The following is a 56,408-nucleotide window of genomic DNA, read 5'->3' as shown; positions in this document are numbered from 1 at the left end:
GGGCCTGGCCTGGCAGACCAGCCAGTCCGTGACCATCAACACGGGCTACTCCTTCAGCCGCTTCGAGCAGACGAAGTGGAACCAGGTCCACCTGGGCGCGCGCTATGCCTTCTCCAAGCGCACGCAGCTGCATGCCTCGGTCACGCACCAGCGCGCCTCGGATGGCGTGGCGGCGATGAATTCCGTGGGCGTTGCCAGCGGGCGCACGCAGACCGTGATTGCGGCAGGCATACACCACTCGTTCTGAGAGGCATGAGACATGCAGCCCGGTTGATGCGGGCGCATTGGAGACCCCACGATGAAATTCACCCTCAATTCCCGAAGCGTGGCCTTTGACGGCGACGGGCAGACCCCGTTGCTGTGGGTGTTGCGCGATCACTTCAAGCTGCCCGGCACCAAGTTCGGCTGCGGCATCAGCATGTGCGGGGCCTGCACGGTCCATGTCGATGGCGAGCCGGTGCGCTCCTGCGTGCTGCCCGTCTCGACGGTGGGCGGCAAGGCGGTCACGACCATCGAAGGGCTGTCCAGCAACCGTTCCCACCCTATCCAGAAGGCCTGGATGGACAAGGACGTGCCGCAGTGCGGCTACTGCCAGTCCGGCATGGTCATGGCCGCTGCTGCGCTGCTCAAGACCCATCCACAGCCCACCGATGCGCAGATCGACGAGGCCATGACCAATCTGTGCCGCTGCGCCACCTACCACCGCATCCGGGAGGCCATCCATGCCGCAGCGTCCAAGCAATGAACGGGGCCGCACGGCCGGCTCTGCCATCTCGCTGCGGCGCAGGCATCTGCTCCAGAGCGCTGCTGCGCTGCTGGTGGCGCCTGCTGCCGGCAGCCTGCTGATTCCGCTGGCGCAGGCCGCGCCAGCGGAGGCCGGTGCAGCGGCAGCAACGGCCTCCTCCATCGGCGATTGGGTCTGGATCGAGCCTTCGGGCCAGGTCGTGATCGGCGTGTCGCAGTGCGAGGTGGGCCAGGGCATCTACACGGGCCTGCCCCAGGTGCTGGCCGACGAGCTCGATGCCGACTGGGCCAGCGTGACCGTGCGCTTCGTCACGGGGCGCGACGCCTATCGCAACGATGCGGGCGAGATGCCGTTCCAGCAGTTCGTGGGCGCGTCGATGTCGATGAACTATTTCTACGAGCGCATGCGCCTGGCCGGTGCCCAGGCCCGTGATGTGCTGCTGCGTGCCGGCGCGGCCCGGCTGGGCGTGCGGGCATCCCAGTGCAGCACGCGCGCCGGCCGCGTGCTGCACTCCGCGACGGGCCGCAGCGTGGGCTACGGCGAGATCGTGGCCGATGCCTCCAGGCTGTCCATCGCCGCGCGCCCGCGCATGAAGTCGGCTTCCGAGCAGGGCCTGATCGGCCGCAACCTGCGCCGGGTGGACACCCCGGCCAAGGTCGATGGCAGCGCGGTTTTCGGCATCGATGTCGAGGTGCCCGGCATGCTGATCGGCGCCGTGCGCATGGCGCCCAGCGTGACGGGGCGCATCGTGCGCATCCGCAACGAGGCAGAGGTGCGCGCGCGCCCCGGCGTGCATGCCATCGTGCGCACCACGCAGTGGCCCGACCCCGAGCCCAGCACCGTGGTCGTGGTGGCCGATTCGTACTGGATCGCCAAGCAGGCCGCCGACGCGCTGGACATCGAATTCGACGCCGGCGCGGCGGCCGGCGTGGACAGCGAGCGCATCCATGCGCAGTTCGTCGCAGGCCTGTCGAACGACAAGGCCGTCGTTGCCCGCAGCCTGGGCAAGCCGCGCGAAATGCTGGCGGCGGGCAAGCCGATCACGGCCGACTACCACTCGCCCTACATCACGCACGCCACCATGGAGCCGCTGGCCGCCACTGTCCATGTGCGCGACGGCGAGGTCGAGACCTGGGGGCCCTACCAGGGCCAGGACTTCCTGCGTGGCGAACTGGGCAAGGCCTGCGGAGTGCCTGCGGACAAGGTCATCGTGCACACCACCTTCCTGGGCGGCAGCTTCGGGCGCAAGTACATGCCCGACTTCGCCTTGCATGCAGCAGCGGCATCCAAGGCCGTGGGCCGGCCCGTCAAGGTCATCCGCTCGCGTGAGGACGACATACGGCATTCCTACTACCGGCCCGGTGCCTCGGGGCGGCTGAGTGCCGTGCTGGGCGCCGACGGCCTGCCTGCCGCGCTGCATGCGCGCATCTCGGGCCAGTCGCTGTACGGGGCCATCAACCCCAAGAAGATGGCCGATGCAGGCGGCTGGGACGAGACCATGGTCGAGTCCATCTACGACCTGATCTACGGCGTGCCCAACCTGCTGGTGGATGCCGTGGACGTGCAGCAGCCCATACCGCTGAGCTATCTGCGCAGCGTGGGCTCCACGTCCAGCGTGTTCTTCCTGGAAAGCTTCATCAGCGAGCTGGCCCACACCGCAGGCGTGGACGACTACCAGTACCGGCGCCGCCTGCTGGCCGGCCAGCCGCTGGCACTGGGCGTGCTGGATGCGGCGGCGCGGGCCGCGCGCTGGGAGCAGCCCGCACCGGCAGGGCTGCACCGCGCCATGACCTTCAACGTATACACGGGGCGGGGCGAGAGCTTCCAGACCTTCGTCGCGCTGGTCATGGAATTGCGTGTTGTGGAAGGCCGCGTGCGGCTGGAGCGCGCCATCTGCGCCATCGACGCGGGCCGTGTGGTCAACCCGGGACTGGTCAAGGCCAATGTCGAAGGCGGCATCGGCTTTGCGCTGACCAACACCTTCAAGAGCCGGCTGGGCTTTGACAAGGGCGTGGTGCAGCAAAGCAATTTCCACGACTACCCGCTGCTGCAACTGTCCGAAATGCCCCGCGTGGAGGTGGTACTGGTCGAGAGCGATCGGCCGCCCCAGGGCTGCGGCGAAGTGGCCCTGGGCCCCACGGCGCCTGCCGTGGCCACGGCCCTGTTCCATGCCACCGGCCGCCGGTTCCGCTCCATGCCGCTGCCGCAGGACATCGCGTCCACCTGATCACCACCCCAACCCCGTTTTTTTCGAGAAAAGGAATTTCATGCAAGTCGAACACATCACCCCGTGCATAGGATCGGAGATCTACGGCATCGATCTCTCGGACCCGGCGCAGGTGCATGACCATGCGGACGCGCTGCGCCGGCTGCTGGCCGAGCGCCAGGTCATCTTCTTCCGCGACCAGACGCTGGACCCTGCGCAGCAGGTGCGCGTGGCCCAGGTGTTCGGCAAGGTAGAGCCCGTGTCCTCCACCTTTCCCTCGCACCCGGACGATCCCCATGTCGAGCTGCTGATCAGCCAGGGCACGCGCACCGGCACCGACATCTGGCATGCCGACCTGACCTGGCAGACCAAGCCGCCCGCCGGTGCCTGCCTCTACGCCGTGGACGTGCCGCCCACGGGCGGCGACACCATGTGGGCCAGCATGACCACGGCCTTCGCCTCGCTGGCGCCCGAGCTGCAGGCCTATCTGCGCAAGCTGCGCGCCACCCACAACTGGGAGGCGCCAGCGCTCAGGCAAAGCCTGATGCGCCGAGATCCGTCTGGCGAGGCCTATCGCGCCACCCGCCTCAAGCATCCGCCGCTGGAGCAGCCCGTGGTCCTGGAGCACCCGGTCACCGGGCTGCCCGTGGCCTTTGTGAACTCGCTCTACACCACGCACATAGAAGGCGTCACCAGCGACGAGAGCGCGGCCCTGATCGCCATGCTCAGCGGGCTGGCGAAGGTGCCTGAATGGCAGGTGCGCTTTCGCTGGCGCAAGGGCTCGGTGGCCATCTGGGACAACCTGGCCACGCAGCACTACGCGGTCAATGACTACCACCCCGCAGCGCGGCGGATGCACCGTGTGGCGATACGCCAGGCTTGAGCCCGGCAACGAACTTTGCTGACAATGAAAAAACCACGATGAAAGCCCTCTCCATGAAAGCGAAACGCAGAACGCTCGCCCTGGGCGCGGCCATGGCCCTGGCGCTGCTCGCCGGTCCGGCGCAGGCCCAGACCTACCCCCACAAGCCGGTCACCATCGTCGTGGCCTACCCCGCAGGCGGCGATACCGACGCGCTGGCGCGGCTGCTGGGCGAGAAGCTGTCGGCCCGCATCGGCCAGTCCGTGCTCGTGGACAACCGCGCGGGCGCCAGCGGCACCATAGGCAGCAGTTTCGTGGCCAAGGCACCGGCCGATGGCTACACGCTGCTGCTGGCGCCCAATACCTTTGCCATGGCCCAACTGGTGCTCAAGCTGGGCGCGGGCCACGGCTACGACGTGCTCAATGGCTTCACGCCCGTGATCGAGGTCGGCTCCACTTCGCTGTTCCTCGTCGCCGGGCCCGGTGCGGGCGTGCGCAGCTTCAAGGAGGCCATCTCCTCCAGCCAAGGCCGCTCGCTGGGCTATGCCACGCCGGGCAATGGCTCGCCCATGCACTTCCTCGGCGAGATGGTCCGGCGCGCCACGGGCGCCCGCTTCGAGGCCATTCCCTACAAGGGCGTGGCGCCGGCCGTCACCGATGTGGTGGGCGGCCATGTGCCCTTCACCTACAGCACGCTGGGCTCCATCGCTCCCTATCTGCCCGGCGGCAAGCTGGTGGCGCTGGCCGTGGCCGACGCCCAGCGCTCACCGCTGGCGCCCGACGTGCCCACGCTGGCCGAGCTGGGTTACAAGGACGTGGAGCTGACCGCCTGGTATGGCCTGTTCGGCCCCAGGAACATGCCCGCCGAGGTGGTCAAGCTGCTGAACACCCACCTCAACGAGATCCTCAGGATGCCCGACGTGGTGGCGCGCATGGCCACGCTGGGAACCGTCCCTGTGGGCGGTCCGCCCCAGCGCCTGGGCAAGACCAGTGCCGGCGATTTCGAGCGCTTCGGGCGGCTGGTCAAGGAGCTGGGCATACAGCCGGACTAGATTGAACAGGCGCTGAACGAAAGGAGGGAGGAAGCAGCGGGCGCCGGCGCAAGTCATCCCGGGTGGTGGCCCGGGGACGGAGGGTGGTCTTGCGCCGGCGCATCCTGCCTGATGCGCTCGGCCAGCAGATGGGACATGAAGCGCAGGTAGCGCTCGATCTGCTGGTCTGCCTCGGGTCCCTCACCGAACAGCTCGGCCAGCAGCGGCCGTGCCGTGGGCAGGAAGGCCGAAATGCTGAGGATGGCCAGGTGGATGAAGCGCGGGTCCACCTGTGCCGGGTGGCTGGCCTGCGCTCCGTCCATCAGCATGGTCGAGGTCAGCTCCAGCCCGCGCCGCGTGATGCGCTGCAGCGGCGTGCCCGAGGGCGGCGGCTCTTCTTCGCTTTCGTAGTGGTAGATCTCGGAGAGCGCCAGCCGCTCGAACTGCGGGTGCTCACGCATGAAATCCAGCCGCAGCAGCAGGCGCTGGTAGACGCGCTCTTCCACCGTGCCCTGCGTCCTGAGCGCCACTTCCATGCGGTTTTGCAACTCGCGCATCAGGGACTCCGTCACCTCCTGCAGCAAGCCCTTGAGGCTGCTGAAGTAGTAGCGCACCAGGGCACGCGTGACACCGGCTGCCGCCGCGATTTCCAGAATGCTCAGCTGCTCCGGCGTGCGGGTCTTGAGCAGGTTGACCGTGGTCTGCAGGATGATGTCCCGTCCCACGGCATCGTCGGCCAGCGGGCGGCCGCTGTTGCGGCGGGGCTTCTTGGGCGCGGATTCGGTTGGCTTCTTTTGAGGCGGCATGCGGGCCATTGTCGGCGATACACAGGCAGCGGCCGCGCCGCAAGCGTCAGGGCTGGGCGGTAATGCGGGCCAGCGCGTCCGCGATCTCGCGGGCGTGCTGGGGCCGCACCAGCCTTTGCACCTCCTGCCCGTCACGCAGAAAGATCAGGGTGGGCCAAAGCTTGACGCGGTAGCTGCGACCCAGGGCCCGGCCGGGGCCGTCTTCCACCTTGATGTGGGCCACCTGCGGGGCGGCATCCAGCGCCTGGGCAATCAGCGGTTGCGCGCCCTGGCAGTGGCCGCACCAGGCGGTGCCGAACTCCAGCAAGGTAGCGCCGGGCAGCGTGTCGACGGTGCTGCGATCGGGGGCGTCGGTCAGGTGCTTGGACTGGAAGGGCATGGGAATCTCCTGTCAGGGAAAGGCCTGCAGCGGCAGGATGGACACGGTTTCGCCGGCTTGCACGGCACCGCGCTCATGTTCGAGCACGATGAGGCAGTCCGCCTCGGCCATGGAGCGCAGCACGCCCGAACCCTGCGGCCCGGTGGTGCGGACCAGGCAGCGGCCATCGGCGCCTGTGGACAGAAGGCCGCGCTGGTACTCGGTGCGGCCTGGCCGCTTGGACAGCGCATGGGCAGCCACGGCCTGGGGCAGGGCGGCCGGCTCGGCAGCTGCCTGCGCAGCGCCCATGAGCTGCAGCAGCGCCGGACGGACAAAGACCAGAAAGCTGACCATGGCGGCCACGGGATTGCCGGGAAGGCCGATCAGCACCGTGGTGCGTGCAGGCGTGCGGCTTGCGGCAAACGGCGTGCCCGCATCGGGCTGCAGCAGGCCCACGGCCAGCGGCCGGCCCGGCCGCATGGCCAGTCGCCAGAAGTGCACGCAGCCCATGCGCTGCAGCATGGCGCGCGTGTGGTCGGCCTCGCCTGCGCTGATGCCGCCGCTGGTCAGCACCACGTCGGCCAAAGAGGCGGCTTCGCGCAGGCGCTCCTGCAGGGCCTCGGGCTCGTCGGCCACCACGCCCAGGTCCAGCACCTGCACGCCCATGCGCTGCAGCAGGCCGATGAGGCTGAAGCGGTTGCTGTCGTAGACCGCACCCTCGCGCGGCGCCGTGCCGGGGTGGAGGATTTCATCGCCCGTGGAGAAATAGGCCACGTGCAGCCGCCTGCGCACGCGCACCTGGGGCTGGCCCAGGCTGGCGATCAGGCCCAGGGCCGCGGGATGCAGGCGCTGGCCCGCCGCCAGGGCCACGCGGCCCAGGCTCAGGTCCTCACCGCGCAGGCGCCGGTTGTCCCCGGCACGCACGCTGCCTGCCGGAATGCCGATGTGGTCAGTGCCTGCGGACACGGTGCGTTCATGCGCGACCACCGTGTCCAGCCCGCTCGGCAACACGGCGCCGGTCATGATCTTGATGCACTCGCCGGCCTGCACGGTGCCGTGCCAGGGTTTGCCGGCCAGGGCCTGGCCGACCACGCGCAGCACCAGCGGTGCAGCGGGCGAACCGGCGTGAGTTGCCTGCAGCTGGCCGCCATCGAAGGCATAGCCATCCATGGCGGCGTTGTCATGCGCTGGCACATCGACGGGGGAGACGATGTCTTCGGCCAGCACGCGGTCCAGCGCATCAGCCAGCGCCAGCGTCTCCAACTCTGCCACCGGGCCCAGGGGCTGCAGCAGGCTGGCCAGCTGTGTCAGGGCCTGATCGACCCTCAGGTCCTGGGTGGATGCGGTGGTGGGAGATGCGGGCTGGAAGGATGCTGTCATCAGAACGGAATCCGGTTGGGCAAGGCGGCGTGCGGGCCGGCGGCGTGGGGCACTACGACGGGGTGGCTGCGGCGCACGCCAGCGCCTGCAGCTCCTGCTGCGTGTTGGCGTTGGCAAAGGCCAGCGGGCTGTCGCCTGCGCGGTCGAAGAGGGCCGTGGCGCAGCGGTGCTGGCCCGTCCATGCATCGATCTTGCGGCCGCCCGAACGTATGAACGATTGCAGACTATCACGCAGCGATGACCGCATCAGGCAGAACACGGGCTGGGCTCGCAGCAGGGATTGATCTGCGTCAAGCGAGCGCTCCCAGCCATGGGCGACGACGATGTCGGCCGCAGGCTGCTGCGACAGCGCCGCCTGCACAAGCCGCTCCACAAGGTCCAGCGGGAACAGCGGCGTATCGCATGGCACGCAGACCAGCCAGGGCGTCCGGCAGTGCATCAGGCCGCTCAGGAAGCCGGCCAGCGGGCCGGGATAGTCGGGTTCGGCATCGGGCCAGACCGGAGCACCGTGGGCCGCGCCCAATTGCGCATAGGCCTCGGCATGGCGATTGGCGTTGATCAGCAGATGCCCGACCTGGGGCGCCAGGCGGTCCAGCGCATGGGCCGCCAGCGGCTGGCCCAGAAAGGGCTGCAGCCCCTTGTCGATGCCGCCCATGCGCATGCCGCGCCCGCCTGCCAGCACGCAGCCCGTGATGTCGTTCAGGGGCAGGGGGGCCTGCAGGGGAGCGGGATGGGAAGAAGGGGGCATGTGGGGCGGGAGGGAGCAGCGGGAAAAGGAGTAGGGGGCGGGGCGGCGATGGCGGGGCGCCGACGCCCCGCGCACGCCGCACGGATCAGCCGCCGATGTAGCTCATCTCGATGCGCCTGCGCTGCGTGCCCGTGCTGGCCGGCAGGCTGGCGCGCAGTTCGGAGTAGCGGTCGCTGCGCTGCTGCCAGATGGGGGCCAGCGCGGAGGCGACCTCGGCATCGCTGGCGCCGCTGCGCAGCAGGCTGCGCAGATCCCAGCCTTCGGAGGCGAACAGGCACAGGTACAGCCGGCCTTCGGTGGACAGGCGCGCGCGGTTGCAGTCGCCGCAAAAGGCATGGGTGACGCTGCTGATCACGCCGACCTCGCCCAGCGACGGGTCGTGCAGGCCGCGCGCGTCGGCATAGCCCCAGCGCACCGCCGTCTCGCCGGTGGCGCTGGGCTGCAGCGGCACCAGGGGCAGTTCGGCGCGCAGCCGGGCGATGACCTCGTCGGAGGGCAGGACCTCGTCCATGCGCCAGCCGTTGGTCGCGCCCACATCCATGTATTCGATGAAGCGCAAGGTCACGCCCGTGCCCTGGAAGTGGCGCGCCATGGGCAGGATCTGGTCTTCGTTGGTGCCGCGCTTGACCACCATGTTGACCTTGATGTTGGTCAGGCCCGCGGCCTGGGCCGCCTCGATGCCGGCCAGCACGTCGGAGACCGGGAAGTCCACGTCGTTCATGCTGCGGAACACCGCGTCGTCCAGCCCGTCCAGGCTCACGGTGACGCGGTTCAGGCCCGCGTCCTTGAGCGCGCGGGCCTTGCGGGCCAGCAGGGAGCCGTTGGTGGTCAGCGTCAGGTCCAGCGGCTGGCCGCCGGGCGTGCGCAGGGCGGAGAGCTGCTCCACCAGCGTTTCCACGTTCTTGCGCAGCAGCGGCTCGCCGCCCGTCAGCCGGATCTTCTGTACGCCGTGCTGCACGAACAGGCGCGCCGTGCGCGTGATTTCCTCGAAACTCAGCAGCGAGCCGTGCGGCAGGTAGCTGTAGTTCTTGTCGAAGACTTCCTTGGGCATGCAGTAGCTGCAGCGGAAGTTGCAGCGGTCGGTGATGCTGATGCGCAGGTCGCGCAGCGACCGGCCAAGCCTGTCCTGCAGATCGCCGGTGGGCGTCTGCAGCAGACTTGGCACGGCGGCCGGGCGCGTGGGGGAGCGCTCGTCGACCAGGGGGATCACTCGTTCTGCCATGCCTGCGATTTTGCCCGAATGCCTATGTCCAGGCACTGCGCAAGCCTGCAGTTCTTGATCTGTGTCTAGACGCAGCGCGCTCCGTCCACCTCGATGCAGGTGCCGCTGATGAAGGCGGCCTCGTCGCTGGCCAGATACAGCGCGGCATTGGCCACGTCCAGCGCTGTGGAAAAGCGGCCAAGCGGAATCGTCGCGCGAAAGCGCGCGCGGCGCTCCTCGTCCACCGGGCCGCCGGCGAACTCGGCGGCCAGGCCGGTGTCCGGGTTGAACACGGGGTTGATGCAGTTGACGCGGATGTTCTCGGGCCCGAGCTCGGCCGCCATGGACTTGCTGGTGATGATGACGGCACCCTTGGAGCCGTTGTACCAGGTCAGCCCCGGCCGAGGGCGCAGGCCGGCCGTGGAGGCGATGTTGATGAAGCTGCCGCCGCCAGGGCGGCCATCGGCCAGCGCCGGGTTGGCGCGCATGGCGGGCACGCCGTGCACGGCAGAGAGGTAGATGCTCTTGACGTTGATGGCGTAGACGCGGTCGAACTCGGCCTCGCTGACTTCGAGCATGGGGCGGTTGCGGTGCGTCCAGCCCGCGTTGTTGACGAAGGCATCGAGCCGGCCATGCGCCTGCAGCGTGGCCTGCACCAGGGCCTTGACCTGTTCGCTGCTTGTCATGTCCGCCTGCACGAAAAGTGCCCGGCCGCCTTCGGCGGTGATGGACTGTGCCACGCGCGTGCCGGCCTCGCGGTCGATGTCGTTGACGATGACCCGGGCACCTTCGGCGGCCAGCCGCTTTGCGATGCCGGCCCCGATGCCGCTGCCGGCGCCTGTGACGATGATGGATTTGTCCTGGACACGCATCGGGCTTTGCTCCTCGGTCGGGGGGTCAGGCCCCCTGGGTTTCGGTGGTTGCTGTGGTCGCCGGGATCGGGGTCGCGCCGCCTGTGCTGGGCTGCCAGCCCACGAATTGCGGGTAATAGCGCGCCACGCCGGGGCCGTTGAAGTCCCAGCCCAGGCACTGGCCCAGGTGGCGTGGCGGCTGGCTGGGGTCGGCATCGCCAAAGACGCCCGGCACGGACTGGAAGGCGGCCGTGGCCATGTTGAACAGCAGCTCGCGCAGATGCGTGCAGCTGGCCACGCCGCCCAGGTTCTCGTTGATGGCCTTGCGCCAGCCGCGCGCCATGCTGCAGCCCACCATTTTCTGCAGGGCCCGCGTGGCCTCGGGGCAGTGGCCCAGCGGGTGGGAATCCATGACGACCTCGATGGCCTGCACCGCCAGGCGGGCATCGACCGTGGTGCGTATCCACATGTGGTGTATGGCCGTGCCGGCGGGCATGTGGCGGCCGCCGCTCAGTTCGATGTCATGGGTCTTGCTGTCGCGCAGCTCGCCTTCGATATCCCAGAGGCCGTCGGCGCGGGCGTAGCTGCGGTAGCGCACGTCGCGTTCATGCTGGGGCGTGCGGTCGGGAATGGGGGACAAGGGCATGGGGGAAGCTGTTCTTTCTGTCGCGGGCTGCCGGCTGGCGCCGGGCATCCCGCGATTTTCCGTCATGCGCGAAGATCAGCCATGCCGTATGGCGACGGTCTTCAGCGTGGTAAAGCCGTAGAGCGCCTCGAAGCCCTTTTCGCGGCCATGGCCGCTGGACTTGACGCCGCCGAAGGGCAGCTCCACGCCGCCACCCGCCCCGTAGTTGTTGACGAAGACCTGGCCGCAGCGCAGGCGCCGCGCCAGACGCAGCTGGCGCGCGCCGTCGCGCGTCCACAGGCCGGCCACCAGGCCGTAGGCCGTGCCGTTGGCCAGTTGCACGGCATGGTCCTCGTCATGGAAGGGCATGGCGCAGAGCACGGGGCCGAAAATCTCTTCCTGCGCCAGCCGGTGCTCGGGCGGCACGTCGCGCAGCAGGGTGGGCGCCTGGTAAAAGCCGCTGTCGGGCGCATCCTCGACGATCTGGCCCTGCGCCACCACGGCAATGCCGGCCACCTGGGCGTCGGACAGGAAATCCCAGACGCGCTGCTGCTGGCTGGCGCGGATTAGCGGCCCCAGGTCCAGGTCCATGGCGGCCGGGCCCACGCGCAGCGCCTCGAAGGCCTGGCCCAGGCGTTCGAGCAGCGGCTCGTAGATCAGCGAGTCGATCAGCACGCGCGAACCTGCCGAGCAGGTCTGGCCCGCGTTCTGCACGATGGCGTTGACGATGGCGGGCACGGCGGCATCGAGGTCCGCGTCTGCAAACACGATCTGCGGGCTCTTGCCGCCCAGCTCCAGCGTGACGGGGCAGTGGCGCTCGGCAGCCGCCTGCTGGATCAGCGTGCCCACGCCGGGGCTGCCCGTGAAGCTCAGGTGGTCTACGCCGTGATGGCGCGCCAGGGCCTCGCCCACCTCGTGACCCAGGCCGGTGACCACGTTGAAGGCGCCGGCTGGAAAGCCTGCCTCGGTGGCCAGCCGCGCCACGCGCAGCACGGACAGGCAGGCGTCTTCCGAGGGCTTGACCACACAGGTATTGCCGGCGGCCAGCGCCGCGCCCACGCTGCGTCCCAGGATCTGCATGGGATAGTTCCAGGGCACGATGTGGCCGGTCACGCCGTGGGGCTCGCGCCAGGTCAGGGCGCTGTAGCCCTGCTGGTAGGGCAGGGTCTCACCGTGCAGCTTGTCGCAGGCGCCGGCGTAGAACTCGAAGTAGCGCGCCAGCGCCAGCACATCGGCACGGGCCTGGCGCGTGGGCTTGCCGCAGTCGCGCTGCTCAATGGCCGTGAGCTCATCGGCATGCTGGAGCACACTGCCCGACAGGCGCATCAGCAGGCGACCGCGCTCTGCGGCAGAAAGCTTGCTCCAGACGCTGTCCTGGCACTCGCGCGCCGAACGCACGGCCAGGTCGATGTCCTGGGGCGAGCCGCGCTGCAGCTCGTCGAAAGCCTGCCCGTCCGACGGGTCCAGCACGGGGATCGTGCGCCCCGACTCCGTGGGCACGGACGCATTGCCGATGTAGTGGTATTGCATGGAGCCCGATTGTGGGGTGCCCGCGCCGCTTGTCCAGTCCCGGGCGTTGCTGCGTTCCCTCGCTCGCCTTGGTGGCTTCAGTGGCTTCAGTCCTCGGGCCAGCCCGCGTCGCGCAGGCCCTGCCGGTCCAGCACCTCCATCTTGCCGCGCCGCAGTTGCAGGCAACCGGCCTGCTGCAGCTCCTGCAGGATCTGGTTGGTCGTCTGGCGCGACAGGCCCAGCATGCGCGCCAGCTGTTCCTGGGAAACATCCAGCTCGCGGCGCCAGCGCTGGCGGCCCTGGCCGTCCGGCTGCCACTGGTCAAAGCCTTCGGCCATGCGCACCAGGCGCCGCGCCAGACGCTGCGGCGCAGGCAGCAGCGTGTGCTCCTCCAGCGCCATCAGGCACACGCGCAGCTTGTCGGTCAGCAGCAAGGCCAGCACCTGCCAGTGTTCGGGATGGGCCGCCAGCCATGCCTGCAATGGGGCCTGGGGCACGTGCAGCACGGTGCAGGCCGTGGCTGCCTGGGCATCGTGGGTGCGCTCGGCTCCATCGAAAAGCGCGATTTCCCCCAGCCACATGGGAGGCTCCACCAGGGTCAGCAGCGCCGTGCGGGCCTGCTCGCCGCAGGCAGCCGTTCCCGAGATGCTGAGCGCGCCACGCGCCACCGCATACAGGCCGCAGGGCGGGTCGCCGCGCCGGAACAGCCAGTCGCCTGCCGCCAGCGTGCGGGGCTGGGCCAGTGCCTTGAGCTGTGCACCCAGCTCCGGCGGCAGGGCGTGGAACCAGCGGCCCGCCTCGATGGTGGCCCAGAGATCGGCCATGCCCGGCGGGCCGGCCGCAGCACGGCGCCGTACGCCGCGCGGGGTGGCGTGGGCTGCCGGAGCTGCCGGAGCGGGTGCGGGTAAGCCCGAGGTGTGCGATGAGGCTTGTGTCGGATCCATGACAGACGCCAATCCTTGATGACACCACCATGGTTGCGCAACATCCACCGCAGGTGCAGCCTATGAAAACCCTCATCGACCAACTGTCCCAGTACGCGGACTATCACCGTGATCCACGCAACATCCTCACGCACTTCGTCGGCGTGCCGCTGATCATGTGGGCGGTGGTGATTTTGCTGGCCCGCCTGCAGTGGGCTGCCCCCTTGGGCGATGGCCTGCCCGAGCTGCCATTGAGCCTGGCCCTGCTGGCGGCACTGGCGGCAGGCATCTACTACTGTCTGCTGGACCTGCGCTACGGCATCGCCATGGCCCTGGTGCTTGCCCTGATGCTGGCGCTGGCCCAGCCCATCGCCATGCTGCCGATGGGGGCTTGGCTGGGCTGGGGCCTGGGCATCTTCGCCGTGGGCTGGGTGATCCAGTTCGTGGGCCATTACTACGAGGGCCGCAAGCCGGCTTTCCTGGATGACATCGTGGGCCTGGTCATCGGGCCGCTGTTCGTGCTGGCCGAGCTGGGCTTTGCCCTGGGCCTGCGCCGCGAAGTGCAGCATGCGGTGGAGCAGCGCAGCGGGCCCGTGCAACGGCGCGCGGGCGGCGCACACGCCTGAAAACGGCCCGGGCGCTGCAAGCTTGGCGCAGGCTTGGCGCCGTAGCATGGCAGGCGTTCCTGCGGAGCCATCCGTGGGGGCGTGTGCCTGCGCCTAAAATCACGCTGCTATCCCCCTGCGGGGGCTTTTTTGTTTCAACTCTCCTCATCCATCATGTCTTTCGACAAAGTCACACCGGGCAAGAACGCTCCTGAAACCTTCAACGTGGTCATCGAGATCTCGGCCAACTCCGATCCCATCAAGTACGAAGTGGACAAGGAAAGCGGCGCCGTCTTCGTGGACCGCTTCATGGGCACGGCCATGCACTACCCGGCCAACTACGGCTATGTGCCCCAGACGCTGTCCGGCGACGGCGATCCGGTGGACGTGCTGGTGATGACGCCCTTCCCGCTGCCCCCGGGCGTGGTCGTGGCCTGCCGCCCCATCGGCATCCTGCTGATGGAAGACGAGTCCGGCGTGGACGGCAAGGTCCTGGCCGTGCCCACGCAAAAGCTGCTGCCCGCCTACGACAAGATCAACACGCTGGAAGACATCCACGAGATCACCCTCAAGCAGATCCAGCATTTCTTCGAGCACTACAAGGACCTGGAAAAGGGCAAGTGGGTCAAGGTGCTGGGCTGGAAGGGCGTGGACGAGGCCAAGAAGGAAGTCGTGGACGGCATCGCCAACTACAAGGGCTGATCCTTTTCACTCCCGTTGAGGGAGTCTCAACTGCGCTGAGGTAAATGCCCGCTTCGCAGTTGATACAATTTGAAACGCACCCGTTGCCTACGCGCCGGGTGCGTTTTTTGTTTTGTCGTGGATCAAGGTTTTGGCAGATCAATCAGGCGCTGATGGGGACATCGGCCCGGGAGCGAGCAAATGAAGTTGGCAGATTGGCGCATGGGCACGAAGCTGGGCATGGGATTCCTCGTCATGGTCCTGTTCTCGGCCATCCTGGGGGCGGTGGCCTGGTTGCAACTGGCGCAGATGCACCGCAACGCATTGCATTTGTCGGATGTGGCCCTGCCCAGCATGTTCCATGCGGGCGCCATGCGCTCCGAGTACAACCGCCTGCGCCGCCACGAGGCCGGCATCGCCTCGGCGCGCAGCCTGGGCGAGGTCGATGGCTTTGCCAAGCAAGTGCAGGACCGGCTGCAGACCATCGGCGAGCATGAGACGGCTCTGCGTGCGCTGATCGACCAGCAGGCCCTGCGCGCGGCCTTTGACGACTACCTCGGCTTCAAGCAGCAGTTCCTGGCCATGCATGCGCGCCTGCTGGAGCGCGCGCGTGCCGGCAACTATTCGACCACCGAGGAGCAGGCCTTCATGGCCGACGAGATGGGGCTGATGTTTGCCGGCGAATCCGAGGCGCAGTTCGGCAAGCTGGCCGAAAGCGCCGGCCGCCTGCTGACCCTGCAGCGCGAGGCGGGCGAGCAGGCCCGCCAGCAGGCGCAGGCCGGCTTTGACCTCGCCCGCATCTGGGTGCTGGGCACGCTGGCCGTGGTGGTGGCCATTGCAGCCCTGGTGGGCTGGGCCATCACGCGTGCCGTGACCGGCCCCGTCGCCCAGGCCGTCCATGTGGCGCGCAACGTGGCGGCCGGCCATCTGGAGACGCCGGTCACCAGCCGCCGCCGCGACGAAATGGGCCAGCTCATCAACGCACAGGAAGACATGCGCCGCAAGCTCGCCGAGCTGGTGGGCGAGGTGCGCGGCAACGCGCAGGGCGTGGCACTGGCCGCCGGTGAGATCGCCCAGGGCAATGCCGATCTGTCGGCGCGCACCGAAAGCCAGGCCAGCGCTCTGGAGGAAACGGCAGCCTCCATGGAGCAACTGGGCGCCACCGTGCGGCAGAACGCCGACAGCGCGCGCCAGGCCAACCAGATGGCGGCCTCCGCATCGGGCATCGCCGCGCGTGGCGGCGAAGTCGTTGCCCAGGTGGTGGACACCATGAAGGGCATCAACGACAGCAGCCGCCAGATCGCCGACATCATCGGCGTGATCGACGGCATTGCCTTCCAGACCAATATCCTGGCGCTGAACGCCGCCGTGGAGGCGGCCCGCGCAGGCGAGCAGGGCCGGGGCTTTGCCGTGGTGGCGGGCGAGGTCCGTTCGCTGGCCCAGCGCAGCGCCGAGGCGGCCAAGGAGATCAAGGCGCTGATCCAGGCCAGCGAGCAGCGCGTGGAGCAGGGCACGCAACTGGTGGACAAGGCGGGCGAGACCATGTCGGAAATCGTCACCGCCATCCGGCGCGTGACGGACATCATGGGCGAGATCAGCGCGGCCAGCAGCGAGCAGAGCGCGGGCGTGGCCCAGGTGGGTGATGCCATCACGCAAATGGACCAGGCCACGCAGCAGAACGCGGCCCTGGTGGAGCAAAGCGCCGCCGCCGCCCAGTCGCTGCAGCAGCAGGCACAGGCCATGGTGGCCTCGGTCTCGGTATTTCGCACGGCGGCTGCCGATGCGCCAGCTGTCACTGTGGCGACTGCCGCAGCATCGCGCGCAACGGTTGTTGCCTCCCTGGCATCGCGTCCGGCCCTGGCTCCCATGGCCGCCAGGCCGGCGCAACAGATCGCTGCGGCCGCCCCCGCCAAGGCCACCAAGGCCGCCAGGACGACCACCGCCGACGATGAGGAGTGGGCCGTGTTCTGAGGCCTCACGCGCAGTTCGGCTCCCTTTTCTGGCGGCTCCATGCTTTGCATGGGGCCGCTTTTCTTTTGTGTCTGGCGCTGAGCTGGCGCAAGACGGGAGCGAGAGGCTGTGGCACAAATCTGCCAGTGAAGGTTTCTGCCTACTACCAGTCCCTGAACTTGTCCTGAACAATGCCTGGATACTGGCAGAATGTAAGTGGATGTAGTCCTATTCTTACAGCGTGAACAATGGCGGCTTCCGGCGCCGCTCCCTAGGAACGAAGGGGTATCCCGTGATCACCTTGTTCTCATGGCCGCCACGCCTGGCGGCAATCAGTCTTCCAGCGGACCGCGCCACCGCGGTGGCTCTCCCTCTCCAATCCTTGCCAACAAGCCGACTTGCGCGGTTGCGGCAGATCTGTTTTTGCGAAGTCCGCGCCGGGCCTGGCTGACGCCTGTCCATGGCGCAACACAAAGCTAGGCACAACAAGATGGCAGGACTTCGACAAGAAAGATGAACGTGAAAAACCTCAAGATCTCAACGCGCATGCTGGGCACCTTCGGCCTGCTGGTGCTGCTGCTGCTGGCCGTGGTGGCTGCGGCGCTGGTGCAGTTGCGCGCCATGCGCGCCAGCATGGAAGTCATCACGGGCAACGCCATGCCCAGCGTGGAAGTGATCAACCAGATCGGCACCGATGTCGTGCGCACGCGCCTTCTGGAAGTGCGCCATGTCAACAATGACGATGCCGCCTACAAGACCGATTCGGAAAAGCAGCTGGAACAACTGCAGCGCCGCCTGGCCGAGCGCAAGAAGGCCTATGAGCCGCTGCTGTCATCGGACGAAGAACGCAGGCTCTACGCGCAACTGGTCCAGGAACGCGAGCGCTATCAGCAACTGAGCCAGCAGGTGCTGGCGCTGTCGCGCCAGGGCGAGAAGGAAAAGGCCCAGGCGGTGCTGGGCGGCGAGTCACTGAAGCTCTACAACGATTCGTCGAACACGCTGGATCTACTGGTCAAGCTCAACAGTGATGCTGCCTTGCAGGAAAGCCGCAATGCCGAGGCCGTGTACGGGCGCTCGGTCGTCGTCCTCAGCGTGGCGGCGCTGGCTGCCGTGCTGCTGGCCGTGCTGGCCGGCCTGTGGCTGACGCGCTCCATCCGCGCGCCGCTGGCGCATGCGGTCGATGCCGCAGACCGCGTGGCCAACGGCGACCTGGGCGGGACCATCCGCATCGACCGCCATGACGAAACCGGCCTGCTGCTGGGAGCGCTGCAGCGCATGCAATCGAGCCTGGTGCAGACCGTGCGCAGCGTGCGCCAGAACGCCGAAGGCGTGGCCTCGGCCAGCGCGCAGATTGCCTCCGGCAATGCCGACCTGTCCAGCCGCACGGAAGAGCAGGCCAGCGCCCTGGAGCAGACGGCAGCCTCCATGGAGGAGCTGGGCTCCACCGTGCGCCAGAACGCCGACAACGCACGCCAGGCCAATCAGCTGGCGCTCAATGCATCCAGCGTTGCGCGCCGTGGCGGCGACGTGGTGGCCGAGGCCGTGGAGACCATGAAGGGCATCAACGACAGCAGCCGGCGCATCGGCGACATCATCGGCGTGATCGACTCCATTGCTTTCCAGACCAACATCCTCGCGCTCAATGCCGCCGTGGAGGCGGCCCGCGCAGGTGAGCAGGGCCGGGGCTTTGCCGTGGTCGCGGGCGAGGTGCGATCGCTGGCGCAGCGCAGCGCCGAGGCCGCCAAGGAAATCAAGGCGCTGATCACGGCCAGCGTGGAGCGTGTGGAGCAGGGCTCGCAACTGGTGGATCGCGCAGGCACGACCATGACCGAAGTGGTGGCCGCCATCGGCCGGGTCACCGACATCATGGGCGAGATCAGCTCGGCCAGCACCGAGCAGAGCTCCGGCGTGGCCCAGGTTGGCGAAGCCGTCACGCAGATGGACCAGACCACGCAGCAGAACGCGGCCCTGGTCGAGGAAAGCGCGGCCGCCGCTGCCTCGCTGCGCAAGCAGGCGCAGGACCTGGTCGAGGCCGTGGCCGTCTTCCAGTTGCCCCGTGGCGCCACGGACAGCCATGCGCATGTGCCGCACAGGGTGGCGGCACAGGCCAGCCCCGCAGCGCGCCCCGCAGCCCCGCCTGTCCGGCCCGCCCCACCCGCCAGCCCTGCGCGGCCTGCGGCCCTGGGCGGCGGCGGTGCGCCTGCAGGCGGCGAGACGCTGGCACGCCGGCTAGAGCGCGATGCCACGCCCCCCATCCGGCCGCGCGCCGGACCCACGCAGGCCGGCAAGCCGGCACCACGCCAGCCCGGCCAGGGAGATGACGACTGGGAAACCTTCTGAGCCCTACCCCTGGCGCAGCGGGCTGTGGGCCAGCAGCTCCTGCAGATAGCCGGCCATGCCCTCGCCCTCGCGGTCCAGAAAGCGCGAGATGGCATCGGCAAAGGACGGGTGGGCAATCCAGTGGGCGCTGGGGGTGACCACGGGCAGCAGTGCCCGCGCCATCTTGTGCTCACCCTGCGCGCCTCCCTCGAAATGCGCAATGCCGCGTTCTATGCACCAGGCGATGGGCTGGTAGTAGCAGGCCTCGAAATGCAGGCAATCCACGCGCTCCAGTGCACCCCAGTAGCGGCCGTAGGCGGTTCCCTGCGGGGTCTGCGGCGCGTGGGCGCGCCCGTCCGGATGGCCGGCCGACAGCCTTGCGGCCGCAGCATCCAGCGCGATCAGGCTGCAGGCCATGGGCTGGCCGTCGCGCTCGGCGATGAACATCAGCCAGGCCTCGGGCATCTGGCGCGCCATGGCCTCGAAGAAGGCCGGTTCGAGGTACGGGGCGTTGCCATGCTCCAGGTAGGTTCGCTCGTGGCAGCGGTAGAAAAAGGCCCAGTCCTGTGCGCCCATGTCCGGCCCGTGCAGGGCGCGAAAGCGCACGCCGGCCTCATGCACCTTGCGCCTTTCCTGGCGTATCTTCTTGCGCTTTTCCTGGTTCAGCGTCGCCAGAAAGTGGTCGAAATCGCCGTGCCCGGCGCCATCGGCGCCCTGGTTGCTCCAGTGGAACTGCACGGTGCTGCGCTGCATCCAGCCGTCGGCATCGCAGGCTGCCAGATCCTCTGCATCGCTGAACAGCAGGTGCAGCGAAGACAGCTGCTGCGCCTGGGCCCATTCGCGCACCGCGCGCACCAGGGCTGCACGCAGCAAGGGCGTGCGCGCCAGCAGGCGGCTGCCCGGCACGGGCGTGAAAGGCACGGCCAGCACGCCCTTGGGATAGTAGTCCAGCCCATGCTGGGCGTAGGCACGTGCCCAGGCAAAGTCGAACACGTACTCGCCATAGGAGTGCGCCTTGGCGTAGACCGGGCAGGCGGCGACCAGCTCGCTGCCCTGCCAAAGCGTGACCACGCGACCGGCCCAGCCGGTCTGCGGCACGGCGCTGCCGCTGGATTCCAGCGCGCTCAGGTACTCGTGGCGCATGAAGGGAGTGGGCGCGGCCTGCGATGCCAGCAGCGCATTCCAGGCCTGGGCATCGAGCTGCTGCACGCTGTCCAGCACGCGGGTGATAATTGCGGTTTCAGCCATGCCATTCCTTGCAGGCCGGTGTGACGCGCGCTGCCGCCTTTCGCTGTGGGGTGGCCTTGTCGGCCCTGTTGGCTCCATTGCATTCCATGACGCTCTCCATCTGCACTGCCCAGCTCAACTTTGTCGTGGGCGACCTGCCCGGCAATGTCCAGAAAATCATTGCCGCAGCCCGTGAAGCTTATGCCACGGGAGCACGCTTGCTGCTGACGCCCGAGCTTGCCCTGTGCGGCTATGCGGCCGAAGACCTGTATCTGCGCCCCGCCTTTCTGGATGCCTGCGACCAGGCCGTGCAGCAGCTTGCGCTGGAGACCGCGCAATGGCCGGGCCTGGCGCTGGTGCTGGGCCATCCCTGGCGCGACCAGGGCGCCGTTGGCGCGTTGCGCAATGCGGCCAGCGTGCTGCGCGACGGGCGCGTGGAATGCAGCTACGCCAAGCAATGCCTGCCCAACTACGGCGTGTTCGACGAGCAGCGCTACTTTGTGGCCGGCCAATCGCCCTGCGTGATCGAAGTGCAGGGCGTGCGCGTGGGCCTGCTGATCTGCGAGGACGCCTGGCATCCCGAACCCGCACGCGCCGCCGCCCAGGCCGGCGCGCAATTGCTGGCCGTGATCAATGCCTCGCCCTTCCATGAGGGCAAGCAGGCTGAACGCGAAGCCACACTGGCTGCGCGTGCGTGTGAGACCGGCCTGCCCCTGGCCTACGCACATCTGGTTGGCGGCCAGGATGAAATCGTCTTTGATGGCAGCTCCTTTGCCGTGCAGGCGGACGGCTCCATTGCCGCGCGCGCGCCGGCCTTTGCCGAGGCTTTGCCGCAGGTGGAGGTCCGCACGGGCGGGCATGCGCTGGTGCTGGCCGGCGAGGTGATTGCGCAGCCAGGGCACCTGCCGGCGCTGTGGTCCGCCCTGGTGCTGGCCGTGCGCGACTACGTGGGTAAGAACCGTTTCCCTGGCGCCCTGCTGGGCCTGTCGGGCGGTATCGACTCGGCCCTGGTGCTGGCGATTGCAGTCGATGCCCTGGGAGCGGACAAGGTGCATACGGTGATGATGCCTTCGCCCTATACGGCCGACATCAGTTGGATCGATGCGCGTGACATGGCCGAGCGCGTGGGCGTGCGCTATGACGAAATCTCCATCGCACCGCAGTTCGAGGCCTTCAAGGCCGCGCTGGCCCCGGCCTTCGCGGGCCGCGCCGAGGACACGACCGAAGAGAATCTGCAGGCCCGCATACGCGGCACCCTGCTGATGGGCCTGTCCAACAAGTTCGGCTCCGTGGTGCTGACCACCGGCAACAAGAGCGAGATGTCCACCGGCTACTGCACGCTCTATGGCGACATGGCGGGCGGCTTTGCGGTGATCAAGGACGTGCTCAAGACCGAGGTCTTTGCGCTGGCGCGCTGGCGCAATGCCAACGATCCGTTCGGCACGGGGCTGGACCCCATCCCGGATCGCATCATCACGCGCCCGCCCAGCGCCGAACTGCGCCCTGACCAGAAAGACCAGGACAGCCTGCCCGCTTATGAGGTGCTCGATGCCATCGTGCGCCGTTACATGGAAAATAACGAAAGCATCGCCTCCATCGTGGCAGACGGATACGCCAGCGCCGATGTGGAGCGAGTGACGCGCCTGATCCAGATCAACGAGTACAAACGCCGCCAGGCGCCCGTGGGGCCGCGACTGACGCGCCGCAGCTTCGGCAAGGATTGGCGCTACCCCATCACCAACCGCTTTCGCGCTTGAAGCACCTGAGGCGGCGGGGTTTCCCGGCCAGCCGTCTTGCCCCGTATTGCATGCACTGAGGAGTTCACCCCATGAAAATGATCACCGCCATCATCAAGCCGTTCAAGCTGGAAGAGGTCCGCGAGGCACTGGCCGACTGCGGCGTCAACGGCCTGACCGTCACCGAGGTCAAGGGCTTTGGCCGCCAGAAGGGCCATACCGAGCTTTACCGCGGCGCTGAGTACGTGGTGGACTTCCTGCCCAAGGTGAAGATCGAGGTTGTGGTCCGCTCCGAGGACGTGGACCGCTGCGTGGACGCCATCGTCAACGTGGCGCGCACGGGCAAGATCGGTGACGGCAAGATCTTCGTCACGGCCGTTGAGCGCGTGGTGCGCATCCGTACCGGCGAGCTCGACGACGGAGCCATTTGAGTCCGAGAGCAGGGCAGGGCGCATTCGGCGCCCTGCATTCCTGATATCTCGACGCTGGCGGCCATCCTCTCAAGGGTGGCCGTTTCCGTTTCCGCTGCTGTTCAGATCACGGCGCGCAAGGGCGCAGTCTCCAGGCCCGTGCCGGCGTTCTGCACCAGGGATTGCAGCAGCGTGGGGATGTCGCTGCCGCTTTCGATCAGTCCCATCTGCCACTCGCCCATGAAGCCATGGCCCACGCAGGTCTGCAGGAACTGCAGCATGCTGTCGTAGTAGCCATCCACATTGAGCAGGCCGATGGGCTTGTCGTGGTAGCGCAGCTGGCGCCAGGTCCAGACCTCGAACAATTCCTCGAAGGTTCCTATGCCGCCGGGCAAGGCGACGAAGGCATCGCTGCGCTCGGCCATCATGGCCTTGCGCTCGTGCATGGTCTGGACGATGTGCAGCTCGTCGCAGGCATGGTTGGCCAGTTCCTTGTCCACCAGCGCCTGCGGGATCACGCCCACGACGCGGCCGCCGGCCTGCCGCGTGGCCTCGGCCACCTCGCCCATCAGGCCGCTGCGGCCGCCTCCATAGACCAGCTGGCCGCCGTGCTCACCGATCCAGCGGCCGGTGGCGCGGGCCGCCTCGATGAATCCGGGCTGGTCGCCGGGGCGCGAGCCGCAATACACACAAATGGAAAACGTGGGATTTGTCATGCAATGAACCGTTGATAGAGGGCGGCCAGCCAGACGCCGGCGCACAGCAGCAGCGCCAGCATCACGGCCGCGCTGCCCATGTCCTTGGCCTGCTTGGACAGAAGGTGCCATTCGGGGCCTATGCGATCGACCACAGCCTCGATGCCGCTGTTGAGCAGCTCCACGATCAGCACCAGCAAGACCGTGCCCGCCAGCAGTGCGACCTCGATCCAGCTGCTTCCCAGCCAGAAGGCGGCAGGGATCAGCACGATGGCAGCCAGCGCTTCCTGGCGGAAGGCTTTTTCGTTCCATCCGGCGCGAAGGCCTGAGAGCGAATAGCCTGCTGCGTGCCAGACACGCGTCAGGCCTGTGCGGCTTTTCTGGGGATTGACAGGTGCGCTGTCGGTCGGGTCGGGAGATGCGGCGGGCATGCTTGCGAGTGTAGGAGATGCGACGCTGCCTCTGGGCCTGTCAGCGCTTTTTCCTGGGTGCCGGTGCCTGGTGGATCAACTGGGTGCCAGCCCATGCGTCATGCCAGAACTGGCGGCGCGGATGAAAGCGGCTGAGCAGCGCCCAGAGCGCCACCCACAGCACCAGCAGCATCAGCGTGGTCAGTGCAGGCACGCCGGTCGAGTAAGCCGCCAGCGGCGGCAGCAGCCAGATCCAGCTGAACACATAGCGCCGCAGCGCGCGCAACTGGCTGACGGGCTGGCCAGCTGCATCCACCAGGCGGATGTGCCAGGTCTTCATGGCCAGCGTCTGGCCCTTGGACCAGAACCAGACGAAATAGATACCCAGCACCACGAACATGAAGGCCTGCAGCGCATGGCGGTTGTCCATGGCATTGCGTGTCTGCGACAGGGTGCCGAACAGATAGCCTGCAATGAAGACCACGCCGAACAGCAGCATGCCCTCGTAGAGCCAGCAGGACATGCGCCGCGCCAGTCGCGGGGCCATCTGTGGGGAGGCTGCGGTTGCGGCTGCCGTGGTGGAGGCGGGGGATGTGGCGTTCGTCATGCGGACGGGGAGATCGGTGCTTCAGTGCGTCAATGCGAGAGAGGCGCTTCGCCGTGCGATGGCTGGGATGCAGCATCGGGGCTGTCATGCAGCTCCATGGGCGGCAAAGGCATGGGCGTGGCCGAGGGCACTTCCACCGGCGCCGTCTCCACCAGCGCCGGCGGGCGCACGGGATGGGTTTCCACGGCCGCAGGGGATGGGGCAGGGGGTACCGGAAGCGGCGGGTTGTAGATGGTGGCGGGCGGAATCTTCGGCGGATTCGGAATGGTGGCCGGAGCCACCGAGGCCGCAGGAATCCGCGCCAGCCGCTTGGGGGCCACGGGCTCTATGGCGGTGGCGGCGCCCTTGGCCTTGGGCGCGGCGCGCGCGGCCAGCAGGCGTTTTTCCTCGTCGCTGAGCGCCTGGTAGGCCTCCCACTGGGCGCGCTTGTCCGTGGCCAGGCGGTTGGTCAGGGCGAAATTCAGGCGGGCCTGGCTGCGCTGCTGGGCGCTGAGGCTGGACCAGGTCTGCATGCGATCGCGCAGCTTTTCCTGCTCTTTTTCACTGAGCTTGTCCCAGCCCTCGGCCAGCGCCATCCAGCGGCGCTTTTGCAGCGCATCCATCATGGACCAGCGCTCGGACAGGGGTTCAAGCACGCTGCTCTGCGCCGTTGTCAGCTCTGCCCAGCGCGGGCCGGAGGCCAGGTCCGTGGCGCGCTGGCGTGTGGCTGCATCACCGTGCAGGGTCTTGGAGGCTGCGATCGTGGCCGGCGAGACGGTGCTGGGTGCCAGCCGTACCTGCTGCACGACGCGCCAGCCGGTCCAGGCCAGCGCCATCAACAGCACCGCCGCCAGGATGGCGGCGGCTGAGCGGTGGAACGCGGCGCGTGAATCAGTGGGCATGCAGGCAGGCAAGGCGGGGATCAGCGTTCCGTGTTGGTGGCCGAAGTCTTCAGGTACTGGATGAAGCCGGGGTCGGCGTAGGCGGCGGGCGGCAGATCATCGGTCAGCAAGGCGGTATCCACCTCGGCAACCTCGGTCAGACCGGTCTGGTCCGTCTGCACATTGACGACCACCAGGCCAACGATCAACGCCAGCACCGGCACGGCCGAGATCAGCGCGCGCCACCAGGTGCCGCCCTCGTCGCCCGAGCCCAGCGTCAGGGTGCCGCCCTGGGCCTGGGTTGCGCCGGCAGCCTGCAAGGGCGCAGCGCGCAGTTCGCGCCGGCGAACGGACAGGGCGCGCTCGCGCCCAGCGCGCAGCCGCTCGGTGATGTCGTATGGCAGCAACGCCTCGCCGTCACCCAGGCGCGCGGTGATCCGGCGTGCGATGCGGTCGGCCGCCATTTCGCTGTGGAGAGTGAGAGTGGGCGCAGTCTTCATAGCTCGATTCCTTTGGCCTTCAGTGCCTTGCTCAATGTCTGGATGGCGCGGAAACAATGTGTTTTTACACTTCCTTCGGAACACCCCATCGCGGCAGCGGTCTCCGCGACGTCCATCTCTTCCCAATAACGCATCAGGAAAGCTTCGCGTTGACGTGCTGGAAGCTCCTGTATCTCTTTTTCAATGCTTTGCAAAATCTGGGCCCGCTCGGTCAGATCTTCGGCGCTGCGGGCGGTTTCGCCGTTCTGGCCGGAGTCGGCATAGGTTTCGAGCCAGTCGAAGTCCGCATCGTCGCCGGCCGAGGCCTCCAGATCGCTCATGCGGGTGAAGAGGGCGTTCTGCGTTTTTTGCCTGCGAAACCAGTCCAGCGTGCTGTTGGACAGGATGCGCTGGAACAGCATGGGCAGCTCGTTGATGGGCTTGTCGCCATAGTGCTGCGCCAGTTTGAGCATGCTGTCCTGCACGATGTCCAGCGCCGCCTCCTCATCCCGGACGTGAAAAAAGCTGCGCTTGAAGGCTCGCTTTTCTACGCTTTTGAGGAAGTCGGATAGTTCTTGCTCGGTTGCCAAAAGGAACGCAGGCCCGGATGAGGGGCTCGTTGATGAGGGGCTGAACGGGTGCGGGGCCTGATTATCGCACCGCACTGTCAATTTTTTTCGCAGGATTGTGCGCAGGCTTGTTGCAGTGCGATAATGTCTGCTGCAATTCAAAAAGGCAAACGGGTCACGGTCCGGCGTTTACTCACTCGCCCATGTCTGTTGGTCCTAAGTCCCGCACCGGCCTCACAAGGGCTTCAGGCAAGGGGCACCCAAGGTTTTTCGTTAGAGAAATTCACAAAGGTTGATCATGGAAATTTCCAAAGCCGAGTACTCCAGCGCGGCAGCAGCGGCGTCGCAGTCCCATGCATCCCAGGAGCTGATGGGCTCCGAGATCCTCGTCAAGTCCCTGCAGGCCGAAGGTGTCAAGCAGCTTTGGGGCTATCCGGGCGGTGCGGTTCTGTACATCTACGACGCCCTCTACAAACAAGATTCCATTCAGCATGTGCTGGTGCGCCACGAGCAGGCGGCCGTGCATGCGGCAGACGGTTTTGCCCGTGCAACGGGTGAAGTCGGCGTGGCCCTGGTGACATCGGGTCCCGGCCTGACCAACGCCGTGACCGGCATTGCCACCGCCTATACCGATTCCATTCCCCTGGTCGTGATCAGCGGCCAGACCTCGACGGCCTACATCGGCACCGATGCGTTCCAGGAATGCGACACCGTCGGCATCACCCGCCCCATCGTCAAGCACAACTTCCTGGTGAAGGATGTGCGCGAGCTGGCGGACACGATGAAGAAGGCCTTCCACATCGCGCGCACCGGCCGTCCCGGCCCCGTGGTGGTGGACATTCCCAAGGACGTGTCCTTCAAGAAGGCGCTCTACGCCGGCTACCCCGAGAAGGTGGAGATGCGCTCCTACAACCCGGTGCGCAAGGGCCATGCCGGCCAGATCCGCAAGGCGCTGCAGTTGCTGCTGGCCGCCAAGCGACCCTACATCTACACGGGCGGCGGTGTTCTGCTGGGCAATGCCTGCAATGAGCTGCGCACGCTGGTGGACATGCTGGGCTACCCGGTCACGCATACGCTGCTGGGCCTGGGCGCCTATCCGGCCAGCGACCGCAAGTTCCTGGGCATGCTGGGCATGCACGGCACCATCGAAGCCAACAATGCCATGCAGAACTGCGACGTGCTGCTGGCGGTGGGTGCACGCTTCGATGACCGCGTGATCGGCAACCCCAAGCATTTCATGTCGGTGGAGCGCAAGATCATCCACATCGACATCGATCCCTCTTCCATCTCCAAGCGCGTGAAGGTGGACGTGCCCATCGTGGGCGACGTCAAGGAGGTGCTGACCGAGCTGATCTCCATGATCCGCGAGGCAAGTGCCCGTCCCGACGCAGCGGCCCTGGGCCAATGGTGGGAGACCATCGAAGGCTGGCGCAGCCGCGACTGCCTGCAGTACAGCCGTGGCGATGGCTCGGTCATCAAGCCGCAGTACGTGGTGGAGACGCTGTGGAACATGACCCGCGACGCCGATGCCTACATCACGTCCGACGTGGGCCAGCACCAGATGTGGGCTGCGCAGTACTACCGCTTCGACGAGCCGCGCCGCTGGATCAACTCCGGCGGCCTGGGCACCATGGGCGTGGGCCTGCCCTACGCCATGGGCATCAAGCTGGCCAAGCCTGAATCCGAGGTGTTCTGCATCACGGGTGAAGGCTCCATCCAGATGAACATCCAGGAGCTGGCTACCTGCCTGCAGTACAACACGCCGGTCAAGGTGGTGTCGCTGAACAACCGCTACCTGGGCATGGTGCGCCAGTGGCAAGAGATCGAGTATTCGGGCCGCTACAGCAGCAGCTACATGGACTCGTTGCCCAACTTCGTGAAGCTGGCCGAGGCCTATGGCCACGTGGGCATGCTGATCGAGCGCCCCGAGGACGTGGAGCCCGCCCTGCGCGAGGCACGCAAGCTCAAGGACCGCACGGTGTTCATGGACTTCCGTACCGATCCCACCGAGAATGTGTTCCCCATGGTGCAGGCCGGCCGTGGGATCACCGAGATGCTGCTGGGAGCTGACGACCTCTGAGCATGGTCCCTTGCGGGATCTGCCCGGGTTCATTCCTGCCGCATCTGTTCCAGTGAGCCGTCCTTGAGGCGGCCCCTTTGACGAATCTATTGCCTGCCAAGCCCGACGTTTACCGGCGCCGGGGGAGGGCAGCGAAAAGAGGAATCTTTCTTTCATGAAACACATCATTGCCGTGCTGCTCGAAAACGAGCCGGGAGCCTTGTCGCGCGTGGTGGGCCTGTTCTCGGCCCGCGGCTACAACATCGAATCGCTGACCGTGGCCCCCACGGAAGACGCATCGCTGTCGCGCATGACCATTCAGACGAATGGCTCCGAAGACGTGATCGAGCAGATCACCAAACACCTGAATCGCCTGATCGAGGTCGTCAAGGTCGTGGACCTGACCGAAGGCTCCTATACCGAGCGCGAACTCATGATGGTCAAGGTCCGCGCCGTGGGCAAGGAACGCGAGGAGATGAAGCGCATGGCGGACATCTTCCGCGGCCGCATCATCGACGTGACCGAAAAGAGCTACACGGTCGAGCTGACCGGCGACCAATCCAAGAACGACGCCTTCCTGCAGGCGCTGGACCGCACGGCCATTCTGGAAACCGTGCGCACCGGCTCCTGCGGCATCGGCCGCGGCGAACGCATCCTGCGCGTTTGATGCGCTGCAACGCACCTGAAACCTGTCCCCTTCCCCTTTTAAACCCCTACACACACGAAGCCTGGAGCCAACATGAAAGTTTTCTACGACAAGGACTGTGACCTGAGCCTGATCAAGGGCAAGACCGTTGCCATCATCGGCTACGGCAGCCAGGGCCACGCACACGCGCAAAACCTGAACGAAAGCGGCGTGAAGGTCGTGGTCGGCCTGCGCAAGGGCGGCGCTTCCTGGGACAAGGTCGCCAAGGCTGGCCTGACCGTCGCGGAAGTCGATGACGCCGTGAAGTCCGCCGATCTGGTCATGATCCTGCTGCCGGATGAGAACATCCCCGAGGTCTACAACAACAACGTGGCCCCCAACATCAAGCAAGGCGCCACGCTGGCCTTTGCCCACGGCTTCAACATCCACTACAACCAGGTCGTGCCCCGCGCCGATCTGGACGTGATCATGGTCGCCCCCAAGGGTCCTGGCCACACCGTGCGTTCCGAGTACCTGAAGGGCGGCGGCGTGCCTTCGCTGATCGCTGTGTACCAGGACAAGTCCGGCAAGGCCCGTGACCTGGCCCTGTCCTATGCCATGGCCAACGGCGGCGGCAAGGGCGGTATCATCGAGACCAACTTCAAGGAAGAAACCGAGACCGACCTGTTCGGCGAGCAAGCCGTTCTGTGCGGCGGCGCGGTGGAACTGGTGAAGATGGGCTTCGAGACCCTGACCGAAGCCGGCTACGCTCCCGAAATGGCCTACTTCGAGTGCCTGCATGAGCTCAAGCTCATCGTGGACCTGATGTACGAAGGCGGCATCGCCAACATGAACTACTCGATCTCGAACAACGCCGAGTACGGCGAGTACGTGACGGGTACCGAAGTCATCAACGACAAGTCGCGCGAAGCCATGCGTGCTGCCCTCAAGCGCATCCAGACTGGCGAATACGCCAAGATGTTCATCCAGGAAGGCCGCACCAACTACCCGAGCATGACGGCCCGCCGCCGCATGAACGCCGACCACGCCATCGAGAAGGTCGGTGGCCAACTGCGCGCCATGATGCCCTGGATCTCCAAGAACAAGCTGGTTGACCAGAGCCGCAACTGAGATTGCTGCATTCCATCTTGCCTGGGTCGCGCAAGCGGCCTACGCAAGGTGCAGGACAAGGCCACCCCGATGGGTGGCCTTTTTCGTGCAGGGAAGGGGTGCGGCGCGCAGGTACACTGACCCTTTCGGGGCGGCGCGGTCCGCTCCCTTAGAATACTATCGTTTTAATAGCTGCCCGCGCCCGTAGGCGCTGTGCTGGAGGCTGGATTGATGCAAAACCACAATGAGTCCAACGAGATTGAGGGCGTGGTGGTGCGCAAGCGCCGCAAGGGTATCTACATCCTGCCCAACCTGTTCACGCTGGCTGCGCTGTTCGGTGGCTTCTACGCCATCGTGATGGCCATGAACGGCCGCTTCGAACTGGCTGCCGCAGGCGTGTTCTGCGCCATGGTGCTCGACAGTCTTGACGGCCGTGTGGCACGCATGACCAATACGCAAAGCGCCTTTGGCGAACAGATGGACTCGCTGTCGGACATGGTGTCCTTCGGCGCCGCTCCGGCCTTGATCGCCTATGAGTGGGCGCTCAAGGGCATTGGTCGCTGGGGCTGGATTGCCGCCTTTGTCTATTGCGCCTGCGCTGCACTGCGGCTGGCGCGTTTCAACGTGAATACCGGCACGGTGGACAAGCGCTGGTTCCAGGGCCTGCCTTCGCCTGCCGCGGCGGCGCTGGTCACGGGCTTCATCTGGCTGCTGGACGAGGCGGGCCTGCTGCGCGGACAGGATGCCTGGCTGAGCTGGACGCAGATCACCTGGATCATGTTCTTCCTGACGCTGTACGCGGGCCTGACCATGGTCACCAATGTGCCGTTCTACAGCTTCAAGGACGTGCACTTCAAGAAGAGCGTGCCGTTTGCCGCCATCGTGCTGATTGCGCTGGGCATTGCCATCATCAACATCCACCCGCCCATCGTGTTGTTCGGCGTGTTCCTGCTCTACGGTTTCTCGGGCTATGGCGTCTACGCCTGGCGCAAGGCCAAGGGCCAGCGCACCAGCGTCATCAGCACCTCGACCGACGAGCCCGAGGAGCGCGGCCTGCACAAGTGATGCGGCGCAGCATCTTCACAGCCTTTGTGAACCTGTGCTAAAGTCGTCCGAATGCAATACCTGTCGCTAGCTCTACTACTGATGTCCAACGGGCAGAGACAGTAGCGCGCGCGTACATACCTACTTTCACGGCCCGTTTGCACCAGCGACGGGCCGTTTTGCATTTGTGGGGTCGCTGGAGCAGGTGGGTCTTGTTTTTACCTAGACGATAGAAAGCACTTCAGCCATGTTGCAAAACCCTTCGACCAAGTACCGTCCGTTCGCTTTCGCTCCCGTGCGTCTGCAAAATCGCAGCTGGCCCGACGCGACGATTACCAAGGCTCCGATCTGGTGCAGCGTGGATCTGCGCGATGGCAACCAGGCGCTGATCGAGCCCATGGACATCGATCGCAAGATGCGCATGTTCGAGCAGCTGGTGAAGATCGGCTTCAAGGAGATCGAGGTCGGTTTTCCCTCCGCTTCGCAGGTGGAGTTCGACTTCATGCGCAAGCTCATCGAGGAAAACCGCATTCCCGATGACGTGACCATCCAGGTGCTGACCCAGGCGCGCGAGCACCTCATCCGCCGTACCTTCGAAGCGCTCGAAGGCGTGCCCCGTGCCATCGTCCATCTCTACAACGCCACCGCGCCCGTGATGCGCCGCGTGGTGTTGAACATGAGTGAAGACGAGATCGTCGAGCTGGCCACCACCAATGCCCGCATGTTCAACGAGATCGCTGCCGGCTACCCCCAGACGCAATGGACCTTCCAGTACTCGCCCGAGATGTATTCGGACACCGAGCTGGAGTTTTCCAAGCGCGTCATCGATGCCGTCACCGATGTATGGCAGCCCACGCCCGAGCGCAAGTGCATCATCAACCTGCCCACCACGGTGGAGCATTCCACGCCCAATCTGTTTGCCGACATGGTGGAGTGGACGCACCGCCACATCCAGCGCCGTGATTCCATTGTGCTGTCCGTCCATCCCCACAACGATCGCGGCACCGGCACGGCCACGGCCGAGCTCGCGCTGATGGCCGGTGCCGACCGCCTCGAAGGCTGCCTGTTCGGCAACGGCGAGCGCACGGGCAACCTCGACGTGGTCAACGTGGCGCTGAACATGTACATCCAGGGCGTGTCGCCCGGGCTGGATTTCTCCGATATCGACGGCATCCGCAGCACGGTCGAGCATTGCAACCAGTTGCCCGTGCACCCGCGCCATCCCTACGTGGGCGACCTGGTCTACACCTCGTTCTCTGGCTCGCACCAGGATGCGATCAAGAAGGCCTTCGCCGACCGCAAGGAAGGCGACGTCTGGGACATGCCCTATCTGCCCATCGATCCCAAGGACCTGGGTCGCAGCTATGAAGCCGTGATCCGCGTCAACAGCCAGTCGGGCAAGGGCGGCATCGCCTATCTGCTCGAAAGCGAATATGGCCTCCAGTTGCCGCGCCGCCTGCAGATCGAGTTCAGCCAGGTCGTGCAGCGCGAGATGGATGCCAGTGGCAAGGAATTGGCTGCGGCCGACCTGTGGAATCTGTTCCAGCGCGAATACGGCCTGCAATCCGTGCAGGCGCCGCACTACCGGCTGAGCGAGAACGATGGTGTGGTCAGCCTGTCGGCCGACCTGGCCGTCGAGGGCGGCAAGCGCACGGTCGAGGCCGAGGGCACGGGCCCGATCGACGCCTTTGTGCAGGCGCTGAGCGAGCACAGCGGCCGCGCAGTACGCGTTCTGGACTATGCCGAGCACGCCATTGGCGAAGGTGCCAACGCCAAGGCCATCGCCTATGTGGAACTGCGCGTGGACGAGTCCCACGTGTGCTACGGCGTCGGGGTCGATGCGAATATCGTCTCTGCCTCGTTCCGGGCCATCATGTCGGGCTTGCAGCGTGTTCCCTCCGCCGAGAATGCGGTGGAGCAGGAGGCGGTTGCCGCCTGAATTTCGTTCCCGAGCCGGTGCAGCCACAAGCGCACCGGCTTTTTTCATCGCCTGCCCGTGGGCAGGGGCTTCGCATCCACAAGAAAGACGAGACTCCCCATGACCGACCAATTGATCATTTTCGACACCACCTTGCGCGACGGCGAGCAGTCGCCCGGTGCCTCCATGACCCGCGACGAGAAGCTGCGCATCGCGCGCCAGCTCGAACGGCTGAAGGTCGATGTGATCGAGGCCGGTTTTGCGGCGAGCTCCAATGGTGACTTCGAGTCGGTGCAGGCCATTGCGCGCGCCATCAAGGACTCCACCATCTGCTCGCTGGCGCGGGCCAATGACCGTGACATCGCCCGTGCGGCCGAGGCTCTGAAGGATGCCAACCGCGCGCGCATCCACACCTTCATTGCGACCAGCGCGCTGCACATGGAGAAAAAGCTGCGCATGACGCCCGAGCAGGTGCTGGAGCAGGCGCGCCAATCCGTGCGCTTTGCGCGCAACCTGATTGCCGACATCGAGTTCAGCCCGGAGGACGGCTACCGCAGCGACCCGGATTTCCTGTGCCGCGTCATCGAGACCGTGATTGCCGAGGGCGCAACCACGATCAACGTGCCTGACACCGTGGGCTATGCCATTCCCGAGCTCTACGGCGCCTTCATCAAGAACCTGCGCGAGCGCGTGCCCAACAGCGATAAGGCGGTCTGGAGCGTGCACTGCCACAACGACCTGGGCATGGCCGTGGCCAACTCGCTGGCCGGCGTCAAGCTCGGCGGCGCCCGCCAGATCGAATGCACCATCAATGGTCTGGGTGAGCGCGCCGGCAACTGCTCGCTGGAAGAGGTGGTGATGGCCATCAAGACGCGCAAGGACTACTTTGGCCTGGACGTCAACATCGACGCCCTGCACATCGTGGCCGCCAGCCGCATGGTCAGCCAGACCACTGGCTTCGTGGTGCAGCCCAACAAGGCCGTGGTGGGAGCCAACGCCTTCGCCCACGCCTCCGGCATTCACCAGGACGGCGTGCTCAAGGCGCGCGACACCTACGAGATCATGCGTGCCGAGGACGTGGGCTGGAGCGCCAACAAGATCGTTCTGGGCAAGCTCAGCGGCCGCAACGCCTTCAAGCAGCGCCTGCACGAGCTGGGCGTGGAGCTGGACAGCGAAGCCGCGATCAATACCGCCTTTGCCGCCTTCAAGGAGCTGGCCGACCGCAAGAGCGAGATCTTCGACGAGGACATCCTGGCCCTGGTGACCGAGCAGGACGCGCATCAGCAGGCCGACCCCTTCCAGTTCATCTCGCTGGCCCAGCAAAGCGAGACAGGTGAGCGCCCACACGCGTCGGTGGTGTTCAGCCGCGACGGCCGCGAGATCAAGGCCCAGTCCGACGGCAATGGCCCGGTCGATGCCTCGTTCAAGGCCATCGAGTCCGAGGTGAAGAGCGGTGCCGAGATGCTGCTGTACTCGGTCAACGCCATCAGCGGCTCCACCGAAAGCCAGGGCGAAGTGACCGTTCGCCTGCAGCGCAGCGGGCGCGTGGTCAACGGCGTGGGCGCCGACCCTGACATCGTCGTGGCTTCTGCCAAGGCCTATCTGAGCGCGTTGAACAAATTACACAGCAATGCAGAGATCGTGGCTGCGCAGGGGTAAGCACTCGCCTTATAATTTCACTTAAATTATCGAAAAGTCGCACAAGTTATTGTCACAGTGCGACTTTTTCGATTAATGTAAGGTCTAGTCACAAATTCTTGCTGCTTGGAGCATTTCTCATGCCCACCCTACGCCGTGCCCGCCTCGGTCGATTTGCTCAGGTCATGTCCTTTCTGGCCCTGAGTTGTGCTCTTGCTGCTCCGGGCGCATATGCCGCGCCCGCCAAGAAAGTTGCCAAGAAACAGGTGGCCGTGGCCCCTGTCAAGAAGAAGGCGGTGAAGGAGCGCGCCACGGCCGCTCCCCAGGGCAAGCGCGTTGCCAAGAGCGCGCGCCAGCCCAGCCGCGTCGCTGCACGCAGCGTGGCCAGCCCCATTCGCGCCGTTGCCTACGAGCCACGCCTGTCCTTCGGCCAGATGGCCGGTCTGCATGCGGTGGCCGATCCTCTGGATCTCAAGAGCAGCGTGGCCCTGGTCCTGGACCAGGACACCCATGAGGTGCTGCTGAGCAAGAACGACCATGCCGTCTTGCCCATCGCCTCGTTGACCAAGCTGATGACCGGCCTGCTGATTTCCCAGGCCCATCTGCCGATGGATGAAACCATCACCATCACGCAGGACGACGTGGATACCGAAAAGGGCAGCAGCTCGCGCCTGGCCGTCGGCACCACGCTCACGCGCGGTGAAATGCTGCACCTGGCCCTGATGTCCAGTGAAAACCGCGCTGCCCATGCCCTGGGCCGCACTTTCCCTGGTGGCCTTGATGCCTTTGTCCAGCAGATGAATGCCAAGGCCCGTCTGCTGGGCATGACCGATACCCGCTACGTGGAGCCCACCGGGCTGTCCAGCCGCAACCAGTCCAGTGCCCGTGATCTGGCCGTGCTCGTCAATGTGGCGCACAGCGATCCGCTGGTGCGCGAGTACACCACCTCGCCCGGCTATGAGGTGGCCGTGGGTCGCCGCACGCTGCAGTACAACAACACCAACCGCCTGGTGATGAGCCCCACCTGGGATATCGGTCTGCAAAAGACCGGCTACATCTCCGAGGCAGGCCGCTGCCTGGTGATGCAGGCGCAGGTGGCTGGTCGCAAGATCATCATGGTCTTCCTGGATTCGGCCGGAAAGTTCAGCCGCCTCGGCGATGCCGAGCGCGTGCGCCACTGGGTGGAGTCCATGGGGCAGGTGGCTGGCGATCCCATGATCCACAAGGTCAAGGGCTGAGTTTTCTTTCCCCTCACGACAAAGGCGCCGATGGCGCCTTTGTTGTTTCTGGTGGGCAGAGGTCTGTGTAGCTAATGGCCCCTGGCCAATGCCAATGGGGCCGACGGCTGTTCAGTGGCTGCTGCGCGCGTAGGGGTTGGGAGGCGGTGCAGCCGGGCGGGTTGCGTTGAAGCCCAGGGCGCTCGAGATCTCCTGTGCGGTGGACTGGAGCTTGGACATCCAGCTCTCGTCCAGCCGGTCGGCGGGAGCGGAGATGGACAGGCCGGCCACCAGCTTGCCCTGGTCGTCGTAGATGCCGGCGGCCATGCAGCGCACGCCCAGTTCCAGCTCTTCGTTGTCGCGGGCCACGCCATGGTGGCGTACCTTGTCCAGCTCGTTTTCCATGTCGGCCAGCCGCGTGATGCTGAAGTGCGTCTTGCCGGGCAGGCCGGTGCGCGTGGCGTAGGCGCGGACCTGTTGCGCATCGTCGGCCGCCAGGAACAGCTTGCCGTTGGATGTCAGGTGCAGCGGCGCATGGCCGCCGATGGCGCGCACCACCTGCATGCCGGAGCGCTCGCTGTAAGCGCGTTCCACATAGACGATTTCATCGCCCTGGCGCACGCTGAGGCTGACCGGCTGCTGGATCTGCTTGTGCAGCTGGCGCATGGGGATCAGGGCCGCTTCGCGCACGCTCAGGCGGGCCTTGACCAGATTGCCCAGCTCCAGGAAGCGCATGCCCAGGCGGTAGCTGCCCGATTCGGGGCGATCGACAAAGCGGCCAATGGCCAGATCGTTGAGGATGCGGTGCGTGGTGGAGGGGTGCAGGCCGGTGCGCTCGCTGATCTCCTTGAGCGATACCGCTTCCTCGCGCGAGGCCAACACGTCGATCAACGTGAACATGCGTTCCAGGACCTGGACGCTGGGCTTGGGGGAGGCCGCGTTATCGTTTTTTTTCATGAGGCGGAGTGGAGTTTCGGCATTCGGTCATTCTAGCGGCGGCCATGGCATGGCGGCATATGTGCCGCCAGCAAACAGCGGCTATGCGCATAAGAAATGTCGCTGAAAAGGCGTGGAGTGACGCTGTATCAGCGCGGCAGCTGATCCACGCGCTGCCAGCGCTCGTCAACGCGCACTTCATGGGGCAGGAAGCGCGCCTTGTAATTCATCTTCTGGCTGTCGGCGATCCAGTAGCCCAGGTAGACATAGGGCAGGCTCATGGACCGGGCCTGGTCGATCTGCCACAGCACATTGAAGGTGCCGTAGCTGGCGGGGTCGTTGGGCTCGTAGAAGGTGTAGACGGCAGACAGCCCGTCTTCCAGCACATCGAGGATGGAGACCATCTTCAGCGTGCCGATGCCGCCATCGGCCGCCGGCGTGCGGAACTCCACAAGGCGCGAGTTGACGCGGCTTTGCAGCAGGAACTGGGTGTACTGGTCCACGCTGTCATGGTCCATGCCTCCGCCGCTGTGGCGGCTTTGCTGGTAGCGCAGGTACAGCTGGTAGTGCTCGTTCGAGTAGTGCAGGCGCTGGATCGATGCCGTGAGATCGGCATGGCGCGCGGCGGCGCGGCGCTGGCTGCGGTCGGGGCGGAAGTCGTGGACCAGGATGCGCATCGGCACGCAGGCGCGGCATCCGTCGCAATACGGCCGGTAGGTGAACATTCCGCTGCGGCGAAAACCCAGTGAAACCAGCTCCGAATAGGCGCTGTTCTGGATCAGGTGGCTGGGCGTGGCCACTTGCGAACGCGCCAGCCTGCCATCGAGATAGCTGCAGGGGTAGGCGGCGGTGGCATAGAACTGCAGGGCCTGCAGCGGAAGATCGTTCGGGTGCGTCATGGTGTGCTGGCGGCAGCCGGTGATGTGTCGCCAGCCTCGCCGGACGGTGGCAGCAACGCGTCCCAGTATACGTTTTCGAACTGCCAGCGCATGGGCGGCAGCTGGCTTTGCTCGGCCACGGTTTGCAGGAACCGGGCGCGCGGCATTTCGCGCGCCCCCAGCGAGGCCAGATGCTGCGTGGCCTGTTGGCAATCGATCTGTGCGGCGCCTTGGTGTCTGCAAAGCGCAACCAGGGCTGCCAGCGCAATCTTGGATGCGTCGGTGGCATGCGCGAACATGGATTCGCCAAACACGGCGCGGCCCAGTGCCACGCAATACAGGCCGCCCACCAGGCGTCCGTCCACCCAGGTCTCCACGCTGTGGGCTGCACCCTGGTGGTGCAGGTCGGCATAGGCGTCAAGAATTTCCTGCACGATCCAGGTGCCATCCTGGTCGTGGCGCACCGTCTGGGCGCAGTGCTGCATCACGGTCTCGAACGCGCTGTCGATGCGGATCTCGCAGCCCGGCGTGGCGCGAAAGCGCTGCAATGTCTTGCGCAGGCTGCGGTGCAGCCGGAACTGCGATGTCTGCAGCACCATGCGTGGATCGGGCGACCACCACAGCGTGGGCTGGCCTTCGCTGAACCAGGGAAAAATCCCCTGGCTGTAGGCGATGCGCAGGTGCGCCGCATCCAGCGTGCCGCCTGCTGCCAGCAGGCCCGGGATGGGGTCGTTGGGGCCCCATGCCGTTTCCACAGGAGGGAAGGCCTGGTGGGGGATGAGCCATGGGAGGGGATGGGACATGATCGGGTGCGGACGGAGGAAATGGATTCGTATTCTCTGCAGCCGCAGTCTTGCACAAACCATGCGCAAGAGGGCTGCGTGGATGCGAGGGCATCGCCTGGCCGGGGTAAGTGAACCTCCTACGTGGCCTTGTCGCGCCAGGGGACAGTGCCGCTTGGCAGGCTTGGGCTATGCTGGTTCCGTCTTCTTGCGGATGCTTGGCTTTCGCTGTGAAGGCATCGAAGGAGGATGAGCGATGTTTTTCAGCAAAATCTTTGGCGCAAGCCTTGCCGAGCCGCGCTATATCCGTCGCACCCGGGCCTACCTGCAGGAAGCCCGCATGGCGATGCTGGAGCACACCATTGCCGCGGAGTACTACAAGTCCTCTGCTGACATGTATGCGGAACGTGCCGCACGGCTTGAAGAAGAGCTGCGCGCATGGGAGGAGGGCGTCGAGCAATCCCGTGCTGCCCATGTTTCGCGCCGCGCACATGCCAGGCACGGCAAGCCCGTCACCGTGGAGCCCGCCGCAACTCCATCGCCACCGAACACGCCCACCGTGGGCATGGTGCGTGCAGCCTGACCCAACAAAAAAGCCCGCATGCGTTGGCATGCGGGCTTTTCATCTGGCTCCTCAACCTGGGCTCGAACCAGGGACCTACGGATTAACAGTCCGGCGCTCTACCAACTGAGCTATTGAGGAATATGTTGGCGTTGGGTCTTGTGCGATTGCAAGGCCACTGAAATTTGGCTCCTCAACCTGGGCTCGAACCAGGGACCTACGGATTAACAGTCCGGCGCTCTACCAACTGAGCTATTGAGGAATACACGTCTATCGACAGAGATCTTGTGCGGTTGCAAGATCTTGAAATTCTTTTGGCTCCTCAACCTGGGCTCGAACCAGGGACCTACGGATTAACAGTCCGGCGCTCTACCAACTGAGCTATTGAGGAACAAGACCTAGATTATATGACGTAAAAAACACGTCACAGAAAACTCGGAGGAATTTTTTCAGGAAGGCCGGCTGCAGGCCTTCATTCTCACGGCTCGGGCCTGAACCACAGCCATACCAGCACGCAGCCCATGGAGGTCAGCGCCACGGCCTGCACCCAGGCGGGCGGGCGAGTCCACAGCAGTATGACGGCGCACAGGCTCATCATGGCGCTGGCGCTCCATTTGGCGCGCCGGCTCACGCAGCCGCCCCGTGCCCAGTTGCGCAGCATGGGGCCGAACAGGCGATGGCGCCACAGCCAGGTGTGCATGCGCTGCGAGCTGCGCGCCGCGGCCCAGCCGGCCATGAGCACGAACACCGTGGTGGGCAATCCTGGAATGAAGATGCCGGCAATGCCCGTGGCCAGGCTCAGGCAGGCAAACAGCTGCAGCGCCCAGCGCAACGGGGCGGCCGGCATGCGGTGCAGGGGAGGGGGATCGTCATCATGGAAGGCTGGCGCCGTGCCTGCCTGCGCAGTGGCCTCGGGCTCCAGGGTCTGTGCCGTGGGTATTTGCTGCGCGCCTGCCTCACGGTCCTCTGGGGACGCGGTGGATGACTCTCTGGCGGTGCTGGGCATGCTGCGATTGTGCCAGCGCGCTGTGGCCATGGCGGCCAAGAGGCGGCCAAGAGGTGGCCAGGGGGCGGCCGGGAGCCGGGCGGCCGCTATGCTTGGCAACCCACATTTACATGCATAGCCTTGCACTGCCATGACTGTCCGCACCATTTTGAAGATGGGCGATCCGCGCCTGCTGCGCGTCGCCCAGCCCGTGACCGAATTCGACACCGACGAACTGCACCTGCTGCTCAGCGATTTGCTGGACACCATGCATGCAGCCAACGGCGCGGGGCTGGCCGCGCCGCAGATTGGCGTGGACCTGCAGATGGTGGTGTTCGGCTCCGGCCTGCCCAATCCGCGCTACCCCGATGCGCCCGTGGTGCCGCGCACCGTGCTCATCAACCCGGTCATCACGCCCATGGGCGAGGACGAGCAACTGGACTGGGAAGGCTGCCTGTCCGTACCCGGCATGCGCGGCATGGTGCCGCGCTGGAACCATATCCGCTACACGGGCTTCGATGTGTTTGGCGATGCCATCGACCGCACGGTGGATGGTTTTCATGCGCGCGTGGTCCAGCATGAGTGCGATCACCTTTGGGGAAAGCTCTATCCCATGCGCATGCGTGACTTCAGCCAGTTCGGTTTCACCGATGTGCTGTTCCCCGGCATCAGCGCGGCCGAGGACGACTGAGCGGGCGGGCGCTGCCCGTATTCAAGGATCTTCGGTCAGGTCTTTGTATACAAATCGGTAGACAATTTTTCCATGCTGGCGCCGTACATTGGCACTTCCCGCCAAGGCGGGGATTGTGTGCGTTCGCCCGCCAAGAGCTGCTAAGCAGCCACCGGGCTTCGCGATGCAGGATGCAGGAGAGCGCGGCCTATCGGGTCGGCGGCAAAGGGTGCGCGGGGGCGCGCCTGCCGCCATCCGGCTGCCGCGTACTTGTCCGGCGTTCTGTGAACAAGAGGACAAGGAGACAGCGATGGAAAAAAGTTCTGGCAATGCGCCGGCCCTGGGCACAGACATCCGCCCGGAGGACGAGCAACTCGGCCTCACGGCCAACACCCTCTATGGTTTGCAGCATGTGCTGACCATGTACGGAGGCATCGTGGCCGTGCCCCTGGTCATGGCCAATGCGGCCGGCATGTCGGCGGCCGACACGGGCCTGCTGATCACGGCCTGCCTTTTCATGGGCGGGCTGGCCACGCTGCTGCAGACGCTGGGCATTCCGTTCTTCGGCTCGCGCCTGCCGCTGGTGCAGGGCGTGTCCTTCTCGGGCGTGGCCACCATGGTCAGCATCCTGCACACGGGCGGCGGCATGCAGGGTGTGCTGGGCGCCGTGCTCTTTGCCTCGGTGTTCGGCCTGATCATTGCGCCCATTTTTTCCAAGCTCACCCGGTTTTTCCCGCCGCTGGTCAATGGCTGCGTGATCACCATCATCGGCCTGTCGCTGATGCCGGTGGCGGCCCACTGGGCCATGGGCGGCAATCCCCAGGCGGCCGACTACGGCAGCATGGGCAACATCGGGCTGGCGGGCCTGTCGCTGGTCATCGTGCTGGCACTGAGCAAGCTGGGCAACGCCATGATCTCGCGCCTGTCCATTCTGCTGGCCATCGTCATCGGCACGGCGGTGGCGGCCATGATCGGCAAGTCCGACTTTTCCGAGGTGGGCAGCGGCGCCTGGTTCGCCGTGCCCATGCCGCTGCACTTCGGCTGGCCGACCTTCAGCCTGGCGGCGACGCTTTCCATGTCCATCGTGATCCTGGTGACCCTGGTGGAAACCTCGGCGGACATCCTGGCTGTAGGCGACATCGTGGGCACCCGCGTGGATTCGCGCCGCCTGGCCGACGGCCTGCGCGCCGACATGCTGTCCAGCGTGGTGGCGCCGTTCTTCGGCTCGTTCACGCAGAGCGCCTTTGCCCAGAACGTGGGCCTGGTCGCGGTCACGGGCATCAAGAGCCGTTATGTCGTGGCCTTCAGCGGCCTGATCCTGATCGCCTTCGGCCTGCTGCCCATCATGGGGCGCATCGTGGCCTGCGTGCCGCCCTCGGTGCTGGGCGGCGCGGGCCTGGTGCTCTTTGGCACGGTGGCGGCCAGCGGCATCCGCACGCTGGCCAAGGTGGACTATCACAACAACATGAACCTGATCATCGTGGCGGCGTCCATCGGCATGGGCGTGCTGCCCATGGTCAAGCCGGACTTCTATCACCACTTCCCGGACTGGTTCGCCACCATGTTCCATTCGGGCATCAGCTCCACGGCGGTGACCGTGCTGCTGCTGAACCTGGTCTTCAACCACTTCAAGCAGGGCAATCCCGAGGAGCCTTCGGTGTTCGGCGCAGGTTCTGAGCGCGTGCTCAGCGAGGCCGTGCTGTCTGCCCTGGCCGATGGCGACCGGGTGGTCGACGGCAAGCTCTATGACCGCGAGGGCAAGGAGGTGGCCACGGTGTCGGCGCCTGCGGCCGCCATGCACTGACGGCCGCACCCGCGCCAGCGCCTGGATGCAAAAGGCCCGCCCTGTATTGCAGGGCGGGCCTTTTTTCGCCACAAGTTCAGACCGCCAAGGCCTGCAGCAGCTCGGTTTCTATGAGCAGCTGGCGCTGGTTGTTCTGCAGTTCGGCGCCCTCGATCAGAAAGCTGTCTTCCACGCGCTCGCCCAGCGTGCTGACCTTGGCCAATTGCACGCTCAGGTGGTGCTGCGCCAGGATGCGCGCCACGGTGTAGAGCAGGCCGGCGCGGTCCGTGGCCGAGATGGACAGCAGCCAGTGCTGGGCTTTCTCGTCGGGCTGCAGCGTGACGCGCGGCGCAAAGGGAAAGCTTTTGACGCGGCGCGACAGGCGCCGGGGGGATGGCTCGCGCAGCGGCCCGCCCTGCATCAGCGCGGCGACCAGGTCGTTCTCGACCATGTGCATCAGCTCGCGGTACTGCTCCTGCATGGCGGGCGCGACCACCTGGAAGGTGTCCAGCGCATAGCTGTTGTGGGCCGTGTGTACGCGCGCATCCAGAATGGAGAAGGCCGCCCGGTCGAAGTAGCCGCAGATGCGCGCGAACAGATCGGGCTGGTCAGGCGCGTAGACCAGCACCTGCAGCCCCTCGCCGGCCAGGGAGCGGCGCGCGCGCACCACGGGGCGGGTGGTGCCCACGTGGCGCGACAGGTGGCGCGTGTGCCAGGCGATGTCGGCCGCCTCGTGGCGCATGAAATAGTCCACGCCCAGCGTGTCCCAGAGCTTCTTGTGCGATTCGAAGGGCTGGGCTGTCAGTGCCAGCTGCACCAGGGCCTCGCGGCGGCGGGCCTCGATTTCGGCGGCAGCATCGGGCGCGCGTCCGCCCATGACGCGCAAGGTCAGGCGATAGGTGTCCTCCAGCAGCTTGCCCTTCCAGGCGCTCCAGACCTTGGGGCTGGTGCCGCGGATGTCGGCCACGGTCAGCAGGTACAGGGCCGTGAGGTTGCGCTCGTTGCCCACGCGCTCGGCAAAGGCCTGGATCACCTCGGGGTCCGACAGGTCCTGCTTTTGCGCGACCTGGCTCATGGTCAGGTGCTCGCGCACGAGGAATTCGATCAGCTCGGCGTCGGCGCGCGCAATGCCGTGGGCGCGGCAAAAGCGCTTGGCCTCCACGGCGCCGATGATGGAGTGGTCGCCGCCGCGGCCCTTGCCGATGTCGTGGAACAGCGCGGCCACGTACAGCAGCCAGGGCTTGTCCCAGCCGCTGGCCAGCTGGGAGCAGAACGGGTACTCATGCGCATGCTCGGCCATGAAAAAGCGCCGCACATTGCGCAGCACCATGAGGATGTGCTGGTCCACCGTGTAGACGTGGAACAGGTCATGCTGCATCTGGCCCACGATGCGCCGGAAGGGCCACAGGTAGCGCCCCAGCACCGAGGTCTGGTTCATCAGCCGCATGGCGTGCGTGATGCCGCTGGGCTGCTGCAGGATCTTCATGAAGGTGGCGCGGTTGACCGGGTCGCGCCGGAAGGCCGCGTCCATCAGGTCCCGCGCGCCGTACAGCGCGCGCAGCGTGCGCGCCGACAGGTCGGTGAGGCCCACATGGGTCTCGTACATCAGGAAGGTTTCGAGGATGGCGTGCGGCTCGCGCTCGTAGAGATCGTCGCTGGCCACCTCGATGGTGCCGGCCTTCTCGTAGAAGCGCGAGTTCAGCCGGATGCGCGGCGTGGGGCGCGGGTTCAGCCGCTCCTCGATGTTCAGCCGCAGGATCTGGCACAGCTGGGTTACGGCCTTGGCCGCCCAGTAGTAGTGGCGCATCAGCGTCTCGCTGGCGCGCATGGCCAGCTTGCGCCCCTCGGCCGAGGTGGAGCGGTAGCCAAAGGCCTCGGCCACGGCGGTCTGCTGGTCGAAGACCAGGCGGTCCTCATGCCGGCCCGCCACCGCGTGCAGGCGCGCACGTATCAGGCTCAGCAGGGCTTCGTTGTCTTCGAGCTGCCGGCGCTCGAAATCGGTGATCAGCCCCTTGCCGGCCAGGGCCTGCCAGCTGCTGCCCAGGCCTGCGGCACGGGCCAGCCAGATCATGGTGTGCAGATCGCGCAGGCCGCCGGGCGATTCCTTGCAGTTGGGCTCCAGCGAGTAGGGCGTGCTCTCGTACTTGTTGTGGCGCTGGCGCATTTCCAGCAGCTTGCCGGACAGAAAGGCGTGCGCATTCATCTGGGCCTGGTAGCGCGTCTGGAACTCGGTGAACAGCGGCTCGCTGCCGCAGATGCGGCGTGATTCCAGCAGGGCGGTCTGCACCGTCAGGTCGCGCTCGGATTCCTCCAGGCATTCGGCCAGCGTGCGCACGCTGGAGCCGATCTCCAGGCCCGCGTCCCAGCAACTGCCGATGAATTTCTCGATGCGCGAGGCCAGCTCGGCATCTGCCGTGCCAGCGGCTGGCAGCAACACCAGCACATCGATGTCGGAATAGGGAAACAGCTGGGCGCGCCCGAAGCCGCCCACGGCGGCCAGGCAGGCCTCGGGCGGCATGCCGGCGCGATGCCACAGCGCGCGCAGCAGCGTGTCGGCCAGATCGCTCAGGTGCTGCAGCACCAGGCGCACGCCGCGCCGGCCCATGGTGGGCGCCAGCAGCGAGCCTATCCAGCGCCCGCGATCCCGGGCGTACTGCACGCGCAACTGCTCCAGCGAGTCCGGGGCAGAGGGCGCAGCGTGGGAAGGAGTGTGGTCAGTGGTCTGTTTCATGCGCAGCGAGGGCAGGGAAGGCGCCGGGAGCGGGTGCCCCGGACGCCATGCCATTTTGCCTGCGCATCACGCAAGAAACATGCCGAGCCTCAGCAGCTCGTAGTGGTAACGAAGGGGGGCAGCGCGGGCGAGCCGGCCGACAGGGTCATGACTTCGTAGCCGGTCTTGGTCACCACCAGGGTGTGTTCCCACTGGGCCGAGAGGCTGTGGTCCTTGGTCACGATGGTCCAGCCGTCCTTGCCCAGCTCCTTGATCTCGCGCTTGCCCAGGTTGAGCATGGGCTCGACGGTGAAGACCATGCCTTCTTCCAGCACGGTGCCCGTTCCAGGGCGGCCGTAGTGCAGGATCTGGGGCTCTTCGTGGAACTTCTGGCCGATGCCGTGGCCGCAGAACTCGCGCACCACCGACAGGCCGTGGCCTTCGGCAAAGGTCTGGATGGCGTTGCCGATGTCGCCCAGCGTGGCGCCGGGCCTGACCTGCTGGATGCCCAGCCACATGGCGTCGAAGGTCAGTGCCGACAGGCGCTTGGCCGCGATGGAGCACTCTCCGATCATGAACATGCGGCTGTTGTCGCCGTACCAGCCGTCCTTGGTGATGACCGTGACGTCCACATTGACGATGTCGCCCTTCTTGAGCGGCTTGTCATTGGGAATGCCGTGGCAGACCACATGGTTGACCGAGGTGCACAGGTGTCCGGGATAGGGAGGGTAGCCGGGCGGCTGGTAGCCGATGGTGGCGGAGACCGTGCCCTGCTGCGCCATGCATTCGGCGCCCAGGCGGTCGATCTCGGCCGTGGTGATGCCGGGCTTGATGTGGGGGGTGATGTAGTCCAGCACTTCCGAAGCCAGGCGGCAGGCCACGCGCATGGCTGCGATGTCTTCAGCGCTCTTGATGGTGATGCTCATGCCCGCAATTATCCCATTGCGCCTTCGGGCGTGCAGGGGTAAGGGGCGGCTGTCGCCATCGGGACGGCTCAGCCCGGTAAAATAGCGGCCTCACCGATTCAGCGCCTTGCAGCCAGCCCCCGGAGGGCGGGGCCGCAGGGCGCTTTTCACAAGCCTCCTCACCCAACAGGCCGCCACGTGACCTTGCATCTGACACAGTTGGAGGGTGGAAACGCTCTCAGCTCGTTCCGCGCCCAGCAGCTCCTGACCGAACTGGTCTCCATCCATCCCAAAATCACCGGCATTGCCGCGCGCTTCGTGCACCTGGTGGCCACGGACGCCGCACCCACGCCCGCATTGCAAGAGCGCCTCCAGGCGCTCTTGACCTATGGAGACCCCTATGAAGGCCCGGCCGACGGTGCCGCCCTGGTGGTCACGCCGCGCCTGGGAACGATCTCCCCCTGGGCCTCCAAGGCCACGGACATTGCCCGCAACTGCGGCCTGGGCGTGTTCCGCGTGGAGCGCATCACCGAATACCGCATCGCCTTCAAGACCGGCCTGTTGAGCAATGTGCTGGGCAGCGCGCCTGAGCTTTCGGCCGAGCAGACTGCACGGATCGCCGCCTTGCTGCACGACCGCATGACCGAGTCGGTCTTCGCCACGCGCGCCGAGGCCGAGCAACTGTTCTCCGCCCTGGACGCCGCTCCCATGGAGTTCGTCGATGTGCTGGGCGGCGGCCGCGCCGCGCTGGAGACCGCCAACCGCCAATGGGGCCTGGCCCTGGCCGACGACGAGATCGACTACCTGGTCGATGCCTTCAAGGGCCTCAAGCGCAATCCCACGGACGTGGAGCTGATGATGTTCGCGCAGGCCAACAGCGAGCACTGCCGCCACAAGATCTTCAACGCCCAGTTCACCATCGACGGCGTGGCCCAGGACAAGAGCCTGTTCGGCATGATCCGCAACACGCACCAGGTTTCGCCCCAGCACACGGTGGTGGCTTATTCGGACAACGCCTCCATCATGGAAGGCCATGAGGTCGAGCGCTTCGTCGCCACCTTCGAGGCGGCCCTGGACAAGATCAAGGCGCCCAGCTATCAGAAGAAGCAGGCCGTCAACCACGTGCTGATGAAGGTGGAGACGCACAACCACCCCACGGCCATCTCCCCCTTCCCCGGCGCATCGACCGGCGCGGGCGGCGAGATCCGCGACGAGGGCGCCACGGGCCGCGGCTCCAAGCCCAAGGCCGGCCTGTCGGGCTTCACGGTCTCCAAGCTGTGGGGCAGCGAAGTGGGCAAGCCCGAGCACATCGCCAGCCCGCTGCAGATCATGATCGAGGGACCGCTCGGTGGCGCGGCCTTCAACAACGAATTCGGCCGTCCCAACCTGACCGGCTATTTCCGCGAGTACGAGCAGCAGGTCGGCGTGGGTGCCGATGCCGTGATGCGCGGCTACCACAAGCCCATCATGATCGCGGGCGGCCTGGGCGTGATCGACTCCGAGCTGACTCAGAAGATCGAGTTCCCCGCCGGCACCCTGCTGATCCAGCTGGGCGGCCCCGGCATGCGCATCGGCATGGGCGGCGGCGCTGCCAGTTCCATGGCCAGCGGCACGAACGCGGCCGAGCTGGACTTCGACTCCGTGCAGCGCGGCAATCCCGAGATCGAGCGCCGCGCCCAGGAAGTCATCAACCACTGCTGGGCCCAGGGCGACAAGAACCCCATCCTGGCCATCCACGACGTGGGTGCCGGTGGTCTGTCCAATGCCTTCCCCGAGCTGACCAACGATGCGGGCCGTGGCGCGCGCTTTGACCTGCGCGCCGTCAACCTGGAGGAATCCGGCCTGGCGCCCAAGGAAATCTGGTCCAACGAAAGCCAGGAACGCTATGTGATGGCCATCGCTCCCGAATCGCTGGCCGAGTTCACGGCCTTCTGCGAGCGCGAGCGCTGCCCGTTCGCCGTGATCGGCACGGCCACGGAAGAACGCCAGCTGGTGCTGGAGGACACGGCGGTGGCCTCGGGCGACCAGAAGTTCCCCGTGGACATGCCCATGAACGTGCTGCTGGGCAAGCCGCCCAAGATGCTCCGCGACGTGGCCACCGTGCAGCGCGAGCTGCCGCCCATGGACCTGACCGGCGTGCCCCTGGAAAAGGCCGTGATCGACGTGCTGGCCCACCCCACCGTGGCCTCCAAGCGCTTCCTGATCACCATTGGCGACCGCGCGGTGGGCGGTCTCACGCACCGCGACCAGATGGTCGGCCCCTGGCAGGTGCCCGTGGCCGACGTGGCCGTGACCCTGGCCGACTACCGTGGCTTCAAGGGCGAGGCCATGGCCATGGGCGAGCGCACGCCGCTGGCCTCCATCAACGCCCCGGCGTCGGGACGCATGGCCGTGGCCGAGGCCATCACCAACATGCTGGCCGCGCCCATCGAGCTGTCCAAGGTCAAGATGTCGGCCAACTGGATGGCGGCCTGCGGCGAGCCCGGCGAAGACGCGGCGCTCTACGCCACCGTCAAGGCCGTGGGCATGGAGCTGTGCCCGCAGCTGGACATCTCTATCCCCGTGGGCAAGGACAGCCTGTCCATGCGCACCCAGTGGAACGAGGGCGGCCAGGTCAAGAAGGTGACCTCGCCCGTCAGCCTGATCATCACGGGCTTCGCCTCCATCGACGATGTGCGCGGCACGCTCACGCCCCAGCTGGACGCCTCGGAAGACGACAGCACCCTGGTCCTGGTGGACCTGGGTCGCGGCAAGATGCGCATGGGCGGCTCCATCCTGGGCCAGGTGCTGGGCCAGTCCGGCAATGAAACGCCTGACCTCGATGACGCCAAGGACCTGATTGCCCTGGTCGATGCCGTCAATGACCTGCGCGCCAAGGGCCAGATCCTGGCCTACCACGACAAGGGCGACGGCGGCCTGCTGGCCACCGTGGCCGAGATGGCCTTTGCCGGCCATGTGGGCGTGGCCATCAACGTGGACATGCTGGTCACCGAAGGCGACGGCATCAGCGACAGCCGCATGGACTCGGGCGAAGGCAAGAACTGGGCCTCCCAGATCAGCGGCCGCCGCGACGACATGACGCTGCGCGCACTGTTCAACGAAGAGCTGGGCGCCGTGCTGCAGATCCGCACGGCCGACCGCGCCGCCGTGCTGCAGACCCTGCGCGAGCATGGCCTGTCCACCTGCAGCCACATCATCGGCAAGACGCGCCCCGTCTCGTCCAAGGTCGATGCGGGCAAGGGCGAACTGCAGGTCTGGCGTGATGCCAAGTCCGTCTTCGGCGCCTCGCTCAGCGACCTGCACCAGGTCTGGGATGCCGTCAGCTGGAAGATTGCCCAGCAGCGCGACAACCCGGCCTGCGCCGACAGCGAGCACGCCGCAGCCGGCGAGCCTGCCGACCCGGGCATGCACCTGCACCTGACGTTCGACCCGGCCGAGAACCCCGCCGCACCCTTCCTGAACCTGGGCGCGCGCCCCCGCGTGGCCGTGCTGCGCGAGCAGGGCGTGAACTCCCATGTGGAAATGGCCTACGCCTTCACCGAGGCCGGCTTCGACGCGGTGGACGTGCACATGACCGACCTGCAAAGCGGCCGCGCGCAGCTGCAGGACTTCGCCGGCGTGGTGGCCTGCGGCGGCTTCAGCTACGGCGACACGCTGGGCGCCGGCATCGGCTGGGCACGCTCCATCACCTTCAACGACAGCCTGTCCGCGCAGTTCCAGCAGTTCTTCGGCCGCAGCGACACTTTCGGCCTGGGCGTGTGCAACGGCTGCCAGATGTTTGCCGAGCTGGCCGACATCATTCCCGGTGCCCAGGACTGGCCGCGTTTCACGCAGAACCAGAGCAACCGCTTCGAGGCGCGCCTGTCCATGGTGGAAGTGCTGGAGTCGCCCAGCCTGTTCCTGCAGGGCATGGCCGGCAGCCGTCTGCCCATCGCCGTGGCCCACGGCGAAGGCTTTGCCAACTTCCGCTTCCGCGGCAATGCGGACAAGGCCATCGCCTCCATGCGCTATGTGGACAACCACGGCAAGGCCACCGAGCAGTACCCGTTCAATCCCAACGGATCGGCCGGCGGCCTGACGGCAGTGACCACGGCCGATGGCCGCTTCACGGCCATGATGCCCCACCCCGAGCGCGTGTTCCGCAACGTGCAGATGAGCTGGACCAACGGCGACAAGTCGGAATTCAGCCCCTGGATGCGCGTGTGGCGCAACGCCCGCAAGTGGCTGGGTTGATGCACTGAGCGACGCTGCAAAGCAGACAAAGGCCCTTCGGGGCCTTTTCTTTTTCTGTTTCTTTTTGGCGGCTGCCGTTACGGCGCCAGCATCTGCGCCGTGCGCGCGCGGGCCTGCTGGACCAGGGTGGAGATCAGCACCGTCTCGGGCAGGTTGTGCCAGTAGCGGCGCGGCATCTCGCGCAGCATGGCCTGCTCCTTCAGGCGCGCCGGGTTGAAGGTGCTGGCGTAGTAGGTCAGCCACAGGGCCTCGCCCGCGTCGGCTGGCGGGGCATCGCTGCGGCGCGCGCCGGGCGCCAGGCGCAGCGCATGGCCGTCCCAGTGCGCGCTGCATTGCGGCGTGAGGATGGCCCAGTGCATGTTGGCAAAGCGCTTGCAGAAGAAGGGCGCCGCCGCGCGCACGATGTGGTGCTCGGGCTCGAACCAGGCAATGTGCAGATCGGGCTGGTTCTGCCGCTGCGTCGTCCGAAAGCGCACAAAGGCGTGCATCTTGTGGATCTCGCGCGAGACGGGGCGGGCCAGGGCCTCGATGGCGCGCCAGTCCGCATCCAGCGCATCCAGCCGCAGTTCGGGCCGGGCCTGCATGCGCGCCAGCCATCGGTGGCATAGCTCGAAGCGGCCTGCCGCGCGGTGCATGCAGGCATGGCGCAGCGCGGACATCTGGGTGTCCGACAGGGACAGCCCTGCCTCGCCGGGGCCGGCCAGCCCGGCGAGTGCCGAGGCGGGCATGGCCTGCTCCGGCGCGCTGGAAAACAGGTCCACGCTCGCGCCGAGTGGCTGCGCACCCCGCGTGTCGGGCCACCGCCAGCGCACCAGGGCGGGGTCGGCGCCATGGGCCAGCAGCGCCCGGCAGGCTGCGCGAAAGCCGGGCCAGTCGTCGGGGCTGTCGAGTTCGATGGTGAGAGCCTGTGCTTGCATGGCGTGCTCCAGGCGCTAGAACAGGCTGGCCTGCAGCGCGTTTTGCACGCGCATGCCGCTGTGCCGTGCCTGGGCCTGGCTGGCCTGCGACTGAGCGATCAGCCGGGTGCGCAGCGCGGCCGAGTCGGTCTCGCCCAGCAGGGGCCGGTGGCCGTCGATCAGCACGAAGGGCAGGGCCTTTTGCACGGGGGCGCGCAGCCGCAGCAGATCGTCCAGCCGCAGCCTGCGCACGCGGCGCGCCGCCAGCAGGCGGTCCACCGTCTGCGTGCCCAGGCCCGGCACGCGCAGCAGCAGGCTGCGCGGCGCACGGTTGAGGTCCACGGGGAACTGCTGTCGGTTGGCCAGTGCCCAGGCCAGCTTGGGGTCGATCTCCAGGTCCAGCATGCCGTGGCGGCTGGCTGCCGCGATCTCGCCCGCCCCGTAGCCGTAAAAGCGCATCAGCCAGTCGGCCTGGTAGAGCCGGTGCTCGCGCATGAGGGGCGGCGCCTGCGGCGGCAGATCGCGCGAGGCATCGGGAATGGGGCTGAAGGCCGAGTAGTACACGCGGCGCAGGCCGTAGCCTGCATACAGCGTGTGGCTGGATTCGAGGATGTCGGCATCGGTTGCGCGGTCGGCGCCCACGATCATCTGCGTGCTCTGCCCGCCCGGCGCAAAGCGTGGCACGGCGGCGCGCTGCGCGGGCGCGCCGGGCAGGGACTGCGCCTGGCGCTGCTCGCGCGTGGCCGCGCGCCAGGCCTGCACATGCCGGTCCACGCCCTGCATGGCCTGGCGTATGCGCTGCCCATCCTTTTCAGGCGCGAACTGCGCCAGGCCGCTGGCCGTGGGCAGTTCCACATTGATGCTCAGGCGGTCGGCATGGCGGCCTGCCTGGGCCAGCAATTCGGGGGCGGCATCCGGGATGGTCTTGAGGTGGATGTAGCCGCGAAAGTCATGCTCCTCGCGCAGGCGGCGCGCCACTTCCACCAGTTGCTCCATGGTGTAGTCGCTGGAACGGATGATGCCGCTGGACAGGAACAGCCCCTCGATGCAGTTGCGCCGGTAGAAGTCCAGCGTCAGCTGCACCACCTCGGCCACCGTGAAGCGGGCGCGCTGCACGTTGGAGCTCTTGCGGTTGATGCAGTAGCGGCAGTCGAAGATGCAGACATTGGTCAGCAGGATCTTGAGCAGCGAGATGCAGCGCCCGTCGGGCGCATAGCTGTGGCAGATGCCCATGCCGGTGACCGAGCCCATGCCCTTGCCGTCCAGCGAGTCGCGCCCCTGCGATCCGCTGGAGGCGCAGCTGGCGTCGTACTTGGCGGCGTCGGCGAGGATGAAAAGTTTGCGTTGCAGCTCCATGGCTGTATAAATATACAGTATATTTGCCTGACACGTCCGGTTTTCTGAGAGCCCATCCCCAGCCAGGGTCTGGTCCGGCCTTGCCTGGCTGCGGGTCGAACGCACTGTCGCGCTATCGCAATGGCCAGCGGATTGCAATGGTTGCCAGTGCAATGGAATGAAACCGTTTTCAGGTGCGGAATGAGTGCTTGCTTTCAATGGGTGGCGATGTGCATCGCAGGAAATGGTGAATGCGTGTTTTCTGCGTCTTTCGCAATGCCTGAAGACTGGCATGGCTTGGTGCCATCAATGCACGAGCTGATATAGCGCAGCTGGCTGCACGCCATGGGGGGTTCCCATTCATGGGAGAGAGGTTGGGTGTTGTTGTGAATTGTTTCAAATTGCCGATAACTATTGCTGATAGGCTTTCGGGTTTGCCGGGCGGTGCCGTTTCATTCAATGCGCTCGGCGATGACAAACACTTGGAGAGGGAGCTTCGGTGTCGCGTGTATTAGGAACAGAGAGCGAAGTGCTGGCGCTGTCGCCGGACGCCTCATCCAGCAAGGCCGCCAAGGGCCTGCAATCGCCCGCCAAATGGCCCGCCATGGGCGCCAATGACGTGGCGGTCTGGGGTGAATGCCAGGGCAGCGGCAGCAAGCCCTACCAGACCCAGGTGGACCTGTCGGGGCCTTCCTTCAAATGCTCTTGCCCCAGCCGCAAATTCCCCTGCAAGCACGGGCTTGCGCTGATGCTGATGCGTGCCGGCGGGCAAGTCCCCGAAGGCGTTGATCCGCCCGCCTGGGTGCAGACCTGGCTGGACAGCCGCCAGGAAAAGGCCGAGAAGAAAGAGGCCAAGGCTGCCGCCGCAGCGGCCGAGCCGCCACCCGATCCCGAGGTCGCGGCCAAACAGCAGGCCAGGCGCGAAGACAAGCGCTGGGACAAGGTCGAAGCCGGCCTGCAGGAGCTGTCGCTGTGGATGCAGGACATGGTGCGTGCGGGCCTGGCCAACCAGGCCAGCGACACGCAGATGCGCCAGCGCTGGAACAACATGGCCGCGCGCATGGTCGATGCGCAGGCCACGGGCATGGCGGCGCGCATCAAGGATTGCCGGGATCTGGTGGACAGCCACCGAGACTGGCCGCGCGACATGCTGGTGCAGCTGGGGCACTGGCAGTTGATCATCGACGCCGTGCGCCGCCGCGAATCGCTCAGCCCCGAGGTCAAGGCCGACGTGATGGCCGCGCTGGGCTGGCCCATGGACAAGGCCGAGGTGCAGGCCAGGGGCCAACTGGTCGAGGACGAATGGCTGGTGGCCGGCCTGCGCATGATCGAGCGCGAAGGCCGGCTCATGGAGCGGCGCGTCTGGCTGCAGGGCCAGCGCACCGGGCGCATGGCCCTGGTGCTGGACTATGCGCAGGGTGGGCGCGGCTTTGAATCGGCCTGGGTGCCGGGCCATCGCTACGGCTGCGCGCTGAATTTCTATCCGGGCCATGCGCCGCTGCGCGCCATTGCGGCCAATGGCAACGGGCCTGCGCTGCCAGCCGATGGCGCCAGCCCGCTGGCCACATCGGCCGGGGGAGACGTCCTGCAACTGCTGGGCCAGCGCATTGCCGCCAACCCGCTGCAGGCCACGCAGCCGCTGTGCCAGGACCGGCTGCGGCTGGTGCCCGCCCAGGGCCAGTGGTTCGCGGCCTGGCCCCAAGCGCTGGATGCATCTCCGGTCACCCTTGGCACGGCGGCGCCAGTGCAGCCCGTTCCCGTGGCGATTGACGATGCCGAGGCCTGGCGCCTGCTGGCGCTCAGCGGCGGTGCGCCCATGCAGCTGTTTGGCGAATGGGAACCCGGCCCGGCCGTGGGCCGCTGGCGGCTGCTGAGCGCCTGGCAGGCCCGCGAAGGCGAAACCGCCCAGCAATGTATCTGGCAGAACCAGGGTGATCCGGTATGAGCAACGCACAACTTTGGGCTGCGCTGCAGCAATCGGCCATGGTCGGCTCGGACCGGCTGGCCGTGCCGCCTGCGCTGGCTTCGGGCGTGGACCCGTCCGCAAGCGGGTCGCAGCAGGCCGTGCAGGCCGCGCTGCAGCCCCGCGCTGACGTGGCCGGTGACTCGCCCGCCCAGCAACTGCTGCGCGCCAGCGCCGTGGCGGCCGTGTTCGAGCGGGCCGGCTGGCAGCCTGGCGCGCTGGTGCGCCTGACGGCACCGCTGGCCGTGCCGGCCGCCGCGCCTGCGGAGTCGCGCACCGCGCCTGCCGATGCGCGCCTGCACACCCTGATGGGCGACGTGCTCAAGGACGGCCCGTTCGAGCTGCAGGCCTCCATGCTGCGCACCCTGGACCAGGCCGGCCAGCGCCTGCCCCATGACCTGCTGGTGCCTGCGCTGGAGCAGGGCCGCCAGTCCGTGGAGCTGCGCCAGTGGCTGGCCCCCGTGCTGGGCGAGCGCGGACGATGGCTGGGCACGCTCAACCCGCAATGGGGCTATGCCAGCGGCGTGGAGGAGACCGCCGACCCCGAACTGGTCTGGCAGGAGGGCTCGGTGGAGCAGCGCGTGGCCCTGCTGCGCAGCGAGCGCGCAACCGATGCCGCCAAGGCCCGCACGCGGCTGGAAGGCAGCCTGAAGGAGCTGGGCGCCAAGGAGCGCCTGCCCCTGGTCCAGGCCCTGGCCGTGGGGCTGGGCATGGACGATGAGCCGCTGCTCGAAAAACTGCTGTCCGACCGCAGCAAGGAGATCCGCGAGAACGCCGCGCAAATGCTCTCGTGCCTGCCGGACAGCGCGCACAGCCAGCGCGTCATGGGCTGGATGCAGTCCATGCTGCAGCAGGACGACAAGGCCCAGTGGATCGTGGAGCCTCCCGAAGAAGGCCTCAAGGAATGGGAGCGCGACGGCATCACGCTCAAGCCCGACGCCTACCACCGTGGCGGCAAGAAGGCCTGGCTGCTGGAGCAGATGGTGCAGCTCACGCCCGTGTCCTTCTGGACCCGCGCCCTGGGCCTGACGCCCCTGGAAGTGATGGAGTGGAGCCGGCGCAGCGACTGGAAGTCCTCGCTGCGCCAGGGCTGGGTGCGGGCCCTGCAATACCAGCTGGACGTGGAATGGATCGATGCCGCCCAGACCATGGGCCGCGACATGCGCCACGACGCGCTCCTGCCCGCCCTCATGGCCCGGTTGTCCCGCGAGGAACGCGAGTCCCGCTGGATTGCCCAGTTCGAGCGCGACAGGCACAAGCTCATCGATGCCATCGAAGGCATGTCCCAGTCGCTGGGCGGCGCCGAACTGCTCTCGTCCGCGCTGTCGGCGCGGCTGACCGAGGCACTGCACGTGGCCGTGGGCGGCAAGCAGATCACGGGCAACTGGCACAGCTACCGCGCCGACCAGGCCCTGCTGTCCTGTGCGCGCATGCTGGACGTGACCGCGCTGGAGCGCTTTGCCGAACTGTGGCGCAAGCCCTCGGTGCTGGATGCGCAACCCGAGCCTGAGCCCGAGCCGCAAACCGAACCTGCTGCTGCGGCAGCAGTCACGGCCACCGCTACCCCCACAGCCGCTGCAGTTGCCGCACCGGCAAGCATTCCCCTCACGCCCCAGCAGCAGGCGCGCCTCGAACGCAGCCGCGTGCGGCCCTGGGACGAGGAGCGCATGCGCGGCCATCTGGAGCGCATCGTCGATCTGCGCCTGGGCCTGCACCAGGCCTTTGTTGCCCTGCGCGGCCCGGCCTGAGCCGCGCCCGTCCTGCCGCATACCCCGAACCGAATCCAACCCTTACCCCTTCCCGGAAGCACACCATGAGCCAAGTCCTGCGCCAGCATGCCGAACAGCAATTCGCCGAAGAACTCGAAGCCCTGCGCAAGGTGGACGACCGTCCGCGTCCGCCCAACTGGAGGCTCTCGCCCTGGGCCGTGCTCCAGTACCTGATGGGCGGCAAGCTCGGCAACGGCTTCGAGGTCAGCCCCAAGTACATCGGCAATCCGCGCCTGATGGAAATCGCCGTCTCCACCCTGGCCACCGACCGCGCCCTGCTGCTGTACGGCGTGCCGGGCACGGCCAAGTCCTGGGTGTCCGAGCACCTGTCGGCCGCCGTCAGCGGCGACTCCACCATGCTGGTGCAGGGCACGGCCGGCACCAGCGAGGAGCAGCTGCGCTACGGCTGGAACTACGCCCAGCTGCTGGCCCACGGCCCGTCCGAGAAGGCGCTGATCCCCAGCCCCCTGGTCAATGCCATGAAGCTGGGCAAGATCGCCCGCATCGAAGAGCTGACCCGCATCCCGGCCGACGTGCAGGACACGCTGATCACCGTGCTGTCCGAAAAGACCCTGCCCGTGCCCGAGCTGGGCAGCG

Annotated in this window: 49 protein-coding genes and 3 tRNA genes (2 of these 52 running past the window's edge); 25 read left to right on the top strand and 27 right to left on the bottom strand. The window is 66.7% G+C overall.

Going from position 1 to position 56,408, the window contains the following annotated elements:
• The 5 genes in view from CLV01_RS22950 to CLV01_RS22930 are tightly spaced (at most 53 nt apart) and all read left to right on the top strand, a layout consistent with a single transcriptional unit that may run on beyond the window.
• On the top strand, positions 1-247 hold the 3' portion of the coding sequence (locus CLV01_RS22950) for a porin (RefSeq protein ID WP_065346092.1). Its footprint begins 839 nt before the window's first position; 247 of the gene's 1,086 nt are visible here — the last part of the coding sequence; its start codon lies off the left edge, out of view; its stop codon occupies positions 245-247.
• Positions 248-298: 51 nt separating this feature from the next.
• A complete protein-coding gene (locus CLV01_RS22945; protein WP_012206692.1) occupies positions 299-745 on the top strand; it encodes a (2Fe-2S)-binding protein in 447 nt (148 codons plus the stop codon).
• Entirely contained in the window at positions 723-2,972 is a 2,250-nt protein-coding gene (locus CLV01_RS22940) for a xanthine dehydrogenase family protein molybdopterin-binding subunit (protein ID WP_099733117.1), read from the top strand. Before CLV01_RS22945 ends, CLV01_RS22940 begins: the two co-directional genes overlap by 23 nt.
• A 40-nt stretch (positions 2,973-3,012) precedes the next feature.
• Positions 3,013-3,834: a TauD/TfdA dioxygenase family protein gene (locus CLV01_RS22935; RefSeq protein ID WP_012206690.1), complete on the top strand. Its 822-nt coding sequence runs from the start codon at positions 3,013-3,015 to the stop codon at positions 3,832-3,834.
• A 53-nt stretch (positions 3,835-3,887) separates the two neighbouring features.
• Positions 3,888-4,865, top strand: coding sequence for a Bug family tripartite tricarboxylate transporter substrate binding protein (locus CLV01_RS22930; RefSeq protein WP_099735071.1), 978 nt, complete (start codon positions 3,888-3,890; stop codon positions 4,863-4,865).
• A 53-nt stretch (positions 4,866-4,918) separates the two neighbouring features.
• Here the strand turns inward: CLV01_RS22930 and CLV01_RS22925 are convergent, their stop codons facing one another.
• The 9 genes from CLV01_RS22925 to CLV01_RS22885 all read right to left on the bottom strand — a co-directional run bounded on the left by CLV01_RS22925 (position 4,919) and on the right by CLV01_RS22885 (position 13,266).
• A complete protein-coding gene (locus CLV01_RS22925; protein ID WP_225970995.1) occupies positions 4,919-5,650 on the bottom strand; it encodes a TetR/AcrR family transcriptional regulator in 732 nt (243 codons plus the stop codon).
• Positions 5,651-5,696: 46 nt separating this feature from the next.
• Positions 5,697-6,029, bottom strand: coding sequence for a thioredoxin family protein (locus tag CLV01_RS22920; RefSeq protein WP_099733118.1), 333 nt, complete (start codon positions 6,027-6,029; stop codon positions 5,697-5,699).
• Between the two features lie 12 nt (positions 6,030-6,041).
• Positions 6,042-7,388 (bottom strand): molybdopterin molybdotransferase MoeA, encoded by a 1,347-nt coding sequence (moeA, locus tag CLV01_RS22915; RefSeq protein WP_099733119.1) that lies wholly within the window; start codon positions 7,386-7,388, stop codon positions 6,042-6,044.
• A 52-nt stretch (positions 7,389-7,440) separates the two neighbouring features.
• Positions 7,441-8,136, bottom strand: a complete 696-nt coding sequence (gene mobA / locus CLV01_RS22910; protein ID WP_099733120.1) for a molybdenum cofactor guanylyltransferase MobA — start codon at positions 8,134-8,136, stop codon at positions 7,441-7,443.
• Between the two features lie 85 nt (positions 8,137-8,221).
• The gene (gene moaA, locus CLV01_RS22905; RefSeq protein WP_013801490.1) at positions 8,222-9,358 is read right to left on the bottom strand and encodes a GTP 3',8-cyclase MoaA; all 1,137 of its coding nucleotides are present in this window, start codon (positions 9,356-9,358) and stop codon (positions 8,222-8,224) included.
• A gap of 65 nt (positions 9,359-9,423) precedes the next feature.
• On the bottom strand, positions 9,424-10,209 hold the full coding sequence (locus CLV01_RS22900) for an SDR family oxidoreductase (RefSeq protein ID WP_099733121.1): 786 nt from the start codon (positions 10,207-10,209) through the stop codon (positions 9,424-9,426).
• Between the two features lie 25 nt (positions 10,210-10,234).
• Complete coding sequence (locus tag CLV01_RS22895) at positions 10,235-10,834, bottom strand: DUF2889 domain-containing protein (RefSeq protein WP_099733122.1); 600 nt, start codon at positions 10,832-10,834, stop codon at positions 10,235-10,237.
• A gap of 75 nt (positions 10,835-10,909) precedes the next feature.
• Positions 10,910-12,343, bottom strand: coding sequence for an aldehyde dehydrogenase family protein (locus tag CLV01_RS22890; RefSeq protein WP_099733123.1), 1,434 nt, complete (start codon positions 12,341-12,343; stop codon positions 10,910-10,912).
• An 86-nt stretch (positions 12,344-12,429) separates the two neighbouring features.
• Positions 12,430-13,266 carry a Crp/Fnr family transcriptional regulator gene (locus tag CLV01_RS22885; RefSeq protein ID WP_012206680.1) on the bottom strand — a complete coding sequence of 279 codons (837 nt, stop codon included), beginning with the start codon at positions 13,264-13,266 and terminating at the stop codon, positions 12,430-12,432.
• 62 nt (positions 13,267-13,328) lie between these two features.
• Between CLV01_RS22885 and CLV01_RS22880 the strand changes: the two genes are divergently transcribed.
• The 4 genes from CLV01_RS22880 to CLV01_RS22865 all read left to right on the top strand — a co-directional run bounded on the left by CLV01_RS22880 (position 13,329) and on the right by CLV01_RS22865 (position 18,821).
• Entirely contained in the window at positions 13,329-13,871 is a 543-nt protein-coding gene (locus CLV01_RS22880; RefSeq protein WP_012206679.1) for an Mpo1 family 2-hydroxy fatty acid dioxygenase, read from the top strand.
• Positions 13,872-14,024: 153 nt separating this feature from the next.
• Positions 14,025-14,552, top strand: coding sequence for an inorganic diphosphatase (gene ppa / locus CLV01_RS22875; RefSeq protein WP_012206678.1), 528 nt, complete (start codon positions 14,025-14,027; stop codon positions 14,550-14,552).
• 180 nt (positions 14,553-14,732) lie between these two features.
• Positions 14,733-16,502, top strand: coding sequence for a methyl-accepting chemotaxis protein (locus CLV01_RS22870; protein WP_099733124.1), 1,770 nt, complete (start codon positions 14,733-14,735; stop codon positions 16,500-16,502).
• A 492-nt stretch (positions 16,503-16,994) separates the two neighbouring features.
• The gene (locus CLV01_RS22865; RefSeq protein WP_099733125.1) at positions 16,995-18,821 is read left to right on the top strand and encodes a methyl-accepting chemotaxis protein; all 1,827 of its coding nucleotides are present in this window, start codon (positions 16,995-16,997) and stop codon (positions 18,819-18,821) included.
• A 3-nt stretch (positions 18,822-18,824) separates the two neighbouring features.
• Here the strand turns inward: CLV01_RS22865 and CLV01_RS22860 are convergent, their stop codons facing one another.
• Positions 18,825-20,048 carry a GNAT family N-acetyltransferase gene (locus CLV01_RS22860; protein ID WP_099733126.1) on the bottom strand — a complete coding sequence of 408 codons (1,224 nt, stop codon included), beginning with the start codon at positions 20,046-20,048 and terminating at the stop codon, positions 18,825-18,827.
• 86 nt (positions 20,049-20,134) lie between these two features.
• On the opposite strand from CLV01_RS22860, the gene CLV01_RS22855 reads away from it, so the two are divergent.
• Entirely contained in the window at positions 20,135-21,784 is a 1,650-nt protein-coding gene (locus tag CLV01_RS22855) for an NAD+ synthase (RefSeq protein ID WP_099733127.1), read from the top strand.
• 71 nt (positions 21,785-21,855) lie between these two features.
• On the top strand, positions 21,856-22,194 hold the full coding sequence (locus tag CLV01_RS22850) for a P-II family nitrogen regulator (RefSeq protein WP_099733128.1): 339 nt from the start codon (positions 21,856-21,858) through the stop codon (positions 22,192-22,194).
• Between the two features lie 101 nt (positions 22,195-22,295).
• On the opposite strand, the gene CLV01_RS22845 is transcribed toward CLV01_RS22850, so the two are convergent.
• Genes CLV01_RS22845 through CLV01_RS22820 form a run of 6 tightly spaced genes read right to left on the bottom strand, consistent with a single transcriptional unit; the run spans position 22,296 to position 25,814 of the window.
• Positions 22,296-22,889 (bottom strand): TIGR00730 family Rossman fold protein, encoded by a 594-nt coding sequence (locus CLV01_RS22845; RefSeq protein WP_012206672.1) that lies wholly within the window; start codon positions 22,887-22,889, stop codon positions 22,296-22,298.
• Positions 22,886-23,299: a diacylglycerol kinase gene (locus CLV01_RS22840; protein ID WP_099733129.1), complete on the bottom strand. Its 414-nt coding sequence runs from the start codon at positions 23,297-23,299 to the stop codon at positions 22,886-22,888. The genes CLV01_RS22845 and CLV01_RS22840 overlap by 4 nt, the downstream gene beginning before the upstream one ends.
• A gap of 40 nt (positions 23,300-23,339) precedes the next feature.
• On the bottom strand, positions 23,340-23,885 hold the full coding sequence (locus CLV01_RS22835) for an RDD family protein (RefSeq protein ID WP_099733130.1): 546 nt from the start codon (positions 23,883-23,885) through the stop codon (positions 23,340-23,342).
• Positions 23,886-23,914: 29 nt separating this feature from the next.
• Complete coding sequence (locus tag CLV01_RS22830; RefSeq protein WP_099733131.1) at positions 23,915-24,766, bottom strand: DUF3106 domain-containing protein; 852 nt, start codon at positions 24,764-24,766, stop codon at positions 23,915-23,917.
• A 20-nt stretch (positions 24,767-24,786) separates the two neighbouring features.
• Positions 24,787-25,245: a DUF3619 family protein gene (locus tag CLV01_RS22825; protein WP_099733132.1), complete on the bottom strand. Its 459-nt coding sequence runs from the start codon at positions 25,243-25,245 to the stop codon at positions 24,787-24,789.
• Complete coding sequence (locus tag CLV01_RS22820) at positions 25,242-25,814, bottom strand: RNA polymerase sigma factor (RefSeq protein ID WP_013801505.1); 573 nt, start codon at positions 25,812-25,814, stop codon at positions 25,242-25,244. Before CLV01_RS22820 ends, CLV01_RS22825 begins: the two co-directional genes overlap by 4 nt.
• Positions 25,815-26,091: 277 nt before the next feature.
• Between CLV01_RS22820 and CLV01_RS22815 the strand changes: the two genes are divergently transcribed.
• The 7 genes from CLV01_RS22815 to CLV01_RS22785 all read left to right on the top strand — a co-directional run bounded on the left by CLV01_RS22815 (position 26,092) and on the right by CLV01_RS22785 (position 35,425).
• The gene (locus CLV01_RS22815) at positions 26,092-27,873 is read left to right on the top strand and encodes an acetolactate synthase 3 catalytic subunit (RefSeq protein ID WP_043819761.1); all 1,782 of its coding nucleotides are present in this window, start codon (positions 26,092-26,094) and stop codon (positions 27,871-27,873) included.
• 154 nt (positions 27,874-28,027) lie between these two features.
• Entirely contained in the window at positions 28,028-28,519 is a 492-nt protein-coding gene (gene ilvN, locus CLV01_RS22810) for an acetolactate synthase small subunit (RefSeq protein WP_012206665.1), read from the top strand.
• Between the two features lie 72 nt (positions 28,520-28,591).
• Positions 28,592-29,608: a ketol-acid reductoisomerase gene (ilvC, locus tag CLV01_RS22805; RefSeq protein WP_012206664.1), complete on the top strand. Its 1,017-nt coding sequence runs from the start codon at positions 28,592-28,594 to the stop codon at positions 29,606-29,608.
• Between the two features lie 210 nt (positions 29,609-29,818).
• Entirely contained in the window at positions 29,819-30,652 is an 834-nt protein-coding gene (gene pssA, locus CLV01_RS22800) for a CDP-diacylglycerol--serine O-phosphatidyltransferase (protein ID WP_012206663.1), read from the top strand.
• Positions 30,653-30,878: 226 nt separating this feature from the next.
• A complete protein-coding gene (leuA, locus tag CLV01_RS22795; RefSeq protein ID WP_034396046.1) occupies positions 30,879-32,570 on the top strand; it encodes a 2-isopropylmalate synthase in 1,692 nt (563 codons plus the stop codon).
• 99 nt (positions 32,571-32,669) lie between these two features.
• A complete protein-coding gene (locus tag CLV01_RS22790; RefSeq protein ID WP_012206661.1) occupies positions 32,670-34,208 on the top strand; it encodes a 2-isopropylmalate synthase in 1,539 nt (512 codons plus the stop codon).
• A gap of 119 nt (positions 34,209-34,327) precedes the next feature.
• On the top strand, positions 34,328-35,425 hold the full coding sequence (locus CLV01_RS22785; protein ID WP_013801508.1) for a serine hydrolase: 1,098 nt from the start codon (positions 34,328-34,330) through the stop codon (positions 35,423-35,425).
• A 111-nt stretch (positions 35,426-35,536) separates the two neighbouring features.
• Here the strand turns inward: CLV01_RS22785 and CLV01_RS22780 are convergent, their stop codons facing one another.
• From CLV01_RS22780 to aat, 3 genes are all read right to left on the bottom strand, one after another.
• A complete protein-coding gene (locus CLV01_RS22780) occupies positions 35,537-36,361 on the bottom strand; it encodes an IclR family transcriptional regulator (RefSeq protein WP_012206659.1) in 825 nt (274 codons plus the stop codon).
• A gap of 128 nt (positions 36,362-36,489) precedes the next feature.
• Entirely contained in the window at positions 36,490-37,239 is a 750-nt protein-coding gene (locus tag CLV01_RS22775) for an arginyltransferase (RefSeq protein ID WP_012206658.1), read from the bottom strand.
• Positions 37,236-38,021 (bottom strand): leucyl/phenylalanyl-tRNA--protein transferase, encoded by a 786-nt coding sequence (gene aat, locus CLV01_RS22770; protein WP_099733133.1) that lies wholly within the window; start codon positions 38,019-38,021, stop codon positions 37,236-37,238. The genes CLV01_RS22775 and aat overlap by 4 nt, the downstream gene beginning before the upstream one ends.
• A gap of 235 nt (positions 38,022-38,256) precedes the next feature.
• Here aat and CLV01_RS22765 point away from each other — a divergent pair, with 235 nt between their 5' ends.
• Positions 38,257-38,583, top strand: a complete 327-nt coding sequence (locus CLV01_RS22765) for a hypothetical protein (protein ID WP_099733134.1) — start codon at positions 38,257-38,259, stop codon at positions 38,581-38,583.
• A 44-nt stretch (positions 38,584-38,627) separates the two neighbouring features.
• Here CLV01_RS22765 and CLV01_RS22760 read toward each other — a convergent pair.
• The 4 genes from CLV01_RS22760 to CLV01_RS22745 all read right to left on the bottom strand — a co-directional run bounded on the left by CLV01_RS22760 (position 38,628) and on the right by CLV01_RS22745 (position 39,409).
• Positions 38,628-38,703 (bottom strand) — tRNA-Asn (locus tag CLV01_RS22760).
• Between the two features lie 45 nt (positions 38,704-38,748).
• Positions 38,749-38,824: transfer RNA gene (locus CLV01_RS22755), tRNA-Asn, on the bottom strand.
• A gap of 53 nt (positions 38,825-38,877) precedes the next feature.
• Positions 38,878-38,953: transfer RNA gene (locus CLV01_RS22750), tRNA-Asn, on the bottom strand.
• Positions 38,954-39,040: 87 nt separating this feature from the next.
• Positions 39,041-39,409 (bottom strand): YbaN family protein, encoded by a 369-nt coding sequence (locus CLV01_RS22745; RefSeq protein WP_049801494.1) that lies wholly within the window; start codon positions 39,407-39,409, stop codon positions 39,041-39,043.
• Positions 39,410-39,698: 289 nt separating this feature from the next.
• On the opposite strand from CLV01_RS22745, the gene def reads away from it, so the two are divergent.
• Positions 39,699-40,238: a peptide deformylase gene (gene def / locus CLV01_RS22740; RefSeq protein WP_013801513.1), complete on the top strand. Its 540-nt coding sequence runs from the start codon at positions 39,699-39,701 to the stop codon at positions 40,236-40,238.
• A 289-nt stretch (positions 40,239-40,527) separates the two neighbouring features.
• Positions 40,528-42,021 (top strand): nucleobase:cation symporter-2 family protein, encoded by a 1,494-nt coding sequence (locus CLV01_RS22735; RefSeq protein ID WP_012206653.1) that lies wholly within the window; start codon positions 40,528-40,530, stop codon positions 42,019-42,021.
• A 76-nt stretch (positions 42,022-42,097) separates the two neighbouring features.
• On the opposite strand, the gene CLV01_RS22730 is transcribed toward CLV01_RS22735, so the two are convergent.
• The gene (locus CLV01_RS22730) at positions 42,098-44,731 is read right to left on the bottom strand and encodes a [protein-PII] uridylyltransferase (protein ID WP_180288445.1); all 2,634 of its coding nucleotides are present in this window, start codon (positions 44,729-44,731) and stop codon (positions 42,098-42,100) included.
• Between the two features lie 89 nt (positions 44,732-44,820).
• On the bottom strand, positions 44,821-45,636 hold the full coding sequence (map, locus tag CLV01_RS22725) for a type I methionyl aminopeptidase (RefSeq protein ID WP_034396030.1): 816 nt from the start codon (positions 45,634-45,636) through the stop codon (positions 44,821-44,823).
• Positions 45,637-45,813: 177 nt separating this feature from the next.
• On the opposite strand from map, the gene purL reads away from it, so the two are divergent.
• Positions 45,814-49,848, top strand: coding sequence for a phosphoribosylformylglycinamidine synthase (purL, locus tag CLV01_RS22720; protein ID WP_099733136.1), 4,035 nt, complete (start codon positions 45,814-45,816; stop codon positions 49,846-49,848).
• 77 nt (positions 49,849-49,925) lie between these two features.
• Here purL and CLV01_RS22715 read toward each other — a convergent pair whose 3' ends face one another.
• Together CLV01_RS22715 and CLV01_RS22710 are read right to left on the bottom strand one after the other, a co-directional pair.
• A complete protein-coding gene (locus tag CLV01_RS22715) occupies positions 49,926-50,765 on the bottom strand; it encodes a TIGR03915 family putative DNA repair protein (RefSeq protein WP_099733137.1) in 840 nt (279 codons plus the stop codon).
• A 15-nt stretch (positions 50,766-50,780) separates the two neighbouring features.
• Positions 50,781-52,100, bottom strand: coding sequence for a putative DNA modification/repair radical SAM protein (locus CLV01_RS22710; RefSeq protein ID WP_013801517.1), 1,320 nt, complete (start codon positions 52,098-52,100; stop codon positions 50,781-50,783).
• Between the two features lie 478 nt (positions 52,101-52,578).
• Here CLV01_RS22710 and CLV01_RS22705 point away from each other — a divergent pair, with 478 nt between their 5' ends.
• The 3 genes from CLV01_RS22705 to CLV01_RS22695 form a co-directional block, all read left to right on the top strand.
• A complete protein-coding gene (locus tag CLV01_RS22705) occupies positions 52,579-54,024 on the top strand; it encodes an SWIM zinc finger family protein (protein ID WP_099733138.1) in 1,446 nt (481 codons plus the stop codon).
• A complete protein-coding gene (locus tag CLV01_RS22700) occupies positions 54,021-55,790 on the top strand; it encodes a DUF5691 domain-containing protein (protein ID WP_099733139.1) in 1,770 nt (589 codons plus the stop codon). The genes CLV01_RS22705 and CLV01_RS22700 overlap by 4 nt, the downstream gene beginning before the upstream one ends.
• Positions 55,791-55,855: 65 nt before the next feature.
• Positions 55,856-56,408, top strand: the 5' portion of a protein-coding gene (locus tag CLV01_RS22695; protein ID WP_099733140.1) for an AAA family ATPase. Its footprint extends 530 nt past the window's final position; only the first 553 of its 1,083 coding nucleotides appear in the window; the start codon lies at positions 55,856-55,858; the stop codon falls past the right edge of the window.

Origin of the sequence: Delftia sp. 60 (genome assembly GCF_002754395.1) — a bacterium.
Taxonomy (GTDB): domain Bacteria; phylum Pseudomonadota; class Gammaproteobacteria; order Burkholderiales; family Burkholderiaceae_C; genus Comamonas; species Comamonas acidovorans.
This window is presented reverse-complemented; position numbering and strand designations above follow the sequence as displayed.

What these genes read in the sequence shown, in the direction of transcription:
- CLV01_RS22945 (WP_012206692.1), top strand. Translation starts at nt 299, where the DNA reads ATGAAATTCACCCTCAATTCCCGAAGCGTGGCCTTTGACGGCGACGGG.
- CLV01_RS22940 (WP_099733117.1), top strand. Translation starts at nt 723, where the DNA reads ATGCCGCAGCGTCCAAGCAATGAACGGGGCCGCACGGCCGGCTCTGCC.
- CLV01_RS22935 (WP_012206690.1), top strand. Translation starts at nt 3,013, where the DNA reads ATGCAAGTCGAACACATCACCCCGTGCATAGGATCGGAGATCTACGGC.
- CLV01_RS22930 (WP_099735071.1), top strand. Translation starts at nt 3,888, where the DNA reads ATGAAAGCGAAACGCAGAACGCTCGCCCTGGGCGCGGCCATGGCCCTG.
- CLV01_RS22925 (WP_225970995.1), bottom strand. Translation starts at nt 5,650, where the DNA reads ATGCCGCCTCAAAAGAAGCCAACCGAATCCGCGCCCAAGAAGCCCCGC.
- CLV01_RS22920 (WP_099733118.1), bottom strand. Translation starts at nt 6,029, where the DNA reads ATGCCCTTCCAGTCCAAGCACCTGACCGACGCCCCCGATCGCAGCACC.
- moeA (WP_099733119.1), bottom strand. Translation starts at nt 7,388, where the DNA reads ATGACAGCATCCTTCCAGCCCGCATCTCCCACCACCGCATCCACCCAG.
- mobA (WP_099733120.1), bottom strand. Translation starts at nt 8,136, where the DNA reads ATGCCCCCTTCTTCCCATCCCGCTCCCCTGCAGGCCCCCCTGCCCCTG.
- moaA (WP_013801490.1), bottom strand. Translation starts at nt 9,358, where the DNA reads ATGGCAGAACGAGTGATCCCCCTGGTCGACGAGCGCTCCCCCACGCGC.
- CLV01_RS22900 (WP_099733121.1), bottom strand. Translation starts at nt 10,209, where the DNA reads ATGCGTGTCCAGGACAAATCCATCATCGTCACAGGCGCCGGCAGCGGC.
- CLV01_RS22895 (WP_099733122.1), bottom strand. Translation starts at nt 10,834, where the DNA reads ATGCCCTTGTCCCCCATTCCCGACCGCACGCCCCAGCATGAACGCGAC.
- CLV01_RS22890 (WP_099733123.1), bottom strand. Translation starts at nt 12,343, where the DNA reads ATGCAATACCACTACATCGGCAATGCGTCCGTGCCCACGGAGTCGGGG.
- CLV01_RS22885 (WP_012206680.1), bottom strand. Translation starts at nt 13,266, where the DNA reads ATGGATCCGACACAAGCCTCATCGCACACCTCGGGCTTACCCGCACCC.
- CLV01_RS22880 (WP_012206679.1), top strand. Translation starts at nt 13,329, where the DNA reads ATGAAAACCCTCATCGACCAACTGTCCCAGTACGCGGACTATCACCGT.
- ppa (WP_012206678.1), top strand. Translation starts at nt 14,025, where the DNA reads ATGTCTTTCGACAAAGTCACACCGGGCAAGAACGCTCCTGAAACCTTC.
- CLV01_RS22870 (WP_099733124.1), top strand. Translation starts at nt 14,733, where the DNA reads ATGAAGTTGGCAGATTGGCGCATGGGCACGAAGCTGGGCATGGGATTC.
- CLV01_RS22865 (WP_099733125.1), top strand. Translation starts at nt 16,995, where the DNA reads ATGAACGTGAAAAACCTCAAGATCTCAACGCGCATGCTGGGCACCTTC.
- CLV01_RS22860 (WP_099733126.1), bottom strand. Translation starts at nt 20,048, where the DNA reads ATGGCTGAAACCGCAATTATCACCCGCGTGCTGGACAGCGTGCAGCAG.
- CLV01_RS22855 (WP_099733127.1), top strand. Translation starts at nt 20,135, where the DNA reads ATGACGCTCTCCATCTGCACTGCCCAGCTCAACTTTGTCGTGGGCGAC.
- CLV01_RS22850 (WP_099733128.1), top strand. Translation starts at nt 21,856, where the DNA reads ATGAAAATGATCACCGCCATCATCAAGCCGTTCAAGCTGGAAGAGGTC.
- CLV01_RS22845 (WP_012206672.1), bottom strand. Translation starts at nt 22,889, where the DNA reads ATGACAAATCCCACGTTTTCCATTTGTGTGTATTGCGGCTCGCGCCCC.
- CLV01_RS22840 (WP_099733129.1), bottom strand. Translation starts at nt 23,299, where the DNA reads ATGCCCGCCGCATCTCCCGACCCGACCGACAGCGCACCTGTCAATCCC.
- CLV01_RS22835 (WP_099733130.1), bottom strand. Translation starts at nt 23,885, where the DNA reads ATGACGAACGCCACATCCCCCGCCTCCACCACGGCAGCCGCAACCGCA.
- CLV01_RS22830 (WP_099733131.1), bottom strand. Translation starts at nt 24,766, where the DNA reads ATGCCCACTGATTCACGCGCCGCGTTCCACCGCTCAGCCGCCGCCATC.
- CLV01_RS22825 (WP_099733132.1), bottom strand. Translation starts at nt 25,245, where the DNA reads ATGAAGACTGCGCCCACTCTCACTCTCCACAGCGAAATGGCGGCCGAC.
- CLV01_RS22815 (WP_043819761.1), top strand. Translation starts at nt 26,092, where the DNA reads ATGGAAATTTCCAAAGCCGAGTACTCCAGCGCGGCAGCAGCGGCGTCG.
- ilvN (WP_012206665.1), top strand. Translation starts at nt 28,028, where the DNA reads ATGAAACACATCATTGCCGTGCTGCTCGAAAACGAGCCGGGAGCCTTG.
- ilvC (WP_012206664.1), top strand. Translation starts at nt 28,592, where the DNA reads ATGAAAGTTTTCTACGACAAGGACTGTGACCTGAGCCTGATCAAGGGC.
- pssA (WP_012206663.1), top strand. Translation starts at nt 29,819, where the DNA reads ATGCAAAACCACAATGAGTCCAACGAGATTGAGGGCGTGGTGGTGCGC.
- leuA (WP_034396046.1), top strand. Translation starts at nt 30,879, where the DNA reads ATGTTGCAAAACCCTTCGACCAAGTACCGTCCGTTCGCTTTCGCTCCC.
- CLV01_RS22790 (WP_012206661.1), top strand. Translation starts at nt 32,670, where the DNA reads ATGACCGACCAATTGATCATTTTCGACACCACCTTGCGCGACGGCGAG.
- CLV01_RS22785 (WP_013801508.1), top strand. Translation starts at nt 34,328, where the DNA reads ATGCCCACCCTACGCCGTGCCCGCCTCGGTCGATTTGCTCAGGTCATG.
- CLV01_RS22780 (WP_012206659.1), bottom strand. Translation starts at nt 36,361, where the DNA reads ATGAAAAAAAACGATAACGCGGCCTCCCCCAAGCCCAGCGTCCAGGTC.
- CLV01_RS22775 (WP_012206658.1), bottom strand. Translation starts at nt 37,239, where the DNA reads ATGACGCACCCGAACGATCTTCCGCTGCAGGCCCTGCAGTTCTATGCC.
- aat (WP_099733133.1), bottom strand. Translation starts at nt 38,021, where the DNA reads ATGTCCCATCCCCTCCCATGGCTCATCCCCCACCAGGCCTTCCCTCCT.
- CLV01_RS22765 (WP_099733134.1), top strand. Translation starts at nt 38,257, where the DNA reads ATGTTTTTCAGCAAAATCTTTGGCGCAAGCCTTGCCGAGCCGCGCTAT.
- CLV01_RS22745 (WP_049801494.1), bottom strand. Translation starts at nt 39,409, where the DNA reads ATGCCGGCCGCCCCGTTGCGCTGGGCGCTGCAGCTGTTTGCCTGCCTG.
- def (WP_013801513.1), top strand. Translation starts at nt 39,699, where the DNA reads ATGACTGTCCGCACCATTTTGAAGATGGGCGATCCGCGCCTGCTGCGC.
- CLV01_RS22735 (WP_012206653.1), top strand. Translation starts at nt 40,528, where the DNA reads ATGGAAAAAAGTTCTGGCAATGCGCCGGCCCTGGGCACAGACATCCGC.
- CLV01_RS22730 (WP_180288445.1), bottom strand. Translation starts at nt 44,731, where the DNA reads ATGAAACAGACCACTGACCACACTCCTTCCCACGCTGCGCCCTCTGCC.
- map (WP_034396030.1), bottom strand. Translation starts at nt 45,636, where the DNA reads ATGAGCATCACCATCAAGAGCGCTGAAGACATCGCAGCCATGCGCGTG.
- CLV01_RS22715 (WP_099733137.1), bottom strand. Translation starts at nt 50,765, where the DNA reads ATGCAAGCACAGGCTCTCACCATCGAACTCGACAGCCCCGACGACTGG.
- CLV01_RS22710 (WP_013801517.1), bottom strand. Translation starts at nt 52,100, where the DNA reads ATGGAGCTGCAACGCAAACTTTTCATCCTCGCCGACGCCGCCAAGTAC.
- CLV01_RS22700 (WP_099733139.1), top strand. Translation starts at nt 54,021, where the DNA reads ATGAGCAACGCACAACTTTGGGCTGCGCTGCAGCAATCGGCCATGGTC.